At 73.3% G+C, this 55,690-nt stretch carries 52 protein-coding genes and 2 tRNA genes (1 of these 54 cut by a window edge); 17 read left to right on the forward strand and 37 right to left on the reverse strand.

Annotated elements, in window-relative coordinates:
* Nucleotides 1-861: 861 nt before the first annotated feature.
* Complete coding sequence (locus ACVCAH_RS20345) at nucleotides 862-1,089, forward strand: hypothetical protein (RefSeq protein WP_447137757.1); 228 nt, start codon at nucleotides 862-864, stop codon at nucleotides 1,087-1,089.
* 6 nt (nucleotides 1,090-1,095) lie between these two features.
* On the opposite strand, the gene ACVCAH_RS20350 is transcribed toward ACVCAH_RS20345, so the two are convergent.
* From ACVCAH_RS20350 to ACVCAH_RS20375, 6 genes are all read right to left on the reverse strand, one after another.
* Nucleotides 1,096-1,893 (reverse strand): carbon-nitrogen hydrolase family protein, encoded by a 798-nt coding sequence (locus ACVCAH_RS20350; RefSeq protein ID WP_447137758.1) that lies wholly within the window; start codon nucleotides 1,891-1,893, stop codon nucleotides 1,096-1,098.
* Nucleotides 1,894-2,010: 117 nt separating this feature from the next.
* Entirely contained in the window at nucleotides 2,011-3,306 is a 1,296-nt protein-coding gene (gene clpX, locus ACVCAH_RS20355) for an ATP-dependent Clp protease ATP-binding subunit ClpX (protein ID WP_447137759.1), read from the reverse strand.
* A 206-nt stretch (nucleotides 3,307-3,512) separates the two neighbouring features.
* Nucleotides 3,513-4,175 carry an ATP-dependent Clp protease proteolytic subunit gene (locus ACVCAH_RS20360; RefSeq protein WP_447137760.1) on the reverse strand — a complete coding sequence of 221 codons (663 nt, stop codon included), beginning with the start codon at nucleotides 4,173-4,175 and terminating at the stop codon, nucleotides 3,513-3,515.
* Between the two features lie 10 nt (nucleotides 4,176-4,185).
* A complete protein-coding gene (locus ACVCAH_RS20365) occupies nucleotides 4,186-4,827 on the reverse strand; it encodes an ATP-dependent Clp protease proteolytic subunit (RefSeq protein ID WP_447137761.1) in 642 nt (213 codons plus the stop codon).
* Nucleotides 4,828-5,002: 175 nt separating this feature from the next.
* Nucleotides 5,003-6,349: a trigger factor gene (gene tig / locus ACVCAH_RS20370; protein WP_447137762.1), complete on the reverse strand. Its 1,347-nt coding sequence runs from the start codon at nucleotides 6,347-6,349 to the stop codon at nucleotides 5,003-5,005.
* Between the two features lie 138 nt (nucleotides 6,350-6,487).
* Nucleotides 6,488-6,561 (reverse strand) — tRNA-Pro (locus ACVCAH_RS20375).
* Between the two features lie 298 nt (nucleotides 6,562-6,859).
* Between ACVCAH_RS20375 and ACVCAH_RS20380 the strand changes: the two genes are divergently transcribed.
* Nucleotides 6,860-6,930: transfer RNA gene (locus ACVCAH_RS20380), tRNA-Gly, on the forward strand.
* A 65-nt stretch (nucleotides 6,931-6,995) separates the two neighbouring features.
* Here ACVCAH_RS20380 and ACVCAH_RS20385 read toward each other — a convergent pair.
* The 4 genes from ACVCAH_RS20385 to ACVCAH_RS20400 all read right to left on the reverse strand — a co-directional run bounded on the left by ACVCAH_RS20385 (nucleotide 6,996) and on the right by ACVCAH_RS20400 (nucleotide 10,121).
* Entirely contained in the window at nucleotides 6,996-7,520 is a 525-nt protein-coding gene (locus ACVCAH_RS20385) for a tyrosine-type recombinase/integrase (RefSeq protein WP_447137763.1), read from the reverse strand.
* A gap of 102 nt (nucleotides 7,521-7,622) precedes the next feature.
* Complete coding sequence (locus ACVCAH_RS20390) at nucleotides 7,623-8,360, reverse strand: VOC family protein (RefSeq protein WP_447137764.1); 738 nt, start codon at nucleotides 8,358-8,360, stop codon at nucleotides 7,623-7,625.
* A gap of 194 nt (nucleotides 8,361-8,554) precedes the next feature.
* Nucleotides 8,555-9,076 carry a GNAT family N-acetyltransferase gene (locus ACVCAH_RS20395; RefSeq protein ID WP_447137765.1) on the reverse strand — a complete coding sequence of 174 codons (522 nt, stop codon included), beginning with the start codon at nucleotides 9,074-9,076 and terminating at the stop codon, nucleotides 8,555-8,557.
* Between the two features lie 247 nt (nucleotides 9,077-9,323).
* The gene (locus tag ACVCAH_RS20400) at nucleotides 9,324-10,121 is read right to left on the reverse strand and encodes a S1 family peptidase (protein ID WP_447137766.1); all 798 of its coding nucleotides are present in this window, start codon (nucleotides 10,119-10,121) and stop codon (nucleotides 9,324-9,326) included.
* Between the two features lie 229 nt (nucleotides 10,122-10,350).
* Between ACVCAH_RS20400 and ACVCAH_RS20405 the strand changes: the two genes are divergently transcribed.
* A complete protein-coding gene (locus ACVCAH_RS20405) occupies nucleotides 10,351-13,368 on the forward strand; it encodes an Hsp70 family protein (RefSeq protein ID WP_447137767.1) in 3,018 nt (1,005 codons plus the stop codon).
* A 51-nt stretch (nucleotides 13,369-13,419) separates the two neighbouring features.
* Entirely contained in the window at nucleotides 13,420-13,686 is a 267-nt protein-coding gene (locus tag ACVCAH_RS20410) for a hypothetical protein (RefSeq protein ID WP_447137768.1), read from the forward strand.
* Between the two features lie 164 nt (nucleotides 13,687-13,850).
* Here ACVCAH_RS20410 and ACVCAH_RS20415 read toward each other — a convergent pair whose 3' ends face one another.
* Complete coding sequence (locus tag ACVCAH_RS20415; protein ID WP_447137769.1) at nucleotides 13,851-14,420, reverse strand: hypothetical protein; 570 nt, start codon at nucleotides 14,418-14,420, stop codon at nucleotides 13,851-13,853.
* Between the two features lie 112 nt (nucleotides 14,421-14,532).
* Between ACVCAH_RS20415 and ACVCAH_RS20420 the strand changes: the two genes are divergently transcribed.
* A complete protein-coding gene (locus ACVCAH_RS20420; protein WP_447137770.1) occupies nucleotides 14,533-15,753 on the forward strand; it encodes a GNAT family N-acetyltransferase in 1,221 nt (406 codons plus the stop codon).
* A gap of 24 nt (nucleotides 15,754-15,777) precedes the next feature.
* Nucleotides 15,778-16,110, forward strand: a complete 333-nt coding sequence (locus ACVCAH_RS20425; protein ID WP_447137771.1) for a hypothetical protein — start codon at nucleotides 15,778-15,780, stop codon at nucleotides 16,108-16,110.
* 42 nt (nucleotides 16,111-16,152) lie between these two features.
* Here ACVCAH_RS20425 and ACVCAH_RS20430 read toward each other — a convergent pair whose 3' ends face one another.
* The 4 genes from ACVCAH_RS20430 to ACVCAH_RS20445 all read right to left on the reverse strand — a co-directional run bounded on the left by ACVCAH_RS20430 (nucleotide 16,153) and on the right by ACVCAH_RS20445 (nucleotide 19,234).
* Nucleotides 16,153-16,623, reverse strand: a complete 471-nt coding sequence (locus ACVCAH_RS20430) for a ribose-5-phosphate isomerase (RefSeq protein ID WP_447137772.1) — start codon at nucleotides 16,621-16,623, stop codon at nucleotides 16,153-16,155.
* A gap of 71 nt (nucleotides 16,624-16,694) precedes the next feature.
* Nucleotides 16,695-17,894 (reverse strand): DUF1015 family protein, encoded by a 1,200-nt coding sequence (locus ACVCAH_RS20435; RefSeq protein WP_447137773.1) that lies wholly within the window; start codon nucleotides 17,892-17,894, stop codon nucleotides 16,695-16,697.
* A gap of 84 nt (nucleotides 17,895-17,978) precedes the next feature.
* The gene (locus ACVCAH_RS20440) at nucleotides 17,979-18,359 is read right to left on the reverse strand and encodes a hypothetical protein (protein WP_447137774.1); all 381 of its coding nucleotides are present in this window, start codon (nucleotides 18,357-18,359) and stop codon (nucleotides 17,979-17,981) included.
* Nucleotides 18,360-18,610: 251 nt separating this feature from the next.
* Entirely contained in the window at nucleotides 18,611-19,234 is a 624-nt protein-coding gene (locus ACVCAH_RS20445) for a mycothiol-dependent nitroreductase Rv2466c family protein (RefSeq protein ID WP_447137775.1), read from the reverse strand.
* A 221-nt stretch (nucleotides 19,235-19,455) separates the two neighbouring features.
* Between ACVCAH_RS20445 and pepN the strand changes: the two genes are divergently transcribed.
* Together pepN and ACVCAH_RS20455 are read left to right on the forward strand one after the other, a co-directional pair.
* Entirely contained in the window at nucleotides 19,456-22,005 is a 2,550-nt protein-coding gene (gene pepN / locus ACVCAH_RS20450; RefSeq protein ID WP_447137869.1) for an aminopeptidase N, read from the forward strand.
* Nucleotides 22,006-22,091: 86 nt separating this feature from the next.
* Nucleotides 22,092-22,655: a Uma2 family endonuclease gene (locus ACVCAH_RS20455; RefSeq protein WP_447137776.1), complete on the forward strand. Its 564-nt coding sequence runs from the start codon at nucleotides 22,092-22,094 to the stop codon at nucleotides 22,653-22,655.
* 64 nt (nucleotides 22,656-22,719) lie between these two features.
* Here ACVCAH_RS20455 and ACVCAH_RS20460 read toward each other — a convergent pair whose 3' ends face one another.
* The 14 genes from ACVCAH_RS20460 to ACVCAH_RS20525 all read right to left on the reverse strand — a co-directional run bounded on the left by ACVCAH_RS20460 (nucleotide 22,720) and on the right by ACVCAH_RS20525 (nucleotide 35,701).
* Nucleotides 22,720-23,127: a DUF5130 family protein gene (locus tag ACVCAH_RS20460; protein WP_447137777.1), complete on the reverse strand. Its 408-nt coding sequence runs from the start codon at nucleotides 23,125-23,127 to the stop codon at nucleotides 22,720-22,722.
* Complete coding sequence (ctaJ, locus tag ACVCAH_RS20465; protein ID WP_447137778.1) at nucleotides 23,114-23,419, reverse strand: aa3-type cytochrome oxidase subunit CtaJ; 306 nt, start codon at nucleotides 23,417-23,419, stop codon at nucleotides 23,114-23,116. Before ctaJ ends, ACVCAH_RS20460 begins: the two co-directional genes overlap by 14 nt.
* A 54-nt stretch (nucleotides 23,420-23,473) precedes the next feature.
* Nucleotides 23,474-24,937 (reverse strand): amidase, encoded by a 1,464-nt coding sequence (locus ACVCAH_RS20470; RefSeq protein WP_447137779.1) that lies wholly within the window; start codon nucleotides 24,935-24,937, stop codon nucleotides 23,474-23,476.
* A gap of 86 nt (nucleotides 24,938-25,023) precedes the next feature.
* A complete protein-coding gene (locus tag ACVCAH_RS20475; RefSeq protein WP_447137780.1) occupies nucleotides 25,024-26,058 on the reverse strand; it encodes an amidohydrolase family protein in 1,035 nt (344 codons plus the stop codon).
* A complete protein-coding gene (locus tag ACVCAH_RS20480; RefSeq protein ID WP_447137781.1) occupies nucleotides 26,058-26,582 on the reverse strand; it encodes a 3-hydroxyanthranilate 3,4-dioxygenase in 525 nt (174 codons plus the stop codon). The genes ACVCAH_RS20475 and ACVCAH_RS20480 overlap by 1 nt, the downstream gene beginning before the upstream one ends.
* Nucleotides 26,579-27,010 (reverse strand): RidA family protein, encoded by a 432-nt coding sequence (locus ACVCAH_RS20485; protein WP_447137782.1) that lies wholly within the window; start codon nucleotides 27,008-27,010, stop codon nucleotides 26,579-26,581. Before ACVCAH_RS20485 ends, ACVCAH_RS20480 begins: the two co-directional genes overlap by 4 nt.
* Nucleotides 27,007-27,780 (reverse strand): 2-keto-4-pentenoate hydratase, encoded by a 774-nt coding sequence (locus ACVCAH_RS20490; protein WP_447137783.1) that lies wholly within the window; start codon nucleotides 27,778-27,780, stop codon nucleotides 27,007-27,009. Before ACVCAH_RS20490 ends, ACVCAH_RS20485 begins: the two co-directional genes overlap by 4 nt.
* On the reverse strand, nucleotides 27,777-28,841 hold the full coding sequence (gene dmpG, locus ACVCAH_RS20495) for a 4-hydroxy-2-oxovalerate aldolase (RefSeq protein WP_447137784.1): 1,065 nt from the start codon (nucleotides 28,839-28,841) through the stop codon (nucleotides 27,777-27,779). Before dmpG ends, ACVCAH_RS20490 begins: the two co-directional genes overlap by 4 nt.
* Nucleotides 28,838-29,779 (reverse strand): acetaldehyde dehydrogenase (acetylating), encoded by a 942-nt coding sequence (locus ACVCAH_RS20500; protein ID WP_447137785.1) that lies wholly within the window; start codon nucleotides 29,777-29,779, stop codon nucleotides 28,838-28,840. Before ACVCAH_RS20500 ends, dmpG begins: the two co-directional genes overlap by 4 nt.
* On the reverse strand, nucleotides 29,776-30,570 hold the full coding sequence (locus tag ACVCAH_RS20505) for a 2-keto-4-pentenoate hydratase (RefSeq protein ID WP_447137786.1): 795 nt from the start codon (nucleotides 30,568-30,570) through the stop codon (nucleotides 29,776-29,778). The genes ACVCAH_RS20500 and ACVCAH_RS20505 overlap by 4 nt, the downstream gene beginning before the upstream one ends.
* Nucleotides 30,567-32,048: a 2-hydroxymuconic semialdehyde dehydrogenase gene (locus ACVCAH_RS20510; protein ID WP_447137870.1), complete on the reverse strand. Its 1,482-nt coding sequence runs from the start codon at nucleotides 32,046-32,048 to the stop codon at nucleotides 30,567-30,569. The genes ACVCAH_RS20505 and ACVCAH_RS20510 overlap by 4 nt, the downstream gene beginning before the upstream one ends.
* 26 nt (nucleotides 32,049-32,074) lie before the next feature.
* Nucleotides 32,075-33,409 (reverse strand): FAD-dependent oxidoreductase, encoded by a 1,335-nt coding sequence (locus ACVCAH_RS20515; protein WP_447137787.1) that lies wholly within the window; start codon nucleotides 33,407-33,409, stop codon nucleotides 32,075-32,077.
* A gap of 61 nt (nucleotides 33,410-33,470) precedes the next feature.
* Nucleotides 33,471-34,784, reverse strand: coding sequence for a kynureninase (gene kynU, locus ACVCAH_RS20520; protein ID WP_447137788.1), 1,314 nt, complete (start codon nucleotides 34,782-34,784; stop codon nucleotides 33,471-33,473).
* A gap of 14 nt (nucleotides 34,785-34,798) precedes the next feature.
* Entirely contained in the window at nucleotides 34,799-35,701 is a 903-nt protein-coding gene (locus ACVCAH_RS20525) for a tryptophan 2,3-dioxygenase (RefSeq protein WP_447137789.1), read from the reverse strand.
* 146 nt (nucleotides 35,702-35,847) lie between these two features.
* Here ACVCAH_RS20525 and ACVCAH_RS20530 point away from each other — a divergent pair, with 146 nt between their 5' ends.
* The 3 genes from ACVCAH_RS20530 (at nucleotide 35,848) to ACVCAH_RS20540 (ending at nucleotide 37,791) form a co-directional block, all read left to right on the forward strand.
* On the forward strand, nucleotides 35,848-36,315 hold the full coding sequence (locus tag ACVCAH_RS20530; RefSeq protein ID WP_447137790.1) for an Lrp/AsnC family transcriptional regulator: 468 nt from the start codon (nucleotides 35,848-35,850) through the stop codon (nucleotides 36,313-36,315).
* Nucleotides 36,316-36,402: 87 nt separating this feature from the next.
* Nucleotides 36,403-36,942, forward strand: coding sequence for a hypothetical protein (locus ACVCAH_RS20535; protein WP_447137791.1), 540 nt, complete (start codon nucleotides 36,403-36,405; stop codon nucleotides 36,940-36,942).
* Between the two features lie 12 nt (nucleotides 36,943-36,954).
* Complete coding sequence (locus ACVCAH_RS20540) at nucleotides 36,955-37,791, forward strand: class F sortase (protein WP_447137792.1); 837 nt, start codon at nucleotides 36,955-36,957, stop codon at nucleotides 37,789-37,791.
* An 8-nt stretch (nucleotides 37,792-37,799) separates the two neighbouring features.
* Here the strand turns inward: ACVCAH_RS20540 and ACVCAH_RS20545 are convergent, their stop codons facing one another.
* Nucleotides 37,800-38,333 (reverse strand): HNH endonuclease, encoded by a 534-nt coding sequence (locus ACVCAH_RS20545; protein WP_447137793.1) that lies wholly within the window; start codon nucleotides 38,331-38,333, stop codon nucleotides 37,800-37,802.
* Between the two features lie 287 nt (nucleotides 38,334-38,620).
* On the opposite strand from ACVCAH_RS20545, the gene ACVCAH_RS20550 reads away from it, so the two are divergent.
* The 3 genes from ACVCAH_RS20550 (at nucleotide 38,621) to ACVCAH_RS20560 (ending at nucleotide 41,788) form a co-directional block, all read left to right on the forward strand.
* Nucleotides 38,621-39,670, forward strand: a complete 1,050-nt coding sequence (locus ACVCAH_RS20550; protein WP_447137794.1) for a mechanosensitive ion channel family protein — start codon at nucleotides 38,621-38,623, stop codon at nucleotides 39,668-39,670.
* A gap of 231 nt (nucleotides 39,671-39,901) precedes the next feature.
* Complete coding sequence (locus tag ACVCAH_RS20555) at nucleotides 39,902-41,293, forward strand: MFS transporter (RefSeq protein WP_447137795.1); 1,392 nt, start codon at nucleotides 39,902-39,904, stop codon at nucleotides 41,291-41,293.
* 60 nt (nucleotides 41,294-41,353) lie between these two features.
* Nucleotides 41,354-41,788, forward strand: a complete 435-nt coding sequence (locus ACVCAH_RS20560) for a globin (protein WP_447137871.1) — start codon at nucleotides 41,354-41,356, stop codon at nucleotides 41,786-41,788.
* Nucleotides 41,789-41,845: 57 nt separating this feature from the next.
* On the opposite strand, the gene ACVCAH_RS20565 is transcribed toward ACVCAH_RS20560, so the two are convergent.
* The 4 genes from ACVCAH_RS20565 to ettA form a co-directional block, all read right to left on the reverse strand.
* The gene (locus ACVCAH_RS20565; protein ID WP_167179355.1) at nucleotides 41,846-42,430 is read right to left on the reverse strand and encodes a type III secretion system chaperone family protein; all 585 of its coding nucleotides are present in this window, start codon (nucleotides 42,428-42,430) and stop codon (nucleotides 41,846-41,848) included.
* A gap of 131 nt (nucleotides 42,431-42,561) precedes the next feature.
* Entirely contained in the window at nucleotides 42,562-43,278 is a 717-nt protein-coding gene (locus tag ACVCAH_RS20570) for a hypothetical protein (protein ID WP_447137796.1), read from the reverse strand.
* Nucleotides 43,275-43,721: an acyl-CoA thioesterase gene (locus ACVCAH_RS20575; protein ID WP_447137797.1), complete on the reverse strand. Its 447-nt coding sequence runs from the start codon at nucleotides 43,719-43,721 to the stop codon at nucleotides 43,275-43,277. The genes ACVCAH_RS20570 and ACVCAH_RS20575 overlap by 4 nt, the downstream gene beginning before the upstream one ends.
* Before the next feature lie 2 nt (nucleotides 43,722-43,723).
* Nucleotides 43,724-45,400 carry an energy-dependent translational throttle protein EttA gene (ettA, locus tag ACVCAH_RS20580; protein ID WP_447137798.1) on the reverse strand — a complete coding sequence of 559 codons (1,677 nt, stop codon included), beginning with the start codon at nucleotides 45,398-45,400 and terminating at the stop codon, nucleotides 43,724-43,726.
* A gap of 316 nt (nucleotides 45,401-45,716) precedes the next feature.
* On the opposite strand from ettA, the gene ACVCAH_RS20585 reads away from it, so the two are divergent.
* Nucleotides 45,717-47,117 (forward strand): alpha,alpha-trehalose-phosphate synthase (UDP-forming), encoded by a 1,401-nt coding sequence (locus ACVCAH_RS20585; RefSeq protein ID WP_447137799.1) that lies wholly within the window; start codon nucleotides 45,717-45,719, stop codon nucleotides 47,115-47,117.
* Nucleotides 47,118-47,119: 2 nt separating this feature from the next.
* Nucleotides 47,120-49,720 carry a trehalose-phosphatase gene (otsB, locus tag ACVCAH_RS20590; protein WP_447137872.1) on the forward strand — a complete coding sequence of 867 codons (2,601 nt, stop codon included), beginning with the start codon at nucleotides 47,120-47,122 and terminating at the stop codon, nucleotides 49,718-49,720.
* Nucleotides 49,721-50,089: 369 nt separating this feature from the next.
* Here the strand turns inward: otsB and cobA are convergent, their stop codons facing one another.
* The 3 genes from cobA to cobC are packed head-to-tail and all read right to left on the reverse strand — an operon-like array spanning nucleotide 50,090 to nucleotide 53,501.
* A complete protein-coding gene (gene cobA / locus ACVCAH_RS20595; protein ID WP_447137800.1) occupies nucleotides 50,090-51,328 on the reverse strand; it encodes a uroporphyrinogen-III C-methyltransferase in 1,239 nt (412 codons plus the stop codon).
* Nucleotides 51,325-52,404: a nicotinate-nucleotide--dimethylbenzimidazole phosphoribosyltransferase gene (cobT, locus tag ACVCAH_RS20600; protein ID WP_447137873.1), complete on the reverse strand. Its 1,080-nt coding sequence runs from the start codon at nucleotides 52,402-52,404 to the stop codon at nucleotides 51,325-51,327. The genes cobA and cobT overlap by 4 nt, the downstream gene beginning before the upstream one ends.
* Nucleotides 52,404-53,501 (reverse strand): Rv2231c family pyridoxal phosphate-dependent protein CobC, encoded by a 1,098-nt coding sequence (gene cobC / locus ACVCAH_RS20605; protein ID WP_447137801.1) that lies wholly within the window; start codon nucleotides 53,499-53,501, stop codon nucleotides 52,404-52,406. Before cobC ends, cobT begins: the two co-directional genes overlap by 1 nt.
* A 122-nt stretch (nucleotides 53,502-53,623) precedes the next feature.
* On the opposite strand from cobC, the gene ACVCAH_RS20610 reads away from it, so the two are divergent.
* Nucleotides 53,624-55,690 carry the 5' portion of a transglycosylase domain-containing protein gene (locus ACVCAH_RS20610; RefSeq protein ID WP_447137802.1) on the forward strand. It continues 66 nt past the right edge of the window, so the window shows 2,067 of its 2,133 coding nt (coding positions 1-2,067); its start codon is at nucleotides 53,624-53,626; its stop codon lies beyond the right edge, outside the window.

Raw genomic sequence — 55,690 nt, forward strand, 5'->3', positions numbered from 1 at the left:
TCCGGGGTATAAATCAAATTGGCACTGGCTTATCAAGCACCCTGTTGAGTTCTCAAAGAACAACCACACACCATCCGACATCCCATCATCTGGGATCCGTCCGGGGCAACCTCTCGAACTTACCCGGTCCGCTCCGCGCCGTCAACCTCGGTCCGAGGTGATCAACTTGGCTCGTTCCGGCCCCACGCCGACGCACGCCGTATCCGGCGGTCGTTTCTGTCGTGGGAAGCCGCAGACCGGCCGATCGCCGCTTCGCGGCCATCCGCCCGGCTCCTGCCGGCTTCGAAACTCTACCCGGTCGGCCTCGCGATCGCAACCCCGTCTTTCCGGAGTAGCCGCACCGCCCGGTCCCAGCCTCGCTCGGCGTCTCCGCCACGAGCCTGGCGCCCGCTCTCGGCCGGTTTGTCCGGCCTCCCGCGTGCAGAGAGAAAGTTACGCGGCGGGCCCCCGGAAGGCAAATCAACGTTCGCCACTGAGTGGGCGCGCCGTGCCGGAAGCCCGCTACAGGTTCCAACGCCAGGGGCCACGTCTGCATTCCGCGTGGACGCCGGCGGTCGGGGTGTCGCACCCCGGACTCAACCTCCAACGGCCGGGCACCGCCGCATGTTCCGCGGCGCCACCGCTGCTGGTTGCTGTCCGAGGCTCAACGCCGGGCTTCCCCGGAGCATTCCGCGGGGTGCCGGCGGTGTGGCACGCGACCAGCGGCCGGGCACCACCGCATGTTCCCGCGGCGCCGCCGCTGCCGGTTCCTGTCCGACCACCTCAACGCCCGGCTCCCCCGGAGCAGGGACGCCGGGACGGCTCGGGTGCTGGTCGGTGCACCGGTCCCCAAAGCGGCCGCGGCGTGCCAGAGTGTTCGGCATGGATGACGTGTCCCGGCTTCCGGCGACGGTGCTCGCCGAGGAGGCGCTGCTCGGGCTGCTGCTGCCGTTCTGGCAGCTGGTCATCGGCGCCTTCGTGGTCTTCGTCGTCCTGGCCTCGGTGGCCCGGCTGGTGCGGCGCGGGCCCTCCCGGATGAGCACCGCCCTGCTCGTCACCGCGGCGGCGATCGCCGGGTTCGCGCTGGTGGGCGTACTGCTGCAGGGGTGAGGCGGGTCAGAGCCGGCGATTTGCCAGGCTCGGCAGCTCGGCACGGATGGTCCGCTGCCGCTCCAGGTCGAGATCCGCGACGGCGAAACCGGGACCGTCCGGCACCTGGCTGAGCACGGTCCCCCAGGGGTCGATCACCATGCTGCGCCCGAAGCAGGTGCGGCCCGGCTCGTGGTCGCCGGTCTGGCCGGCCGCGACGACGAAACACTGGTTCTCGATGGCCCGCGCCCGCAGCAGCACCTCCCAGTGGTCCCGCCCGGTGTGCAGCATGAACGCCGCCGGCACGACCAGCAGCTGGGCCCCGCCCTCGGTGGCGAGTTGCCGGTAGAGCTCCGGGAAGCGCAGGTCGTAGCAGATCGACAACCCCACCCGTAGCCCCTCGACGTCGACCACCACCGGCTGGTCGCCCGGCGCCACGGTGGCCGACTCGAGGTACGAGACCCGGCCGGGGATCTCCACGTCGTACAGGTGGATCTTGCGATAGCTGGCGGCGAGCGCGCCGGCGCGGTCGAACACCAGCGAGGTGTTCCAGGTGTGCGCCGGATCCGGGCCGGCCTCGTGGAAGGAGCCGGCGATCAGCCAGATGCCGAGCCGCCGGGCGACGTCGGTGAAGAAGGTGCCCACCTCGCCGTCGACCGGTTCCGGCTCGGGCAGCCCGGCGGCCGGGCCCAGGTAGTCGACATACTCGGGCAGGACCGCCAGGTCCGCGCCGGCGGCCGCCGCGCGCTCCACCAGGGCCGCCGCGGCGGCGAGGTTGGCCTTCCGGTCGTCGCGGGCGTTGAGCTGGCAGACGGCGACACGCATGGCCTTCAGCGTACGGCCGGGAGCGCCACCGCGACAGCGTCAGCTGACGCGCCTGGTCGGCTCGCCGACGCCTCGGCGGCTAGGGCGCGGCGACCGTCGCGCGCCCTGCCCCGCGGATCAGGCGGACTTCTCCTCGCGGTCCCGCCGGGCGCGCCGGCCGGTGAACTCGCGCGGAACGATCGTCGGGTTGACGTTCTCCAGGACGACCTCGCGGGTGATCAGCACCCGGGCGGCGTCCGGGTTGCTCGGCACCTCGTACATCACCGAGAGCAGGACCTCTTCCATGATCGCGCGGAGGCCGCGGGCACCGGTGCCGCGGAGCATCGCCTGGTCGGCGATCGCCTCGAGCGCGGGCTGCTCGAACTCCAGCTCGACGCCGTCCAGCTCGAAGAGGCGCTGGTACTGCCGGACCAGCGCGTTGCGCGGCTCGGTGAGGATGCGTACCAGGGCGGTGCGGTCGAGGCTGCGCACGTTGGTGATCACCGGAAGGCGGCCGATGAACTCCGGGATCAACCCGAACTTCAGCATGTCCTCCGGCATGACCTGGCTGAAGATGTCGTCGGTCGACCGCTCGGAGACCGACCGGAGCCGGGCGCCGAAGCCGGTGCCGCCGTGGCCGGTGCGGGCCTCGATGATCTGGTCGAGCCCGGCGAAGGCACCACCGCAGATGAAGAGCACGTTGGTGGTGTCGATCTGGATGAACTCCTGGTGCGGGTGCTTGCGCCCGCCCTGCGGCGGCACGTTGGCCACCGTGCCTTCCAGCATCTTCAGCAACGCCTGCTGGACGCCCTCGCCGGAGACGTCCCGGGTGATCGACGGGTTCTCCGACTTGCGGGCGATCTTGTCGACCTCGTCGATGTAGATGATGCCCGTCTCGGCGCGCTTGATGTCGTAGTCCGCGGCCTGGATCAGCTTGAGGAGGATGTTCTCCACGTCCTCGCCGACGTAACCGGCCTCGGTGAGCGCGGTGGCGTCGGCGATGGCGAACGGGACGTTCAGCATCCGCGCCAGGGTCTGCGCCAGGTGGGTCTTGCCGCAGCCGGTCGGGCCCAGCAGCAGGATGTTGGACTTGGCCAGCTCGACGGCGTCGCTGCCGGAGCCCGGCGCGCCGGCCGCCTCGGCCTGGATCCGCTTGTAGTGGTTGTAGACCGCGACGGCGAGCGCCTTCTTGGCCTGGTCCTGCCCCACGACGTAGTTGTCGAGGAACTGGCAGATCTCCATCGGCTTGGGAAGCTCTTCCCACTTCACCTCGCCGGACTCGGCCAGCTCCTCTTCGATGATCTCGTTACAGAGGTCGATGCACTCGTCGCAGATGTAGACCCCGGGGCCCGCGATGAGCTTCTTGACCTGCTTCTGCGACTTGCCGCAGAAGGAGCATTTCAGTAGGTCGCCGCCGTCACCGATCCGTGCCACCTACGTTCTCCCTGCACTCATCGGCCGGGGACCCGGCCATGACCTGCGAACGTCTAACCCGTCCGCCTCGTTCACCCCGCCGGTCGACCAGCGAAGCGGTTCAGACCCGACGTTACCCGCTGGCGGAGCATTCTCCGACCCCCAAAACGGGTGTGTCAGAGGTCGGCCGGGAGCGATCTCCCGGCCGACCTCCGACCCGGTACTGATCAGCTGGCGGCGTTGGCCGCCAGCAGGCCCTTCTTGCGGCTGGTGAGGATGGTGTCCACCAGCCCGTACTCCTTGGACTCCTCGGCCGTCATGATCTTGTCGCGGTCGATGTCCTTGCGGACCTTCTCGATCGGCTGGTTGCAGTGCCGGGAGAGCATCTCCTCGAGCTGGGTCCGCATCCGCAGGATCTCCCGGGCCTGGATCTCGATGTCCGAGCCCTGCCCGTAGCCGCCCTCGGTGGCCGGCTGGTGGATGATGATCCGGGAGTTGGGCAGCGCCATCCGCTTGCCCGGGGTGCCCGCGGAGAGCAGCACCGCCGCCGCGCTGGCGGCCTGGCCCAGGCAGACCGTCTGGATGTCCGGCCGGACGTACTGCATGGTGTCGTAGATCGCCGTCATGGCGGTGAACGAACCACCCGGCGAGTTGATGTACATGATGATGTCGCGGTCCGGGTCGGTGCCCTCGAGCGTCAGCAGCTGCGCCATCACGTCGTTGGCCGACGCGTCGTCGACCTGGACGCCGAGGAAGATGATCCGGTCCTCGAAGAGCTTGTTGTACGGGTTCGACTCCTTGACCCCGTACGACGTGCGCTCGACGAACGACGGCAGGACGTAGCGGTTGTGCACGGCCGCGAACTGGGGCGGCAGGCTCAGATCGGTCATCGTCAGCTCCTCAGCTCAGGGTCCCGGCGCCATCCGGAACCTGGGCGGCCCCGATGATCACCTTGTCGATGAAGCCGTAGTCCATGGCCTCCTGGGCGGTGAACCAGCGGTCCCGGTCCGAATCCGCCTCGATCTGCGCCTGGCTCTGGCCGGTGTGGAAGGCGACCCGCTCCTGGAACATCCGCTTGGTGTAGAGCATCTGCTCCGCCTGGATGGCGATGTCGGACGCGGTGCCGCCCAGACCGCCGGAGGGCTGGTGCATCATGATCCGCGCGTGCGGCAGGGCGTAACGCTTGCCCTTGGTGCCGGCGCAGAGCAGCAGCTGGCCCATGGAGGCCGCCATGCCCATCGCGACGGTCGACACGTCGTTGTCGATGAACTGCATGGTGTCGTAGATCGCCATGCCGGAGTAGACGGAGCCACCCGGCGAGTTGATCCAGAGGTTGATGTCGCGGTCCGGGTCCTCCGCGGCGAGCAGCAGCAGCTGCGCGCAGATGCGGTTGGCGACCTGGTCGGTCACCTCGCTGCCCAGGAAGATGATCCGCTCCTTGAGCAACCGGTTGTAGACCGAGTCGTCGAGGTTGCCAATGTTGTCGCCACCGCGGGCCTCGATCGCCCGGAGCGGCTTCGCTGGGATGTGCATGTCGGTCATGGCAGCCCTTCGCTCTCCGTACCGTCCTACCCGACACTAACCGCTAGGCCGGGCCGCAGAGTCCCGGTCGGGGCACTGTTCGCTCTCAGCGCAGCTGAGCCGCAAAGGCGTACCCCGGAAAGGATTTCGGCCGCCGTCCACCGCGAGCGGCGGACGGCGGCCGACACCCGGACGATCAGTGCTCGTGGTCGTGCTCGGCCTCGCCCGCGGCGCGCAGCGCGTCGAGCGTCACCTCGTTGCCGGCGGTGTCCGTGATCTTGATCCGCTCCATGACCGAGGCCAGCGCCTTGCCGCGCCGGACGTCACCGAAGACGGCACCGGCCGCGCCGGACTGGACCAGCTGGTCGTAGTACTGCTGCGGAGCCATCCCGGCGCGCTGGGCCCGGTGCACGATCTCGTGGCCAAACTCGTCGTCGGAGACCTGGACGTCCTCGGCGTCGGCGAGGGTGTCCAGCAGCAGCTGGACCTTGACGCCCTGGGTCGCCGCCTCGGCCAGCTCGGCGTCGATCTGCTCCTCGGTCTTCTCCTCGGCGGCGAGGTACTCCTCCAGCGAGGCGCCGATCCGCTCGAGCTGGTCGACCATCGCCTGCTTACGGCTGTCGACCTCCTCGCGGACGACCCCCTCCGGTGCCGGCACCTCGGCGGCGGCGACCAGCTGCTCGAGGGCCTTGTCCCGGGCGGCGTAGATCTGCTCGACCCGCTTGCCCCGGGTGACCCGCTCCCGCAGGTCGTCACGGAGCTCCTGCATGGTGTCGAACTCGCTCGCCATCTGGGCGAACTCGTCGTTGAGCTCCGGCAGCTCCTTCTCCTTGACGGTGCGCACGGTCACCGCCACCTCGGCATCGCGGCCGGCGAAGTCGCCGCCGACGAGCTGGGTGGTGAAGGTGGTGCTCTCGCCGGCGGCCAGGCCGACGACGGCCTCGTCCAGGCCCGGCAGCAGCTGCTTGCTGCCCACCTCGTGGGAGATGTTGCTCGCCGAACCGCCCGGCACGTCCTCGCCGTCGACGGTCGCGTTCAGGTCGATCTGGACGTAGTCGCCCTCCTGGGCGGCCCGCTCGACGGTCTTCAGGGTGGCGAACCGCTCGCGCAGGTTCTTGACCTGCTCCTCGATCTCGCTGTCGTCGATCTGCAGCTCGTCGACGGTCACCTCGATGGTGGACAGGTCGGGCAGGGTGATCTCCGGCCGGACGTCGACCTCGGCGGTGAAGTTGAGCGAGTCACCGTCGTTGAACTCGGTGATCTCGACCTCGGGGCGACCGAGGGTCTTCAGGTCGTGCTCGCGGACCGCGGCGAGGATGTTCTGCGGGATGGCCTCCTGCACCGCCTCGTTGAGGACGGTGCCCCGGCCCACCCGCTGGTCGATCACGGCGGCCGGCACCTTGCCCCGGCGGAAGCCGGGAACCTGCACCTGCGAACCGATCTCCCGGTACGCCTTCTTGAGGCTCGGCTCGAGCTCGACGAACGGCACCTCGATGGCGAGCCGCACGCGCGTCGGGCTCAGAGTCTCGACGGTGCTCTTCACAGGCGTACTCCTTGACGGATCTCGGTTTGAGTCTGGGCGCAATTAGCCCATCGAGTGTAGGCGAGCCGGCCGGGGGCGCCGGCAGCGCCCGGGCACCGCACGGACGGCGGGCCCGGTGGCACCGGCCGCGGACGACAGTCGGGGTGGCGGGATTTGAACCCACGGCCCCTCGCTCCCAAAGCGAGTGCGCTACCAAGCTGCGCCACACCCCGTGGCGACGAGCAGTCTATGCCGTCGCGTCCCACGGGACGTGTCGGGTCCTCCCCCAACCCGCCGAACGCGCACCAACCGGACATCTTCCTCCCCGGCTCGGACCGGCCGGCACGGCCCCGAGGCGCACCGGCCGCCCCCGAGGCGACAACTTCGGGGAAGTAGTGGCCTCCCGCCGTCGGGAGGCAACTACTTCCCCGAAGTTGCGTGGATCTTGACGATCGACGCGCCGGTACACGGCTGCGCGTCCGGCGGGGGCATTGGGTAGGCTGTCGGCGCGCCCCGCGTGTCGGGGCGTACGCGGGCGTAGCTCAATGGCAGAGCTTCAGTCTTCCAAACTGACGGTGCGGGTTCGATTCCCGTCGCCCGCTCAGACGAAAAGGCCCAGGTCAGGCGAGGCGTCCGACCTGGGCCTTATTCATGTCCGCCGCCTGGGCTAGCGGCCGTGCCCGCTACGTGCCCGATCCCGTTCCTCGGCGATGCCGGCGCTGAGCGCGTCGGCGATGCTCTTGTCGCGCTGAGTGGTGGCGTGCTGGTAGATCAACGCGGCCCGCATGCTCGCGTGACCCATCCGCTGCATCAGCTCCCGGGTGCTCGCCCCTGATGCGGCGGCGAGGGTGTTGCCGGTGTGCCGCAGGTCATGGAAGGGAAAGCCGGGCATCCCCAGTGCTGCGACAGTCCGAGTCCACTTGACCGACCCGCCGAAGTTGCCGGTTCGCAGCAGCGCGCCCTTGTCGCCGGTGAAGACCGGGGCGTCAGCGTCGGCGGCGGTGAACTCGGCCAGATGCGCCCGCAGGGCCTCCAGGGCGGCCGCCGACAGGGTGACGACCCGGACCCCGGCCGCCGACTTGGGCGGCCCGAATTCCAGGTGGCTCCGGAGCGCGGCGAGCTTGCGTGTGACCCGTACCGTGCCGGCGTCGAGGTCGATGTCCCGGCGGCGGAGGGCGACCAGCTCGCCCACCGCAGATCCGAGAGCACCGCGCCCACGACGAGCGCCGAGAACCGAGCAGGCGTCGCAAAGTCCGGGCTCGTGGCCGTAGCGAGCGGCTGACGAGGGTTTGGGTCAGCCTGGGGCGAGGAGGCAGAACTCGTTGCCTTCCGGGTCGGCGAGGACCGTCCACGGGACATCGCTCTGGCCCAGGTCGATGGCGGTGGCGCCGAGAGTCCGCAGTCTGGCCGCCTCGGCTTCTAGGTCGTCACCTGGGTATGGGCGGACGTCGAGATGGACGCGGTTCCACACGGTCTTCACGTCGGGTGTGCGGAGGAACTGCAGATATGGGCCGACGCCCTTGGCGGAGCGCAGTACCGCGTTGTGGTCGGTCACTTCGTGCAGGGTCCAGTCCATGGCCTTGCCCCAGAAGCGGGCCATGGCTCGCGGATCCGCGCAGTCGACCACTACCGCGGCGATCGGCCCGGTGTCCCGGTAGAGCGGTCGGGGGTCCAGCACGCAGAACTCGTTGCCCTCTGGGTCCGCCATGACCGTCCATGGGACGTCACCCTGGCCTACTTCGGCGGGTGTTGCGCCGAGATCCTTCAGGCGCGTGACCACCTCCGCCTGATGGGCCGCCGAGGTGGTGGCGAGGTCGACGTGCACGCGGTTCTTCACCGTCTTGGGTTCCGGGGAGACGATGAGGTCAAGGCAGACGGCGACCGGGTCGGGGTAGACGAAGCCCTCGGGTTCGAGGTTGGTCACGCCCGGTCCCTCGCTGGAGACTCCCCAGCCGAGCGCCTCCGCCCAGAAACCGCCCAGCGCGGAGTCGTCCCGAGCCTTCATGTTGATTTGAACAAGCCGCGTTGCCATCCCGACGATGCTAGGGCTTGTGCGCTGCGACCCCGCAGCGGGGACACATTCGCTCCGCTCCCGGTCACGACGACTGAACCTGAACCATCATGGGCCATCCGTGGGTCGGGGCAGTGATCCTCGTCCTTCCGCACTGACAGTGCGCGAGCCCGTCGCCCGCCCCGTCGCCTCCGGCGCCGGAGGATGCCTCGTCGCTAGAGCTTGATCCAGTAGCGCCGAGCGGGCCCGAGTTCGGTGTCCCGGATGCCCTCGAGGACACCTCCGTGGTGTTCGATGGTCCTCGCCGAGGCGATGTTCTCCTCCGCGCAGACGATCAGCACCCGGTCCAGGCCGTCCCTCCGCGCCACGTCGAGCATCCGGCCCAGCGCCCAGGTCGCCAGACCGCGTCGGCGCGCGGACGGCCGAATGCCGTAGCCGACGTGGCCCACCCGCCGCACGAAGTCGTCGAGCCCGTGTCGCAGCGCGATCCCGCCGAGCACCCGATCGCCCTCGACGATCCACCGGTACGTGCACCGCCGCCCGCCGGCATCGGGTGGGTTCGCCGGACCCGACGTGTCGGAAAGCCGGGCCACCCAGGCCGCGAAGCCGTCCGGCGAGTCCACCTCATCGGACGGACGCAGTCCGAACCCGTCCTCGTGGACGCCGGGGCCCCACTCGGCACGCGCCTCGAGCCAGGCGGCGTGCAGGCGGACGGTGGGCTTGATCAGCTCGGGCATCCGGCGACGATAGCGGCCCGGATCGGGACGTGCGCGGATGCGATCAGTCGGTACCGGGCCTCCGGCCGACCGGCGGGAAGCAGCGCTGCGCCCCCACGCTGGACTGGGCGGTTCACGACGGCGGCCGGCCTCGACGCGGACGAGCAGCGTCCTAGGAGCCGCGCACCGTGCAGGTGTTCCAGGCACTGTGGCTGGCAGGCCGGTGGCCCGGCCGCCGGACACGGCCGGGCCACCGACGCGGTACGACTCAGCCGCCGAGACTGGCGGCGGCCGACGCGATCGCCGAGGCGAAGGTGCTCACCTGGGTGTACACGCCGGGGTAGTTGGGTCGGGCGCAGCCGTAGCCCCAACTGACGATGCCGACCTGGATCCAGGCGTTGGAGGCGTCCCGGCGGAACATCGGGCCGCCGGAGTCACCCTGGCAGGTGTCGACGCCGCCGCTGGCGTAGCCGGCGCAGATCTCCTCGCCGGGGATGATGTCGCCGCCGTAGTAGTTGTTGCAGGTGGTGTCGTCGACGAAGGGGACGGTCGCCTTGAGCAGGTAGCGCTGCTGCGGGCCGCCCTCCCGGGCCGCACCCCAGCCCGCCACGGTGAAGGTGCCGTTGTCGTACGCCGTGGTGTTGGCGATCTTGAGGGTGCTGAGCGAGGTGACCGGGGTGGCGAGCCGGATCAGCGCCCAGTCCTTGCCGGCGCCGTTGTAGCCGGGCGCCCGGTAGACGTAGTTGGACCGGACCTGGATCCGGCTCGACGACTGGAGGTCGACCACGCCGAGGGTGGCGGTGATGCTGGTGTTGGTGCCGGTGCGGCCGACGCAGTGCGCCGCGGTGAGCACCAGCCGCGGGCTGTAGAGCGCGCCGCCGCAGCCCATCGAGAGCCGGACCATGAACGGAAACTCGCCCTGGGCGGCCCGGGTCCCGCCGACGACGTACGGGGTCATCCCGTCGTCCGGCGCCGCGTTGGCCGGCACGGCCGCCACGAACGTTCCGGCGGTGACCACCGCCAACACGGCCGCCGTCCGGCCGACGAGTGTGCGCCAACGCACCATTGTCCCCTCCAAGCCTCGACGGCGCGCCTCGTGACCGCGCCGTAGCTGTGATGGCGGGAGCCTACGCACTTTCATTGATAAATGGCAATGTATGGATTCCATCCCGACTCGGTCATACGGCGCCCACCGAGGGTCCCGGCGCGTCGGCCCGACCGGCCGACCCCGGTGCGGCGCGGGCTGCGTACCATGCGGGACCGGGCATCCCCTCGTCCCGCGGAGGTATCGGCAGATGGCAGGCCAGCACGAGGGATACGCCCTCGGCGTCGACCTCGGCACGTCGAACACGGTGGCCGTGCTCCGCCGCCCCGACGGGCAGACCCGTCCACTGTTGCTGGACGGCCAGCCGATCATTCCCTCCGGTGTGTACGCCGACGCGGACGGGGTGCTGCACGCCGGCCGCGACGCCCAGCGGCTGGCCCGCACCGAGCCCGGCCGGTACGAGCCGCACCCGAAGCGCCGCATCGACGAACCGGCGGTGGCCCTGGGCGACCGCCGGTATCCGCCGGCGGAACTGCTCGCCGCGACGCTGCACGCGGTGGCCCGGGCGGCGGTCGAGGCGGTCGGCTTCCTCCCCCCGGCGGTGCTCACCTGCCCGGCCACCTGGGACGCGCCACGCCGCCAGGTGCTCAGCGACGCGCTCGCCCTGGCCGGCTGGCCGTCCGCGGCCGAGCACACCATGTCCGGCCCCACCCCGCCGGGGACCCGGCTGCTGCGGGAGCCGGTGGCCGCCGCCCGCTACTACACCCAGGTGCTCCGCCGGCCGGTGCCGGTCGGCGGCACCATCGCGGTCTTCGACCTCGGCGCCGGCACCCTGGACGTCGCCGTGGTCCGCAACGAGGGCGCCGACCCGTGGGGCGATTCGGGGTTCGTCGTGGTGGCCGCGGGGGGCGCCGCCGACCTCGGTGGGCTGGACGTGGACGGGGCCCTGTTCGCCCGGCTCGGCGAGGTGGTCGCGGGGGCGCACCCGGCCCGCTGGGCGACGCTCACCCGACCGGAGTCGACGACCCAGTGGCGGGAGCGTCACCAGCTCTGGGAGAACGTCCGGGGGGCCAAGGAGATGCTGTCCCGGGCCAGCGTCGCGCCGGTCGCCGTACCGGGGGTGGAAGCGGCGGTCCCGCTCACCCGGGACGACCTGGAGCGGGTGGCCACCCCGCTGATGCGCCGGGCCGTGGCGGTGACCCGGGAGGTGCTCGACACGGCCGGCCTGCACCCCCGGCAGCTCGCCGGCCTCTTCCTGGTCGGCGGCGCCACCCGGACCCCGTTGGTGGCCCGGCTGCTGCACGCCGAGCTCGGGGTGGCGCCGACGGTGCTGGAGCAGCCGGAGCTGCCGGTGGCCGAGGGCGCGCTGACCGACCTGCCGGTGCCACGGCCCGCCCGGGTCGCGGCCGGTTTCGGCGCCCCCGCGGCCGCCCCGCCGCCACCTGCCCCGGCCCCGCCACCCGTTCCGGCCGCGGCGCCGGTAGCGATCCCGGGCGACGGGCCCGCCGGGACTCCGGCGCAGACCACCCCGGCGGCAGCGCACCCGACCAGCCCGGCCGCGCCGCCGACGGTTCCGGCCGGACCGCCGCCGCAGGCCGTACCCGTCGCGCAACCGACCAGCCCCGCCGCACCGCCGACGGCCGCCCCGGCGCCGGCCCAGCAGACCGTCCCGTCGACGCCGGGCCTGGCCGCAACTGAACCGACCGTCCCGGCGGCCCCCGCCGGGACCGGCGCGCCGCCCGCGGCCACGCTGGTCGGCCCGCCCCCGCCGCCCGCCACGCTCGCCGAGCCGCGGCCGCCGGTCGCCGGGCCGTCCGGGGTACCTCCGGCGGGGCCAGGCGGGCCGCCGCCGGGCTGGCCGGGCGTACCCGTCTCCGGCGCGCCGGTGTCGCCTCCGCCCGGCGGCCCGGGAATCTCCCGCCGCCGGGCGGTGTGGATCACGCTCGGCGCCGTGCTGGCGCTCGCCGGCGTGACCGTCGCGGCGGTGCTGTACTGGACCCGGGACCGCTATCCGGCCCTGGAGTGGCAGAACCCGGTCGCCGAGGTAGAGCGGGTGGCCGCCGGGGCGGAACGCCCGACGGACATGTTCACCGCGGTCCTCGGCGACCGTGCCTACCTCGCCCACCCGCTGCCGGACGGCCGGCTGGAGGTGGTCGCGGTCGACACCCGCACCGGCGCGGAGCGGTGGCGCCGGCAGGTCGGGGGGTCCGCGCAGCGGTGGGAGCGGATCGTCGCCCTCCCGGACGCGGTTGCGGTCTTCGCCGACGCCAACTCCACCGACACCCCGCGGGACCTGGTGGTCCTCGACGGCGCGTCCGGCGACAAACGGTGGGACGAGCCGATCCGGGGCGACGACGACGTGCTCTTCGCCGAGGACGTCGCGGTGCTGGTCGACCGGACCCTCGACCGGCTGGTCGGGCTGCGCCTGGACGACGGCGCGGAGGCCTGGACGGAGCCCAACCCGCGCGACGAGTACGGCGGCACCCGCACCAGCGTCCACCCGGTCACCACCGACGAGGCACTGGGCGGACCGGCCTTCCCGAACGGCGCTCCCCGCGACCCGTGGCGGGGCGAGGCACGCCGGATCGTGCAGGTCGGCGCGGACCGCTCGGTGCGGCTGATCGACACCTCCACCGGGACGGTGGTCCGCACCCGTGCCGGAGCGGCCGACAACGACGACCTGGTGGTGGCGCACGGCGACCGGCTCTACGTGGCCGCCGACGAGTCGCGCTACCAGTTGCTGGCGTACGACCTGACCAGCGGCGCGAAGCCGGAACTGCTCTACACCGCCGGGGAGGGCCGGCGGCCGGAGGCGCTGGTGCCCTGCGGGGAGAAGCGGGTCTGCCTGCTGGAGGTGGCCGGCGGCGACGCGAAGACCACCGAGGTGGTGGCGGTCACCGAGGAGCGGGCGGAGCGCTGGCCGGCGCCGGAGGCCACCGTGCTGGTGCCGCTCGGCGAGCACCTGCTGACCCGGCGCACCTCGCCTGAGCCGGCCGGCACGCTGTTCGGCCCGGACGGCCGGGCGGTGCTGAAGGACCGGGACGGCGTCCCGGTCCGGATCGACGCGGGCAACCTGCTGGTCTTCGCCGACCGGCTCAGCTCGGTGGAGGACGACCGCAGCGTCGCCGGGGTGCCGGCGAGTTCGGGCAAGGTGGTCGAGCTGGGGCAGCTCAAGGACGTCCGGAGCGACACCTGCTCGTGGAACACCAGCGTGGTGGTCTGCGGGGCGGCCAAGGACTTCGTGCTCTACCGGTTCGCCGAGCAGTAGCGCCGGAACGACGCCCGTTTTGCACCGGGACGCCCCGGGTAGGGCATCGGCATGGACACGAACACGACGGCGCACCTGGTCGGCGGGCCCCGGGACGGCAGCACCCACGACGCGGGCGACAGCGCCCTGCTGGAGCTGAAGATCGACGGGATGATCCACCGGTACGTGCGGACCACGAAGCGGCACGACGATGGCCGCATCCTCTACAACTACGACGGCATGGTGGCCCCGGGCGGCGGCGAGCCCGGCGTCGAGGACCCGGCGGCGCGGGTCGCCTCGCCCCGGGCGGACGCCGAGGGGCCCGGCGGCAGCCACTGAGCCATCGATCAGCTGCGAGGTCGGACCGCCCGATCACGGATGATCCGCGGCCGGCCGGGTAAGCAGCGCCATCCTGGTGGAGAAACGACCTCTGGTCGCGGGGCCCGCGACCGGACGCCCGGGCGGACGGCGGCGTGCCGGCCGCCCGGGCGTACCGGGCCGGGTCAGTTGTTGGTGATCCAGTTCCAGGCCGACACGACCCAATCGGTCTGCTGCAGGTAGGCGATGCCGAGGCCGGTGAGGAAGACGGCCGTCACCAGGTGCGCCCCCCGGGCGCTGCGGCGGACCCGGCCCAGCTGGCGCTCCAGCACCACCCGGCCGAGCAGCCGGGTGAGCGCGAAGAGCCCGAGCGCCACCAGCACGCTCAGCACGAAGATCATCAGCGGCCCGGTCAGGTTGCCGCCGCCCGAGATCGCCCAGATGCCCCAGCAGACGAAGGCGAAGAGCAGGCCGGCGGCACTCCACTCGCCGCCGCGCCGCAACTGCGCCAGGTGCCAGCTCATCGGCCGCCGCGGCGTCGACCCACCCGGCCAGCCGGTGCCGGTCGGCTCCTGGTGGACCACCGGGAAGGGCTCGGTACGCGGCGTACCGGACCGACCGACGGACGCCACCCCCGGCCGGAACGCGTCGCGCTGCGGAGGCACCCCGGCACCGCGCTGCGGCGGCACCCCGACGCCCGGTTGCGGCGGTACCTCGACCGTCCGCTCCGCCCACGGCTGCGTCTGGTCTGCCATCTCGTCCCCTCCCCCTGGACCGGCGGCGGCCCACCGGTCGCCGTCCCGGTTCCGAGGGTAGCCAGCCGGCAAATCGGTCGCCGACTCCGCACCGGTCAGCTAGACACGACCGGTGACGAACTCCCCGCAACCCGCCCGCGCCGAGGACTTCGACGAGCTCGCCCGGATGCTCGGCGACCTGTTCCACGGTGGCTTCGATGCCGAGACGCACGAGATCGAACGCGGCATCTTCGAGCCGGAGCGGGCGCTGCTGATCCGCGACGGCGCCGACCTGGTGGCCAGCGCCGCCGCCTTCACCCGCGAACTCACCGTGCCCGGCGGCACCGTGCCGGCCGCCCACGTCACCATGGTCGGGGTGGTCCCGACCCACCGCCGCCAGGGCCTGCTCACCCGGCTGATGCGCCACCAGCTGCGGCAGCTGCGGGACGCCGGTCGGGAGCCGGTCGCGGTGCTCTGGGCCAGCGAGGGCCGGATCTACCCCCGGTTCGGCTACGGGCTGGCCGCGCAGCGGCTCGCCGTGGAGTGCGACACCACCGAGCTGCGCCTGCCGGCGCCGGCGTCCGCGGCGGGCCGGCTGCGCCTGGACCGCCCGGCCGCGCGCCAGGCCGAGCTGGCCCGGGTGTACGACCGGGTACGCCCCGACCGGCCCGGCTGGTCGAGCCGGAACGACGCCTGGTGGCGTTACGTGCTCGGCGACCCGGCCGGGCAGCGCGGGGGCGCCACCGAGCGGCGGGTGGTGCTGCACGAAGGCCCCGACGGGGTCGACGGGTACGGGCTGTTCCGTACCCGGGGCGAGTGGGAGCGCACCGGCCCGCGCGGGCACACCACGGTCGACGAGGTGGTGGCCGTCACGCCCGAGGCGTACGCGGCGCTGTGGCGGATGCTGCTCTCCATCGACCTGACCCGGCGGCTCACCTTCCGGGCGGCCGTGGACGAGCCGCTGCTGCGGCTGGTCGACGAGCCGCGCCGGCTCGGCGCCCACCTCGTCGACGCGCTCTGGCTGCGGGTGGTCGACGTACCGGCCGCGCTCGCCGCCCGCCGGTACGCCGCGCCGGTGGACGTGGTGGTCGAGGTCACCGACGCGCTGCTGCCGGAGAACACCGGCCGGTGGCGGCTGACCGGCGGGCCGGAGGGCGCGGAGTGCGCGCCGACCGACCGGCCGGCGGAGCTCGCCTGCGACGTGCGCTGCCTCGGGGAGCTCTACCTCGGCGGGGCCGGGCTGGGCGCGCTGGCCGCCGCCGGCCGGGTCGGCGAGCTGCGTCCCGGCGCCCTGGCCGCCGCCGGACCGGCCTTCGGCTGGCACCGCGCCCCGGCCGGCATGGAGGTGTTCTGACGCCGGGGGCGGTACGGTCGGCTGATGGGGGACGCGGAACGACGGCGGCGCCGGCTCAGACACCAGCCGGGCGGCGACCCGCCGACGCCCGGCGAGGGCCCGAGCGCGACCACCGCCGGGGTGCACGACGGCGGTGACCCGCCGCGCGGGCGGCGCGGCGGCCCGCCCGAGGAGCGCGAGGGTGAGCGGGGACTGCGCGGCCTGGTCGGCTCCGGCTCGTCCCAGGTGAGCGTCACCGCCGCCATGCGGGCCCGGGACGCCGCGCGGCCCGGCGAGGCCGACCTGGCCGAGGCCGAGGCGCGCGTGGTGATCGTCCGCCGCAACTGGGTGCCCCGGGAGGACCTCCCCCGCCGCTGAGCCGGCGGTCGCCGCACCGGCGACCGCGACGCCGGATTCGGGCTAGGACGGCAGGGCCGGCAGGGTCCGGGTGCGCTCGTACTCGGCCATCTGGGCGATCCGCCGGAAGTGCCGCTCGTTGCCGGAGAACGGGGTGGCCAGGAACGCCTCGACGATGGCGGTGGCGTCGTCCAGCGTGTGCTGGCGGGCGCCGACGGCGACGATGTTGGCGTCGTTGTGCTCCCGGGCCAGCTGGGCGGTCTCGATGTTCCAGGCCAGCGCGGCGCGGACCCCGGCGACCTTGTTGGCGGCGATCTGCTCGCCGTTGCCGGAGCCGCCGATCACCACGCCCAGGCTGCCCGCGTCGGCCACCACCCGGTCGCCGGTGTGCAGGCAGAACGCCGGGTAGTCATCGTCCGGGTCGTACGCGTGCGGGCCGACGTCGACCACGTCGTACCCCTGCGTGGCCAGGTGGTTGGCCAGGTGCACCTTCAACTCGAAGCCGGCGTGGTCGGATCCCAGGTAGACGCGCATACCGCGCAGTCTGACAGGCCGCCGCCCCGGAACCCCGCGCGGGCGGCGTCCCGGGGTGGATTCGTCACAGCTCAGCGGGGCAGCTCGGCGACCACCAGACCGCCGCGTGCCTTCGGGGTGAACCAGGTGCTCTTGCGCGGCATCTTCTCCCGGGCCAGGTTCACCGCCACGAAGTCGTCCACGGTCACCGGGGCGATCAGCACGGCCAGCTCGGCCCGGCCGGCGTCGACCTCACCGGTGAGCCAGCTCGCCGGGTAGTCGCCGCCGACGTAGGTGATCCGCTTGTCGCCCGGGTCCAGCCCGAGCGCGTCGCGCAGCAGCAGCCGCTCGACCAGGGCGTGGTCGAGGTTCTCCAACCGGGCGTCACCGGTGTGCGGCAGGGTCACCGCGTACCCCTGGCCGGCCAGCCGGAGTCCGACGGTGCCGCCGGCCGCCGGAACCTCGACCGGGCCGTCGATCGGGGTGACCTGCGCGCCGGCGGCGCGCAGCCGGTCGAGCAGTTCGTCGGGCGTGGTGGTCAGCTCGCTGACCAGCCGGTTGTAGGGCTGGATGGCCACCGAGGCCGGCGTGGTGACCACCGCCAGGAAGCGCGGCAGCCCGCCGGTCTGGGCGGCCAGGCTGCGGTGGTTGCCGTCGGCGACGACCAGCTCGCCACCGCCGGCCAGGGCGGTCAGCTCGTCCTGCTCCGGGCCGGGGCCGACCAGCCAGATGGCGTGCGTGCGCCCGGCCTGGTCGGTGTCGGTGGCGGCGGGCGCGCCGGCCGTCTCGGTCGCCGCCGCGAGCGCGGCGTGCAGCTCGTCGCCCCGCCCGGTCTGCAGCAGCAGTACGGGCGAGAGCAGGTGCCCGAGCGCCTCGGCGAGCGCCACCCGCTCCCGCACCTTGGCGATGAAGACGTCCTCGTTGCGGATCACCAGACCAGGCTCGTCGGCCCGGGTGGAGATCTGGTCGGTGTCCACCATCGCAAAGAGCCCGTACGCCGGCTCCTCCCCCGGCGCGCTGATCCGGTAGAGCACGACCACCCGCTCGGCCGGGGTGTAGCTGCCGTCGGCCTTGGCCTCGGCGAGCCGGGCCGCCGCGTCCGGCAGCGCGTCGAGGAAGGACTTCCCGATGCTCTCCGGCGCCCGGTGCGGCATCTCGATGCCGAGGGCACTGTGCGGGTTCGCCTCGATGATCGCGGTGATCTCCGCGTCGTCGGCGAACTCGTCGTAGTTCTGCGCGCCGGTGCCGCCAGTGGTGATCCAGGCCCGGGCGATCGGATGCACGACCGTCATGACCGCTGACGCTACCTGGGGCGGACCGGCCCACGACCGCGGACCCGCACGGCGTCCACCAGATGAAAGAGCGGCGCGGCCGGCTCAGCCGGTGCGGTCCGCGGAGCCCGCCTGCCGCCGGTGCCGCCCGGCGGGAGCCGGCCGACGATTGGTGGTGGACGCGGCGTGCGGGCTGCGGCGGCCACCCACCGGAGAGACCGGATCGGCCGGGGCGGGACGCGCTCCGACCGGCGCGGGCGCCGCCGGCCGGGGCGGTGCGGGCGCGGCCGGCGTGGGCCGGACGGCCACCGGCGCGGGCCGCTCGGCGGCGGGCGGGGTCAGCCGGGAGGTCGCCGGCACCCGGGCGACGCCGACCACGATCGGCGGGGCGAGCAGGTCCACCATGTCCGGGGGAAGGTCGGGCCGGAGCGTCGGCCAGCAGGAGTCGTCGACCGACCAGTACGCCGCGTCGGGACTGTCGGCCACCTCCTCACCGCGGGGAGAATCGTCAACGGACGCACGGTGCTTGGCCATCGGGGATGCCTCCACGAGCTGCGGGGTGCGGCCCTGCGGGTCGCTGCGGCGGACATGGAAGCCAACGATTCCGCCGCCAGCCCGGTGACGCCCGCCCACCTCTCCCCCGCCGCCCGCCTCCGCCGACCGAGAGGTTCGGGTCCGGGATCCGACCCGAACCTCTCGACCGGCTGGACGACCGGCCGGCGGGGATGACGGAGGGATCAGTCGAAGATGGGGTCGAGGTCCCGGGAGCGCTTCAGCTCGAAGAAGCCGGGGGTGCCGGCGACCAGCAGGACGCCGTCCCAGAGGCGACCCGCGGCCTCGCCCTTCGGGGCCGGGGTGATGACCGGGCCGAAGAAGGCGACCTGGCGGCCGTCCGGGCCCGGGGCGTGGATGACCGGCGTGCCGACGTCGGTGCCGACCGGCCGCATGCCCGCCTCGTGGCTGGCCCGCAGCGCCGCGTCGTAGTCGGTGCTCTCGGCGGCCTCGGCGAGCGCCGGGTCCAGCCCGGCGTCGATCAGCGCGGCGGCGTACAGCTCCGGCCCGAGCTGCTCCTTGCCCAGGTGGATCCGGGTGCCGAGGGCGGTGTAGAGCCGGCGCAGCACCTCCGAGCCGTGGCGCTGCTCGGCCGCGATGCAGATCCGCACCGGGCCCCAGCCGACCCGCATCAGCTCCTGGTACTGCTCGGGCAGGTCCCGGCCCTCGTTGAGCACCGACAGGCTCATCACGTGGAAGCGGATGTCCAGTTCCCGAACCTGCTCCACCTCCAGCAGCCAGCGGGACGTGATCCACGCCCACGGGCAGAGGGGGTCGAACCACATGTCGACGGCGACACGCTCGCTCACGGTGAGGTCCCTTCACGACGGGTGACGCCGGGGCTCCGGCGCCTCACCCCCGATCTTCGCCCCCGGCGGCGTGGCCCGACAGCCGAATGAGAGCGTGACCTCGACCACCGCGGACCGCCGGTGCATGGAAGACTCGGATCCGGCCGGCCGCCACGAGCGGCCGGCGGACGGGCGCCGCCGCGGCGTACGGCGAGAGTGGGATGGAGACGAACGTGCCGGGAGTGCGCAACCTGACGCAGGTCGAGGCGACCGAGCGGGCCCGCCTGCTCGACGTGACCGGATATGACATCAACCTGGACCTGTCCAGCGCCGTCCAGGCGGCCGAGGGCCGCACCTTCCGCTCGACCACCGAGGTCCGGTTCCGCTGCGCCGAGCCGGGCGCGAGCACCTTCATCGAGGTGGCGGCCGACTCGGTGCGCTCGGCGACGCTGAACGGCAACCCGGTCGACCTCGGCGACTGGTCGGCGGAGAAGGGCCTGACGCTGTCCGGGTTGGACAGCGAGAACGTCCTGGTGGTCGACGCGGACTTCGCGTACTCCAACAGCGGGCAGGGCCTGCACCGCACGGTCGACCCGGTCGACGGCGAGACCTACCTCTACAGCCAGTTCGAGACGGCCGACGCGCAGCGCGTCTTCGCCTGCTTCGACCAGCCCGACCTGAAGAGCGTCTACACCTGGCGCGCCACCGTGCCGGACCACTGGCGGGTGGTGTCGAACATGCCGGTGGCGCGCGAGGAGCCGGCCGGCGAGGCCCTGAAGACCGTCCACTTCGCCGAGTCGGCCCGGATGAGCACCTACATCACCGCGCTCTGCGCCGGGCCGTACCACGAGGTGCGGGACAGCCACGACGGGATCGACCTGGGGGTGTTCTGCCGGGCGTCGATGGCGCAGTACCTCGACTCCGACGACCTCTTCCTGATCACCAAGCAGGGCTTCGACTTCTTCCACGAGCAGTTCGGCGTGCGCTACCCGCTGCCCAAGTACGACCAGCTCTGGGTGCCCGACTTCAACGCCGGCGCGATGGAGAACTTCGGCTGCGTCACGCACGCCGAGTCGCACTACATCTTCCGCTCCCAGGTCACCGACTTCGAGTACGAGCAGCGGGCGAACACGATCCTGCACGAGCTGGCGCACATGTGGTTCGGTGACCTGGTCACCATGCGCTGGTGGAACGACCTGTGGCTGAACGAGTCGTTCGCCGAGTGGGCCAGCCACTGGTGCAACACCCACGCCACCCGGTTCCGCGAGGCGTGGACCACCTTCCTGTCCATCCGGAAGAACTGGGGCTACCGGCAGGACCAGCTCTCCTCCACCCACCCGGTCTACACCGAGATGCCGGACCTGGAGGCGGTCGAGGTCAACTTCGACGGCATCACCTACGCCAAGGGCGCGAGCGTGCTCAAGCAACTCGTCGCGTACGTGGGCGAGGAGCCGTTCGTGGCCGGCCTACGGACGTACTTCGGCAAGCACGCCTGGGGCAACGCCACCTTCGACGACCTGCTCTCCGAGTTGGAGGCGGCCTCCGGCCGGGAGCTGCGCAAGTTCGCCGCCCAGTGGCTGGAGACCGCGCAGGTCAACACCCTGCGGCCGGAGGTGACGATCGACGCGGACGGCGCGTACCAGCAGGTGGTGGTCCGGCAGGAGGCGCCGGCCGGGCACCCGACGCTGCGCACCCACCGGATCGGGGTCGGGCTGTACGACCTCGCCGACGGCCGGCTGGTCCGCCGCCAGCGCCTCGAGGTGGACGTGACCGGCGAGCGGACCGAGCTGACCGAGCTGCGCGGGGTGCGCGCCGCCGACGTGCTGCTGCTCAACGACGACGACCTCACCTACACCAAGCTCCGGCTCGACGAGCGGTCGATGGCCACCGTGGTGCAGCACATCGCCGGCCTCGAGTCGTCGCTGGCCCGCGCGCTCTGCTGGACGGCCGCCTGGGACATGACCCGCGACGCCGAACTGGCCGCCCGCGACTACGTGGCGCTGGTGCTGGCCGGGCTGCCCGCCGAGACCGACATCAACCTGGTCACCGCGACGCTGCGGCAGGCCACCACCACGCTCACCTTCTACGCCGACCCGGCCTGGGCGCCGACCGGCTGGGCGGAGCTGGCCCGTACCGCCCGCACCGCGCTGGCCGCCGCGGAGCCTGGCAGCGGCTTCCAGCTCGCCTGGGCCCGGGCGTACGCCTCGGCCGCCCGCTCCGCGGAGGACCTGGCCACGCTGCGCGGCTGGCTGGCGGGCAGCGGGGTGCCGGCCGGGCTGACCGTCGACACCGAGCTGCGCTGGGCGGTGCTCGGCGCGCTGGTGGCCAACGGCGCGGCCGGCCCCGCCGAGATCGAGGCCGAGCTGGCCGGCGACCGGACGGCCAGCGGCGAGCGGGAGGCGGCGTACGCGCACGCGCTGGTGCCGACGGCGGAGAACAAGGCCGCCGTCTGGGCTCAGCTGACCGGCCCGGAGGCGCTGCCGAACTGGCGGCACCGGGCGCTGCTGCAGGGCTTCGCCCACCCGGCGCAGGTCGAGCTGGTCGCGCCCTACCGGGAGAAGTACTTCGCCGCGGTGGGTCAGGTGTGGGCCAGCCGGGACAGCGAGCCGGCCCAGGAGTTCGCGCAACTGGCGTACCCGGCGTACCTGGTGGAGGAGGACACGGTGGCCGCCACCGACGCCTGGCTGGCCGCCGACGGGCACCCGGGCCCGCTGCGGCGGCTGGTCGCCGAGGGCCGCGACGGCGTGGTCCGCGCCCTCAGGGCCCGCGCCCGGGACGCCCAGACCGCCTGATTGCGAGTCGACGGCCTGCGGGGCCGGCGTGGGCGCGAGCCCGTGCCGGCCCCGCGCCGTAAGTTGGCCGCAGGGAGGTGAACGTGATGGCACAGCCGACGTACGAGTGGCGCCCACCTGACCGGGGCTGGCGGGAGCAGGATCTGCTCGACCTGCCCGAGGACGGGAACCGCTACGAGATCATCGACGGGAGCCTGCACGTGACTCCACCGGCCGGGCCCGACCACCACGAGCTGGCGGACGACATCCGGATGGCGCTGCGCCAGGTCGCGCCACCAGGCTGGCGGGTGATCCGGGTTGTCGGAATCCGGGTGCCCGGGGGCAACCTCATCCCGGACGTCACGGTCCTGCGGCCCGGTGCGCCGCGGGACCGGATGTGGGCCGAGGCGGCCGACGTCGCGCTCGTCGTGGAAGTGGAGTCGCCGAGCAGCCGCCGGCACGACCGGTTCACCAAGCCGGCGCTCTACGCCGAAGCCGGGATCCCCGCGTACTGGCGGGTGGAGCGCGGTGACTTCGGACCGGTGGTCTACCGCTACGACCTCGGCAAGGACGACCACTACGAACTGCTCGGCACGGTCGGGCCGGACGATCCGGTCGAGGTCGGCGAGCCCTGGCCGATGACGCTCGACCCGACCACCTGGCCACGCTGACAGGAAGTACGACGAAGCCCGGTCCGCGTGGCGCGGACCGGGCTTCGTCGTACGAGGAGGAGGGTCAGCCCCTGCCGGCGTGGCTGGCGAGCTGGTCCAGGCCGTTGATGATGCCGCCGGCCAGGTCGCCGCCGCCGAACGCCGCGACCATCGACAGCGCGGCCAGCTTGGCGTACGTGTCGGGGATGCGCTTGCGGGCGTAGCGACCGGTGATGATCTCCAGCTGGCGCTGGTTAGGCGAGACCGCGATCAGCACTGACTTGTCGGGCTCGGCGAGCTGGCGGTGCAGCCGCTCGGCGTGCTCCCGGATCGGCTCGTCGAGGCCGCCCACGAAGACCGAGAAGACCAGGCCGGTGTTCTGGTCGGCCAGCCGGAGGGCCTCGTCGATGCGCAGCAGCTGCCGGGTCGAGAACGGCCCGTCCAGCACCTCGGGCGGGTTGCCCGGCCCGGCCTGCTTCTCACCAACGGTCACTTGCGCCTCCGGTTCCACCGGCCGGCGCGATCTCGCCGGCCTGCTCCTGCTTGCGACTGGTCAGCGCCGGCGCCTGCGCGCCCGCTGCCAGGGCGGTGCCGGCCGAATCGGCCAGCTGCTCCGGGCGGCCCACGAACCAGACCGGAGTGAAGTCGAAGGGCCGGCCCGGCCGGTAGCGCTTGGCGCCGCCACCGCCGCCGCCACGGCTACCGGCGTACGCCAGACCGGCGATCACCAGCACCGCGGCCGCCGGGATGCCGACGAAGACCAGCAACGTCTCGGTAACAGACAATCCCAACGCCCCCAGGCGGAAAGAGAGACCAGAGCAACCGGGTCGGGTGGACGATCATGGCGCCGACCGCCCGACTCCGCTGCCATTCACGTTAGCGGAGCCGACGGCCCGCCAGATTGCGGGGTGGCGATCCCACCCGCCACTGGAGTCCTCCAGTTGCGCAGCCGTGGCGATCAGCCGCGCGTCGTCACCGTACCGGCCGGTGAGCAGCACCCCGACCGGCAGTCCCTCGGCGGTGACGCCCACCGGCAGCGAGACGGACGGATCGCCGGTGACGTTGAAGATGGCGCAGTACGGCGAGAACCGGCGTTGCCGGTCGAAATCGTCCGCCGGGTCGCCGCTCTCGGTGAACCAGCCCACCGGCGCCTGCGGGGCGGCGAGGGTGGGGCAGAGCAGCAGGTCGCAGCCGGCGGTGCGGTGCACGCCCCGGCGTACCTGCGCCTGGAGTTCGCCGAGCGTGGCGCTGAGGGTGGCGGCGGAGATCTCCGCGCCCCGGGCCCGCAGGTGGCGGGTCAGCGGCAGCAGCTGGCTCTCCAGCTCGGGCGGCACCGGGGCGAGCGCCAGCACGTACCAGACGATCTCGAACAGCGGCCACGCCGACGGCCCGAGCGGCGGAGGCACCTCGACCACCTCGTGCCCGGCGGCGGTGAGCAGCGCGGCGGCCCGGTCCACGGCGGCGACGCAGTCCGGGTGGACCGGCTCGTCGGCGAGCATCGGCGCGGTGAACCGGCCGACCCGCAGCCGGCCGGGCTGGGCCTGCCGGGCCGCGGTCAGGTAGCCGCCGGCCGGCGGTAGCGGCGGCAGGTACGGCTCCCCCGGCACCGGCTGCGCCAGCACGTCGAGCAGCGCCGCCACGTCGGCGACGGTGCGCCCGATCGGTCCGCTGGTGGGCAGGCCGAACGCGCCGAAGCCGAGCGGACCGCCGGAGACCACCCCCCGGCTCGGCTTGTAGCCGATCAGACCGCAGAGCGACGCCGGGATGCGCAGCGAACCGCCGCCGTCGGAGCCCTGCGCCACCGGCACCAGGCCGGCCGCCACCGCGGCGGCCGCGCCGCCGCTGGAGCCGCCCGCCGTGTACGCCAGGTTCCACGGGTTGCGAGCCGGCGGCGCGACCAGCCCCTCCGAGTAGAGCGAACAGCCCAGCTCCGAGGTGGTGGTCTTGCCGAGGCTGACCAGCCCGGCGGCGCGCATGAACCGGACCACGTCGGCGTCGACCGGGGGCACGAAGTCGACGAAGGCGGCCGATCCGAAGGTGGTGCGTACCCCGGCGGTGAGGGTGAGGTCCTTGATCGCGGTGGGCACGCCGTGCAGCGGCCCGCGCCGCTCGACCGGCACCGTGTCGGCGGCCCGGGCGGCGTCCCGGGCCAGCTCCGGCGTGACGGTGACGAACGCCCCGACGGTGTCGCCGAGCGCGGCGACCCGGTGCAGGTGGTGCTCGACGAGTTCCACGCTGGACAGCTCGCCGCGGGCGGTCGCGGCGGCCTGCTCCAGCGCGGTCAGGTCGTGCGGCTCGGCCATCCCCTCATCCTGCCCGGACGGCCGGCCGCGTGCACTCGTCACGCGCCGGCCCGGCCCGCCGGATCGGCGGGACCACGCCTGCCGGGTCAGCCGCGCAGGAAGCGCAGCGCGTTCTCGGAGAGCAGCTTCCTCCGCTGCTCGGGGGTGAGGAAATCGGCCTTGTGGACCACCTGGCCGACCGGGCGCTCGCCCAGCGGGTAGGGGTAGTCGCTGCCGACCAGCACCCGGTCCTCCCCCATGGTGTCGACCAGCAGCCGGAGCGCGGCCGGCTCGAAGACCACCGAGTCCACGCTGAACCGGTCGAGGTAGCCGCTGGGCGGGGCGGTCGACTTGCCCCGGACCAGGTCGCCCCGGCGGTGCCAGGCGTTGTCGGCCCGGCCCAGCCAGAACGGGAAGCTGCCGCCGCCGTGCGCGAAGCAGATCCGCAGCGTCTCCGGCACCTTGTCGAAGACGCCGCCGAGGATCAGCGCCAGCACCGACAGGTGGGTCTCGGCCGGCATGCCGGTGAGCCAGCGGGCCATCCACCGGTCCAGCCGGGGGCCGCCGGGCATGTCCCACGGGTGGACGAAGACTGGCGCGCCCACCCGGGCGCAGTGGGTGAGGAACTCGACGACGCCGCCGTCGTCGAGGTCCCGGTCGCCGACGTGGTTGCCGATCTCGACGCCGGCGTGCCCGGCGGCCAGGCAGCGGTCCAGTTCGGCGCAGGCGGCCTCCGGGTCCTGCAACGGGACCTGGCAGAACGGCACCAGCCGCCCGCCGCCGGCCGCGGTCACCTCAAGGGTGAGGTCGTTGAAGATCCGGGCGACCTTCGCCGCCTGGTCGGCGGGGCGGTCGTAGCTGAAGAAGACCGGGGTGGGCGAGACAACCTGGAGGTCGACGCCGTCGGCGGCCATGTCCGCCAGCCGGGTCGGCGCGTCCCAGCAGGACGCGCCGATCGGCCGGAACTCCGTCTCGCCCACCATGATCATGGCGGCGCGCTCCGAGTCGACCCGCAGCCAGGGCCAGCCGGACCCGCCGCACGCGGCGCCGAGGTCCGGCCATCCCTTCGGTACGACGTGCGTGTGCACGTCCACCACCGGCACCCGCGACTGCCCCGGCCGATCCTCGGCGGGATCCGCCATCAGCCCTTCCCCGGATGCAGCGCGCCGCAGTTGTCGCAGGTCCGCGCGTTCTCGTCGGCGTAGAAGGCCTGGAACACCGGGGGCAGGTCGGCGGCGATGTCGCGCACCTGCAACTCCACCTCGTGCACCTTGTACCCGCACTCGGGGCAGTACCACTGGAACTTCTCCAGGGTGCCCTCCTCGCGGATCCGCTCCACCACCACGCCGATCGAGCCGGCCTCCGGCCGCTGCGGCGAGTGCGGGGTGTTGCGCGGCAGCATCCACATCTGACCCTCGCGCACGTGCACCGTACGCGGCCCCTCCGGGGTCATCAGGTTGATGTGCATGTTGCCCTTGACCTGGTAGAAGAACTCCTCGTACGGGTCGACGTGGAAGTCGGTGCGCTGGTTGGGCCCGCCGACCACCATCACGATAAAGTCGTCCCCGCCCGGGAACATCTCCTTGTTGCCCACCGGCGGCTTGAGCAGGTGCTGGTTCTCCGCGATCCACCCGGGAAAGCTGAACGGTTCGGCGATCTCGCTCACGACTGACCTCCTGAAGGGAGCAGGGCCACGGCTTGCATCTCGATGAGCAGGTGCGGGTGCGGCAACTGGTGCACGGCGACGGTGGTGCGGGTCGGCCCGGTGGCGTCGAAGAACTCCGCCCACACCTCGTTGTAGCCGCCGAAGTCGTTCATGTTGACCAGGTAGCTGGTCACCTGGACGAGGTCGGACAGGTCGGCGCCCACCGACCGCAGCAGGTCCCGGATGTTCTCGATCACCGCTCGGGTCTGCACCCGGATGTCGAGGTCGGTGGTGCCAAACTCGTCCACCTCGACACCCGCGAAGGTGTTGTCCGGCCGCCGGGACGACGTACCGGACACGAAGACGAACCCGCCCGCCACCTTGACGTGCGGGAACGCACCCCGGGGGACGGCCTTGCCGGCAACCACGCGGGCCCGGGGCGCGCTCACGACGCCGCCCGCAGCGAAGCCGTGCCGAGCTTCTCGACGACCGCCCGGACATGAGCGCCCGGGCGGAGCGGCACCGCGGCGGTGGCGGCGCCGGCGAGGAAGACCCAGCCGGAGTGCATCCGCACCCCGTGCCGGCCGGCCAGCCGGATGCCCTCGTCCAACGCGCGGCGCGGGTCGCCGAGGATGGCCGCGGTGGAGCCGACCTGCGCCACCCGGCCGTCGACCTCCAGCAGCACGCCGAGATTGTCCAGCCCGTCCGGCACCGGGGACCACGGACCGAGCACGAACGCGGCGGCCGAGGTGTTGTCGGCGATCACGTCCGGCAGCGAGAAGGTGAAGTTGGCGTACCGGGAGTCGATCAGCTCGATGGCCGGCGCGACGGCACGGACCGCGTCGCGGAACTCGCCGACCGGCTCGCCCGGCTGGGGCAGCCGGTCCAGCAGGAACGCCACCTCCGGCTCGACCCGCGGGTGGATGAAGTCGGTCGGGTCCACGGTGCCGCCGTCGGGCACCCGCATCACGTCGGTGAGGCGGCCCCAGATCACCTCGTCCACGCCGACCTGGGCCATCTTCGCCTTGCTGGTCAGCCCCATCTTCAGCCCGACCAGCCGCTCACCCCGGTCGATCCGGCGTTGCAGCAGCGCGGTCTGCACCGCGTACGCGGCGTCGACGTCCAATCCGGTCTCGGCGGCGAGCTGCGGGATGGCGGTGGCGGTGTCGGCCGCCACGCCCAGCCGCTCGGCGATCCCCGCGGTGTCCGGCCCGATCATGCCGTCCCCTCCTCGCGGCTGCCGGCCAGGTCCAGCGCCACGTCCACGATCATGTCCTCCTGGCCGCCCACCATCCGGCGCCGGCCCAGCTCGACGAGGATGGACCGGACGTCCACGCCGTACTTCGCCGAGGCGCGCTCGGCGTGCCGCAGGAAGCTGGAGTAGACCCCGGCGTACCCCAGCGAGAGCGTCTCCCGGTCGACCTGCACCGGCCGGTCCTGCAACGGGCGGACCAGGTCGTCGGCCGCGTCCATCAGCGCGAACACGTCGCAGCCGTGCTTCCAGCCGTGCAGCTCGGCGACCGCGACGAAGACCTCCAGCGGGGCGTTGCCGGCCCCGGCGCCCTGCCCGGCCAGCGAGGCGTCCACCCGGACGGTCCGCCCGGACGGCGAGCCCGGCGGCCCGTCACCCAGGATCCGGCCGTGCTCGACCGCCACCACGCTGTTGGCCACCCCCAGCGAGAGGTTGTGGTGCGCGTGGATGCCGATCTGCGTCTCCGGCGCCAGCACCTGCCGGTACGCGTCGACCCGCTCGGCCACGTCGGACATCAGCAGCCGCCCGCCGGAGTCGGTGACGTAGACGCAGTGCGCGCCGTACGACTCCATCAGCTTGGCCTGCGCGGCCAGCCCGGCCGGGTCGTTCATGTGCGACATCATCAGGAAGCCGGAGACGTCCATGCCGTTCTCCCGCGCCCAGGAGATGTGCTGGGCCGAGATGTCCGCCTCGGTGCAGTGGGTGGCGATCCGCACGCTGGTCACCCCGAGCGCCTGCGCCGCCTTCAGGTCGGCGATGGTGCCGATGCCGGGCAGCAGCAGGGTGGTGAGCTTCGCGGTGGTCAGCACCTCGGCGGCAGCGGCGATCCACTCGGCGTCGCTGGCCGCGCCGTGGCCGTAGTTGACGCTGGAACCGGCGAGCCCGTCGCCGTGCGCCACCTCGATGGCGGCCACCCCGGCCGCGTCCAGCGCCGCGGCGATGGCGCGGACCTGCTCGACGGTGTAGCGGTGGGCGATGGCGTGCATGCCGTCGCGCAGCGTCACGTCCTGGATGTACAGGTCGGTCACGCGGTCACCTCCGTCGTGCGCGCGGCCCGCAGGGCCACCAGCCGCTCGGCGGTGCGCAGCGCGGCCGAGGTCATGATGTCCAGGTTCCCGGCGTACGCCGGGAGGTAGTGCCCGGCCCCGGAGACCTCCAGGAAGACCGAGACCTGCAACCCGGTCAGCCGCCGGCCCAGCGCGGGCACGTAGCTGTCCACCGGGTCGAACTGCACGTCCTGCTTGAGCCGGTAACCCGGGACGTACTCCTGCACGGTCGCCACCATCCGCGCCACCGAGGCCGCGATCGCGGCACGGTCGGCGTCGGCGTCCGGGCAGAGGCAGTAGACGGTGTCCCGCATCAGCAGCGGCGGGTCGGCCGGGTTCAGCACGATGATCGCCTTGCCCCGCTCGGCACCGCCGACCACCTCGATCGCCCGGGCGGTGGTCTCGGTGAACTCGTCGATGTTGGCCCGGGTGCCCGGTCCGGCCGACTTCGAGGCGATCGAGGCGACGATCTCCCCGTACACCACCGGGGTGACCCGGCCGACCGCGGCGACGATCGGCACGGTGGCCTGACCGCCGCAGGTGACCATGTTGACGCATCCCTCGTGCAGGTGCTCGTCGAGGTTGACCGGCGGCACCACGTACGGGCCGATGGCGGCCGGGGTCAGGTCGACCACGGTCCGGCCGTGCGCCCGCAGCACCTCGTGGTGGCGCCGGTGCGCGGCGGCCGAGGTGGCGTCGAAGACCAGTTCGACGTCGGCGAACTCGGGCATCGCCACCAGACCGTCCACGCCGTCGGCGGTGGTGGCCACGCCGAGCCGCCGGGCCCGGGCCAGGCCGTCCGACCCAGGGTCGATGCCGGCCATCGCCACCATCCGCAGCGACTCCGAGAGCCGGAGCACCTTGATCATCAGATCGGTGCCGATGTTGCCGGACCCGATCACCGCCACCCCGACAGTCATGCCGCCCCCTCGGATGAGAAACAGGTCCGGACCGAACCGAGGCCGGAGATCCGGGCCTCGTACGCGGCGCCCGGGGTGACGGGCACCATCGGGCCGAGCGCCCCGGAGAGCACCACGTCACCGGCGCGCAGCGGGTCGCCGGAGCGGGCCATCGTCCGCGCCAGCCACTCCAGCGCGTGCAGCGGGTTGCCCAGGCAGGCCGCGCCGGCGCCGACCGAGACCGGCTCCCCCGCGTGCTCCAGCACCATTCCGCAGAGCCGCAGGTCGACGTCGGTGAGCCGGCGCGGCGTGGTGCCGAGCACGAACAGCCCGCTGGAGGCGTTGTCGGCGACGGTGTCCACGATGGAGATGTCCCAGCCGGCGACCCGGGAGTCGACGATCTCGATCGCCGGCAGCACGTGGTCGACCGCGCGGGTCAGGTCGGCGGTGGTGACCCGCTCGTCCGGCAGGTCGGCGCCGAGCACGAACGCCACCTCCGCCTCCACCCGGGGTTGCAGCAGCCGGTCCAGGCCGACCTCCGCCCCGTCGGGCACCGCCATGCTGTCCAGCAGCACGCCGAAGTCGGGCTGGTAGACGCCGAAGCTCTCCTGCACCGCCCGGGAGGTCAGCCCGATCTTCGCGCCCACCCGCCGGTGGCCGCGCTGCAGCCACTGCCGCACCTGGAGCTGCTGCACGACGTACGCGGACGTGACGTCCCCCTCGGGTAGCAGCCGCCCGCGCAGCGGCGGGCAGGGCTTGCCGCTCTCCCGCGCCTCGACCAGTTCCCGGGCGGCGGCTTCAAAATCGGTCATGACAGGTCCACGCAGACGTTGGTGAGTTCGGAGTAGAAGTCCAGCGAGTGCACGCCGCCCTCGCGCCCGATGCCGGACGCCTTCACCCCGCCGAACGGGGTGCGCAGGTCGCGCAGGAACCAGGTGTTGACCCAGACGGTGCCGGCGTCCAGCCGGGCCCCGGCCCGGTGCGCCCGGCCGACGTCCCGGGTCCACACCGCCGCCGCCAGGCCGTACTCGGTGCCATTGGCCAGCGCGTACGCCTCGTCCTCGTCGTCGAACGGGGCCACGTGCACCACCGGGCCGAAGATCTCCTCGCGGTTGGTCCGGGCGTCCGGGCCCAGCCCGGTGAGCACCGTCGGCTGCACGTACGCCCCACCGTCGCGGGCGTCGCCGAAGCGCGGCGTCCCGCCCCCGGCGAGCACCTGCGCGCCCTCGACCCGGGCCAGGTCGTAGTGGCCGAGCACCTTCGCCCGGTGCTGCCCGGAGATGAGCGGCATGTTCACCGTGGCCTCGTCGGCCGGCCACCCGTACGCCAGCTCGCCGGCCCGCTTCGCCAGCCGCTCGGTGAACTCGGCGAACACCGGCCGCTGCACGTAGATGCGTTCGGTGCAGAGGCAGACCTGGCCGCCGTTGGTGAAGCTGGACCGGACCGACCCGGCCACCGCCGCGTCCAGGTCGGCGTCGGCGAAGACCAGCCCGGCGTTCTTGCCGCCCAGCTCGAAGGAGACCGCCTTCACCCCGTCGGCGGCGGCCCGCATGATGGCGCCGCCGGTCGCCGACTCGCCGGTGAAGGTGATCGCGTCGACGTCCGGGTGCCGGGTGAGGAACTCCCCGGCCGAGTCGGGGCCGAAGCCGTGCACCAGGTTGAACACCCCGGCCGGCACCCCGGCCGCGGCCATCACCTCGGCGAGCAGCGTCGCCGAGGCCGGGGTCTCCTCGCTCGGCTTCACCACCACCGCGTTGCCGCAGGCGAGCGCCGGGGCGACCTTCCAGGTGAGCAGCAGCAGCGGCAGGTTCCACGGCACGATCACCGCGACCACGCCGACCGGCTTGCGGACGGCGTAGTTCAGCGCCCGGCCGCCGGTCGGGGTGACCGTGGTGAACGACTCGGTCGGCGCGGTCGCCACGATCTCGGCGAAGGCGCGGAAGTTCGCCGCCCCGCGGGGGATGTCCAGGGTGCGGGCCTGCGAGATGGCCTTGCCGGTGTCGGCCACCTCGGCGGTGACCAGGTCGTCGAAGCGGCGCTCCAGCTCGTCGGCGACCCGACGCAGCACCTCGGCCCGCTCCCGCTCACCCATCCGGCCCCACGGCCCGCGCAGCGCCGCCCGGGCGGCGGCCACCGCGTCGTCCACCGTGGACGCGTCCGCCTCGGCCACCTCGAAGACCGGTTCCCCGGTCACCGGGCTGGCCTTGGTGAAGGTCTTCCCGGCCGCGACGAACTCGCCGCCGACGAAGTTGCGCAGCAGGCCCGGGCCGTCCGGCGCGTGGCCGGTCATCAGCCGGGGATCCCAGATCGTCGACATCAGCGCCTCCCTCGGCTGACCGCGGCGCCGACCGCACCCACCAGCGCCGCCACCGCACCCGCGGCCACCGCCCCCAGCACCCGGTGCTGCCGGCGCACCCGCCGCCGCACCTCCGCGTACGGGGTGGTGGAGAACGAGACCAGCTCGTACTGCGAAACGTACCGGCCGGGCAGCGCCCGTTCCAGTGCGTGCTCCACCCGGCGCCGCAGCTGGAACACCGGCGAGGCGACCTTGTCCCGCATCTCCACGAAGTTGGCCAGCGCCATCCGGGCAATCGCCTCGGCGTTGTCCTGCCGGCGTTCCTGGAACAGCGGCAGCGCCGCCGCCCAGTCGTCAGCACACTCGTCGAGGCAGCGGTCCAGCTCCACCACGTCCTCGAACGCGCAGTTCGCGCCCTGGCCGTAGAACGGCACGATGGCGTGCGCCGCGTCGCCGAGCAGGCCGACCCGGCCGCCCACCTGCCACGGTGTGCAGCGCACCGTGCCGAGCACGCCGACCGGGTTCTGCTGGTAGTCGTCGACCAGGTTCGGCGCCAGCGGCGGCAGGTCCGGGTAGTGCAGGGCGAAGTGCCGCTCGATCGCCGCCGGGCTGCCCAGCGAGGCGAAGCTCGCGGTGCCGTGGGTGGGCCAGAAGAGCGTGCAGGTGAACGACCGGTCCGGGTTGGGCAGCGCGATCATCATCGAGGTGCCGCGCGGCCAGATGTGCAGCGCCGCCGGGTCGAGCGCATAGTCCCCGCCCAGCGGCGGGATGGTCAGCTCCTTGTAGCCGTAGTCGAGGAAGTCGAGGCTCTCGGTGAGCAGGCCGTGGGCGAGCAGTTGCCCGCGTACCGCCGAGCCGGCGCCGTCGGTGCCGAGCACGATCGCCGCGCCGGCCGTCGCCTTGCCCTGCGGCGTCTCGAAGGTCATCCCACCGGTGGCCGGGTCGAGCCCGACCAACCGGTGGTCGAAGGCGATCCGCACCCCAGGCAGCGCCGTGGCGGCGTCCAGCAGGGCGTTGTTCAGCGCGCCCCGGCTGATCGAGTTGATCGCCAGATCGCCGGCGGCGCTGTACGACTGGAACTGCGGCTCCCCGCCGACCGGGTGGATCATGCGGCCGCGCATCGGCAGCGCGTCCGCCATCACCTGCTCGGCCAGCCCGATCCGGCGCAGCGCGTCCAGGCCGCGCTCGGAGAGGGCCAGGTTGATCGAGCGCCCCCGCTCGACCTGCCCGCTACGCGGGTCGGGCCGCCGCTCGTAGAGCGCCACCCGGTAGCCGCGCCGGGCCAGGAAGCAGGCCAGCAGGCACCCGGCGAGGCCGGCGCCGACCACCGCGATCTCGTCCCGTTCCGGGTTCATGAGCAGCGCCTGCCTTTCGTTCGCGACTGCGGGGCCCGCGCCCCCGGCTCACTCCTCGCGCTCACCGGACCTCCCCGACGGTGGCGGCCAGCGCCGCGGCGACCCGCCAGCAGTCGTGGTACGTGGAGTAGAGCGGCACCGGCGCGAACCGGACGACGTCCGGCTCCCGGGCGTCGGCGATCACGCCGTGCTCGTGCCGCAGCCGCTTGGTCAGCTCGGCCGCGCTGCCGGCGCCGATCCGCACCGACAGCTGGCAGCCGCGGCGTTCCGGATCGCGGGGGGTGACCACGGTCAGCGGCCGGTTCGCGGTCACCTCGTCGAGCAGCCGCTCCAGGTAGCCGGTGAGCCGGACGCTGCGCTCGCGCAGGGCCGGCATGCCGACGGCGTCGAAGATCTCCAGCGAGGTCCGCACCGGGCCCATCGCGAAGATCGGTGGGTTGGAGATCTGCCAGGCCTCCACGGTGGCCGGTGGCCGGGAGACCGGGGTCATCTCGAACCGGGTCGCCGCGTCGGTGCTCCACCAGCCCTCGAAGCGCGGCAGGTCGGGGTCGCCGAGGTGCCGCTCGTGGACGAAGACGCCGGCCAGCGCGCCGGGCCCGGCGTTGAGGTACTTGTACGAGCACCACGCGGCGAAGTCGACGTCCCAGTCGTGCAGGGCCAGCGGCACGTTGCCGGCGGCGTGCGCCAGGTCCCAGCCGACCACCGCCCCGGCGGCCCGGCCGGCGGCGGTGATCGCCGGAATGTCCATCAGCTCGCCGGTGAGGTAGTTGACCCCGCCGAGCAGCACCAGCGCCACCCGGTCGCCCTCGGCGGCCAGGTAGGCCGTCACGTCCTCGGTGCGCAGGGTCTCCTCGCCGGGGCGCGGCGTGAGCCGCACCACCGCCTCGTCCGGGTCGAGCCCGTGGAAGCGGGCCTGGCTGCGCACGGCGTAGCTGTCCGAGGGGAAGGCGCTGTCCTCGATGACGATCCGGTTCCGCGCGCCGGCCGGCCGGTAGAAGCTGACCATCAGCAGGTGCAGGTTGACCGTCAGCGAGTTCATCACCACGGTCTCGGCGGGACGGGCGCCGACGAGTCGCGCGGCCGGGCCGGTGAGCAGCTCGTGGTACGGCAGCCAGGGCCGCTCCGCCTCCAGGTGGCCCTCGACGCCGAGCCGCCGCCAGGCGGCCAGGTCGGCGAGGAGTTCGTCACCGGTGGCCCGGGGTTGCAGCCCCAGCGAGTTGCCGGCCAGGTACGCGGCCTCCGGGTAACGGCCGCCGTCGGCCGGTGGCACGTGGAACAGGTGGCGGTGCCCGGGGTCGGCGGCGTCGAGCCGGCGCGCCTCGGCTTCGCCGGAGGCGGAGCGCGGCGCCTCGGCGTCGGACGTGGGGGTGCTCATCTCTGGTCCTCCGGTTACATCGCGGTCCGGGCCGACCACAGCTCGGGGAAGACCACCCGGGCCATGCTGCGCTGCAACCACGCCAGACCGGCGGAGCCGCCGCTGCCGACCTTGGCGCCCATTGTCCGCTGCACCGCCTTGACGTGGTGCTGCCGCCAGTCGCCGAACTGCTCGGCCACCTCGGTCAGCGCCTCGCCCAGCAGCCGCAGGTGGTTCTCCGGCCCGGCGTCGGCGTAGATCCGCACCCAGGCGGCCTCCACGGCGGGGTGCGGCTCGTGCTCGACGGCCACGTCCCGCTCCAGCAGCTCGGCCGGCAGGTCGTGGCCGTGCCGGGCGAGCAGGGCGAGCACGTCGTCCCAGACGCTCGGCGCGGCCAGGGTGGCGTTGAGCTCGGCGTGGACCTCGGTCTGCCGGCGGAACGGCCGGATCAGCGCCGGGTCGCGGAGCCCGAGCAGGAACTCCAGGTGCCGGTACATCGCCGACTGGAAGCCCGAGCCCTCGCCGAGCAGGTTGCGGAACCGGTTGAAGTCGGCCGGGGTCATCCAGCGCAGCCCCTTCCAGGCCGCATTCAGCCCCTCGAGGTGCAGGGCGGCCCGGCGCAGCGGGGCCAGCGCGTCCCACACCCGGTCGGCCCGCAGCAGCCGCTGGGTCTCCCGCAGCTCGTGGCAGGTGAGCTTGAAGTACAGCTCCATGATCTGGCTGACCACCAGGAAGGACATCTCGCCCGGGTCGTCGCTGAGCGGCTGCTGCAACCGGTGCAGGGTGCTGGCCCGGGTGTACGCGTCGTACGGCACCCGCTCGGCGAACTCCAGCGTCGGCTTGCCACCGTTGCGCTCCGCCCGGGCCGCTCGCTGCTGCGGGGTGGCGGGACGCACCACCGCGGCCGGCGTGGGCGCCCGCAGCTCCGTCTGCTTCACCTGTCGTCTCCTCCTCCAGCCGGGTGGCGACATGATCTCCCGGTCGCGGCGGCGGACGGAATGCCTGTTCAACGGCGCTACGCGGCGGTGACCTGCCGCCCCGAAGGCGCTTCGGGGCTTCCGGTTGGAGAACGTAAGGTTTCCTCGTGGACGACATGGACTGGGCGCTGCTACGCGAGCTGCAGGCCGACGCGCGGCTCTCCTTCAGCGAGCTGTCCCGGCGGGTGCACCTCTCCCCGCCCGCGGTCGCCGAGCGGGTCCGCCGGCTGGAGGAGTCCGGCGTCATCACCGGCTACCACGCGCACGTGGACCTGACCCGGGCCGGGCGCACCGTGGTCGCGCTGATCCGGATGTCCTGTTACGGCGCCCGCTGCATCCTGCGCGACCCCGAGGTCGCCGGCTGGCCGGAGATCCTGGAGATCCACCGGATCACCGGCGACGCGTGCAGCATGCTCAAGGTCGCGGCCGGCTCGATCGACGAGTTCGAGGCGGTGATCGACCGGCTCGCCCCGTACGGCCAGCCGTCCAGCACCATGGTGCTCTCCACCCCGCTGGACTGGCATCCGGTCACCCCGCTGCCGCCCTTCGACGGCCCCACCGCCCGCCGCCGCTGACCGGCTGCGGGTTAGCGCCGGACGCAGGGGGAAAGCACGCCGGGTCGCCCCAGCAGGACCGGTGCACCGGTGCCGGGAGGGAGGATCATGCGGGGTCTGCGACCGTACGGAGGCGTGCTCTGCGCCCCGTCGACCATCATCCGGCTGTTCGGGGTGTGCCTCCTGATCGGGGCTTTCGTCCTGGTCGGCGCGGCGCCGGCCCGGGCGGGCGAGAACGCCTTCGTCGAGGTGACGCCGAACAGCGTGCAGGCGGGCAGCCGGGTGAACATCCGGGCCAGCTGCGACGACGGCAACAACCGGCAGGCCGAGGTGCACTCGGACGCGTTCGGCCGGGTGGTGCTCCGGCCGGAGAACGGCTTCCTGACCGGCAAGGCGACCGTTCCGAGCGGCAAGGAGCCCGGTGAATATCCGGTCAACCTGCGCTGCCAGAACAACAACACCGCGACCACCACGCTGACCGTGCTCGACATGGAACAGCCCACAAAGGGGCCGGCGACCGGGAGCGGCGGCACCGCCGGCGGCCGGGGCACCGGCTCGCTGCTGCTGGTCGGCGGCGTCGCCGCGGTCGCCGTCGTGGTCGCCTTCGGGCTGTTCGGCAACCGTCGTCGGACCGGGGCCGGTTCCTGACCCCCCGCCGCCATGGCCGGTTCTCGCGCGCGTACCCCGCGACCGGATCCGCGCCGGGCGGCCGCCCGGCGGGCGCTGCGGGCGTCCCGCCGGGTGGTGGTGGCCGCCACCGGCCGGCTGCGCCGGGTGGCCGGGCAGGCCTTCTCGGCCAGCGTGGCCACGCCCGACCCGGCCGCCCGGCCGCTGCCGCCCCGGCCGCGGCACCGCTGGGCCGCCGGCCGCCGGCTGGCCGACTCCGGGCCCGGGCTGCCGGTGCTGGTGATCGGCACCCTGATGGTGCTGATCATCGCGATGCTCGGAGTGGAGCGGGTCACCGGGATCCACGTCCTGCCCGACCGGTTCACCGCGGGGCTGCGGCCACCGCCGAAGAAGTTCCCGGTGCTGGCGGCCAGCCGACCGGTGGGCATCAGCAGCCAACCGATCGACCTGGCGGCGCCCGTGCACAACGTGGGGATCGCTCCGGACGGCAGCATCGCCGTGCCGGACGCGGCCCGGGCGCAGGAGGCCGGCTGGTACGACCAGGGCCCCACCCCGGGCCAGTACGGACCGGCGGTCATCGTCGGGCACGTCGACACCAGCACCGGGCCGGCGGTGTTCCACCAGTTGCGGGAGTTGCGCGCCGGGGACCCGGTCGAGGTCAGCCGCGAGGACGGCTCCGTCGCGGTCTTCGAGGTGAACTCGGTGGAGCGGTTCGACAAGGAGCGGTTGCCGGTGGACGAGGTCTACGGCGACTTCAGCCGCCCCAACCTGCGCCTGATCACCTGCGGCGGGCGCTGGGTCGGCGGGGAGACCGGCTACGCCGACAACGTGGTGGTCTTCGCCACCCTGGTGCGGGCCCGCACCCCGTGAGCGGGGGCTCAGGCGGCCTCGGGCTCGCGCAGGTCGAGCCAGTCGGCCCAGCGCGGGTCGGGCGCCCGGTGCCCCAGCACCCGCCAGGCGACGCCCTTCGGGGCCGCCGGCAGCGCGTGCAGCCGCCAGCCCAGCTCGGCCGGGGTCTTGTCGCCCTTGGTGTGGTTGCACTTCGCGCACGCCGCCACCACGTTCTCCCAGGCGTGCCGGCCGCCGCGGCTGCGCGGGAAGACGTGGTCGATGGTCTCCGCCGGCCCCCGGCAGTACGCGCAGCGCCAGCCGTCCCGGGCGAAGATCGCCCGCCGGGACAGCCCGACGTGGCTGCGGTAGGGGACCCGGACGAACCGGGTGAGCCGGACGACGGAGGGCACCGGCAGCGCGTTGCGGGCGCTGTGCAGGATGCCGTCGCCGTCGGCGACGCAGACGGCCTTGGCGGAGAGCACGAGGATGGCGGCACGACGTACGGACACGACACACAGCGGCTCGTAGGTGGCGTTGAGGACCAGCGCGCCGGAGCCCACCGTGGGTCGTATGTCAGGCATCGCGCTCACCCTCCCGGTTCAGCGGCCCCCGCCTCATGACCGTCGACCGGGATCGGGCACAGCGCTCACCACGGCCGACGCCGGCCGGATCACCGACGTCCGTTGCGCCAATAGTCCCTGATCGGACCCGGGATTGCACGTACTAATCCGGGGTACCTGGTGAAGCTTTTTCCGCACCTGCCAAGATGACCGGTTTCGTACCCGGCCGGGCGGTCGTCCCCGCGGGACCGGTCACCCGGCGGTGGGTCGGCGGGAGCCGGGCGCCCGGGGTGCGGTACGAAGACAGCGTGAGTTCCGTCAGCCTGATCCTGGACGCGCCCGCCCCACCGACCCCGGACCCGTCGCCGAGCCCGGAGTGCCTGGAGGAGGCGCTCTGCAAGGCGGCCTGGGAGATCACCAACTCGGTGTGGTTCGCCGAGGGCAGTTACTGGATCCTGCTCAAGCCGCTGCGGATCCTGCTGATCCTGCTGCTGGCGGTCGCCGCCCGGTGGCTGGTGCACCGGACGATCCGCCGGCTGGTGCGGACCACCACGGCCGCCGGGGTGCCCACCATGCTCCGGCCGCTGCGGGAGCGGATCCCCACCGCCGCGGCCGAGCCGGGCGAGTTCGTCCCGGAACGGCGGCGCCAGCGCGCCGAGGCGATCGGGTCGGTGCTGCGCAGCCTCGCCACGGCGTTCATCTTCGGCATCGCGCTGCTGATGGTGCTCAAGGAGTTCAGCTTCGACCTGGCCCCGCTGCTGGCCAGCGCCGGCATCGCCGGGGTGGCGCTCGGCTTCGGCGCGCAGAGCCTGGTCAAGGACCTGATCGCCGGCCTGTTCATGCTCATCGAGGACCAGTACGGCGTCGGCGACACGGTGGACCTGGGCGAGGCCACCGGGGTGGTCGAGGCGGTCGGGCTCCGGGTCACCACCGTCCGGGACGGGCGTGGGGTGCTCTGGTACATCCGCAACGGGGAGATCGTCCGGGTGGGCAACAAGAGCCAGGGCTGGGCCCTGGTCGTGGTCGACCTGCCGATCGGCTTCGCCGGCACGGAGGAGGCCACCGCGGTGCTGCGGACGGCGGCCGCGTCGGTCGCGATGGACCCGGAACTGGCGCCGGAGATCGTGGAGGCGCCCGAGGTGCTCGGCGTCGAACAGATGACGGTGGAGGGCGCGGTGATCCGGACCGTGGTCAAGACCACCGCGGACGGGCAGTTCGCGGTCGGCCGGGAGCTGCGTCGCCGGTTGGCCGAGGCGCTGGAGAACTCGGGGATCACCGCCCAGATCGCGGCGGCGCGGCTCTATCCGGGGATGCCGACCCGGGCCCCGGGCGAGACCGGCCAGGGCGGCGCCACCTGAGCGCGACGATGGCCGGGCGGCAGGGGTCGCGGGCCGGCCGGCCCCTCGGGTATCGTCCGTTCGTTCAGTCGGGGATGCGACGATCAAGCCGTTCGCCCTAGCCAGTTGTCAGACGATCGGGCAGAATCCGGGACACGCGTTCCCGCCGGAACGCGATCACGTCCTCGCTGATCCGTACATCTGACGACGGTTTCCAGGCGCGTACGCCACGAGCGGTTCCGCCGGGAAACGATGGAGGCGACGGTGTCCGACGAGCGACCCTCCCCGGAAGGGCCGGCCACCTTCCACGAGGTGTTCGCCCAACGGGAATATCGGGCAATCTTCGCGGCCAGCGCGCTCTCCTGGGTCGGTGACTACATCGCCAAGGCGGCCGTCACCCTCCTGGTCTACCAGGAGACCAGGTCGGTGGCCCTCTCCGCCGTCGCGTTCGCGATCAGCTACCTGCCCTGGCTGGTCGGCGGCCCGCTGCTGTCCACGCTCGCCGAACGGCACCGCTACCGGCAGGTGATGGTCGCCTGCGACCTCATCCGGATGGCCCTGATGGCGGTCATCGCCATCCCGGGCGTGCACGTCAACGTGATCCTGGTCCTGCTCTTCGCCGCCACCCTGGCCAACCCGCCGAGCCAGGCCGCGAAGTCCGCGCTGATGCCGCTGGTGCTGACCGGCGACAAGCTGGTCCTCGGGCTGTCGCTGAACGCCAGCGTCGGCCAGGCCGCGCAGGTCGTCGGCTACCTCGTCGGCGCGGCCGTGGCGGCCTTCAACCCGGCCGTCGCCCTGCTGATCAACGCGGCGACGTTCGGCCTCTCGGCCGCGCTGGTGCGCTTCGGCCTCTCCGACCGGCCGCCCGCGATGACCGCCGCCCACCGCAGCCACCTGCTCCGGGAGACCGCTCAGGGCTTCCAGATCGTGTTCGGCACCCCGGTGCTGCGGGCCATCGCCGTGCTGGTGTTCAGCGCGATGCTCTTCTCCATCGTGCCGGAGGGGCTGGCCGCGGCCTGGGCGACCGAGCACGGCGGCGACGGGATGGACACCGGCGTCGCGCAGGCCGTCATCATGGCTGCCAACCCGGTCGGCTTCATCCTCGGCGGGCTGGTGGTCGGGCGGGCGTTCGGGCCGGCCCGTCGGCTGGCCCTGATGCGACCGCTCGCGGTGCTCGCTCCGGCGGTGCTGGTGCCCGCTCTGTTCGACCCGCCGCCGGCGGTGGTGGCGCTGCTCGCCGGGGCCTGCGGGTTCGCGGTGGCCGGCATGCTGCCGATGGCCAACGGGTTGTTCGTGCGCGCGCTGCCCAGCGGTTTCCGGGCCCGGGCCTTCGGCGTGATGGCCAGCGGGGTGCAGGTGATCCAGGGCCTCGCGGTGCTGGTCACCGGGCTGCTCGCCGAACGGTTCCCGATTCCGGCGGTGGTCGGCTGGTGGAGCGCGGCGGGCGTCCTGCTGATGGCCCTCGCGGCGCTGCGCTGGCCGAGCCGCGCGACGGTCGACGCGGCGGTCACGGCGGCGGAACGGGCCGGCAGCGCGGTTGCCGGCCCGGCCGAGGAGGGGCCCGGAAATCGGCCGCCGGCACAGGACGGCTCCGTCGCCGGCCGGCCGGGCGAGCCGGGTCGGTCGCGGCACGCCGTGACCTGACTTACACCCGTACCCCGGTCCCTCCCCACGGTTGCGCCCGTGCGCACCTGGCAGGATGGAATGGTGAATCCCGCTGCTGAATCCGGCCGCCCCCGGCCGTCGGTGACCCTCTTCGAGGCGGTCGGCGGTGAGCCCACCTTCCGCAAACTGGTCGACGAGTTCTACGCCGGGGTGGCCACCGACCCGCTGCTGCGCCCGATGTACCCCGAGGAGGACCTCGGCCCGGCGGCGGACCGGCTGACGCTGTTCCTGATGCAGTACTGGGGCGGCCCGAACACCTACTCCGCCCAGCGGGGGCACCCGCGGCTGCGGATGCGGCACGCGCCGTTCCGGATCGGGGCGGCCGAGCGGGACGCGTGGCTGCGGCACATGCGCCGCGCGGTCGACCGCCTCGACCTGCCGCCGGAGATCGCCACCGCGCTCTGGGACTACCTGGAGCGGGCCGCGTACTTCATGGTCAACGTGATGGACGACCCGGCCGCCGGGGCGCCGTAGCAGGCACCGGGACAGGACCGGTCGCCGCCACGGCGGGCCGGGCGGTCGACGGGGCGCTCAGAGCAGGGCGCCCTCGTCGTGCAGCCAGTCGACGAAGCTGGTGGCCACCGCGGCGCCGCAGTCGAGCATCTCGACCAGGAGCGCGTCGTGCGTCCCGGCGCCGAACGGCACCTGCAGCTCGGCGTAGATCGGCAACTGGCCGCGTTCGGTGGGGTCACCGACGTAGGCCTTGCAGAACCGGCGGGTGTGGTTCCACTCGTTGACCACCCGGTAGGCCCGGTCGGCCCAGTCCGGCGGGACGGTCGCGTGTGGACGCGCCCGCATCACCAGGATCTCGTCCTCCGGCCCCTCGAGGGTGACCAGCACCGCGTGCCGCTCCCACATGGCCAGCAGGTTGCCGTCACCGTCGGCCAGGTAGCGGACGTCGAGCAGGTCGAGCGCCTCGCAGACCCGGCCCAGGGTGACCGGCTCGACGGTGGCCCGCATCTCCGGGATCGCGGGTCGGTCGACGGCCGGGGAGTCGTCCTCCGGCTGCCGGGGGGTCGGTGGTCCGACCCGGACGGTGCCTTCCACTGTGATCCCGCTTCGAGTTTCCGGATCGCCGCCGTTGGCGGGACCGGGGCGCCATGACCACCACGGCATCGCTCGCGCACCTCACTCCCCAGCGGATCCAGTCGCCTACGGTGCGTTGGATCCGAGGATGGACGGTACCCGGACAGCCGGGTTGAAGCATCCCCCCAACGGCAGCCCCAAACCAGAAGAATGACCATGGGTCATCCGAACGGATGACCACCCGAGGGCCGTACGGCAAGATCGGTGGCCGTCTGCGACCAGGTCGCCCCGTAAGGCCCCACCAGACCGACCCATCGTCCGGTCGTACGCACCTGGACGTCGTCGCCCTCCGCGGCCCCGGAACCGCCCTCTGGAGCCCCCAGGAAGCCCATCCGGACCAACCCCTGGACGAGGCGCTGGGTCACCTCCACCGGTTCCCCCGGCGGGTCGTCCGGGGTCACCACGACCGGCACGTGGTCGAGCAGCGCGTCGCGCAGCGCCCGCTGTCCCACCGCGCGGCCGGCCACCCCGTGCGCGGTGGCGCTGCGCAGCGTGCCCGCCGCCGCCTCGGCGATCCGGCGCAGCTCACCGCCCGGCAGCGTCTCCACCCGGCGGCTCGCCGCCGGCGGCAGCGGCCACCGCCACTGCGCGTCCCGCCGCGCCGGCAGCTCGGCCCGCCCCGCGGTGAGCGCCGCCAGCAGGTCGCCCGCGCCGACCGTGACGTCCCCCGGCGCCGCGCCGGCCACCGTGCGCACCACCAGCACGGCCCACGGCAGGCGGGCCCAGAGGGCGGTACGCCCCGGCGGGCCGGCCGGCCGGAGCCGGACCAGGGCGGCCCGGTCCAGCCGGACCAGCCGGGCGAGGAAGGCGCCCGCGTCGGTGACGTCGGCGATACCGTGCCGGCCGGGGTCGACCGACGGACCGCCCGCCGCGCTCACGCCGCCCCGCCCCGCGGGGCGTACGCCAGCAGGAACTCGCGCTCCTCGACGGTGACCCGCCGCGGCATCTGCCGCTCGAGGTCGAACGGGACCAGCACCGAGCGGGCGCGGCTGGCCAGCACGTCACCGTCGTACAGCTCGTAGGCGACGGTGAACGAGGCGGCCCGGATCTCCTCCACCCATAGCTCGATCCGGACGGTGGGGGCAGCCTCCGCGCTGGCCCGGCCGAGCGCGTAGTCGACCGGGCGCAGGTAGTCGACCTCGTGCCGGCGGATCACCACGCCGTCGGCGAACGAGCCCACGCCCCACGCCCGGCCGCCGGCGAACATCAACGCCACCCGGGCCTCCTCGTAGAGAGTGAGGAAGCGCGAGTTGTTGACGTGGCCGTACGCGTCCAGGTCGGACCACCGCAGGGTGCAGTGGTAGACGAACCGGTCGGCCACGGTCAGTCGCGGGTCAGCTTGCGGTAGGTCACCCGGTGCGGCCGGGCGGCCTCGGCGCCGAGTCGGTCGATCTTGTTCTTCTCGTACGCCTCGAAGTTGCCCTCGAACCAGAACCACTTCGCCGGGTTCTGGTCGTCGCCCTCCCAGGCCAGGATGTGCGTGGCGACCCGGTCGAGGAACATCCGGTCGTGCGAGATGACCACGGCGCAGCCGGGGAACTCCAGCAGCGCGTTCTCCAGGCTGCCGAGGGTCTCCACGTCGAGGTCGTTGGTCGGCTCGTCCAGCAGGATCACGTTGCCGCCGATCTTCAGCGTCAGCGCGAGGTTGAGCCGGTTGCGCTCGCCACCGGAGAGCACCTTGGTCGGCTTCTGCTGGTCCGGACCCTTGAACCCGAACGCCGCGATGTACGCCCGGGACGGCATCTCGACCTTGCCCACCAAGAGGTGGTCCAGCCCGTCGGAGACGGTCTCCCAGACCGTCTTGTCACCGGCCAGGCCCGCCCGGCTCTGGTCGACGTACGACAGCGAGACGGTCTCGCCGACCCGGACCGAGCCGGTGGTCGGCTCCTCCAGGCCCACGATGGTCTTGAACAGGGTGGTCTTGCCGACGCCGTTCGGGCCGATCACGCCGACGATGCCGTTGCGCGGCAGCGAGAAGCTGAGGTCGTCGATCAGCACCCGGTCGCCGAAGGCCTTGGTGAGGTGCTGCGCCTCGATGACCGTGCTGCCCAGGCGCGGGCCCGGCGGGATCTGGATCTCCTCGAAGTCCAGCTTGCGGGTGTTCTCCGCCGCGGTGGCCATCTCCTCGTACCGCTCGAGCCGGGCCTTGGACTTGGTCTGCCGGGCCTTGGCGTTGGAGCGGACCCACTCCAGCTCCTCGTCGAGGCGCTTCTTCATCTTGGCGTCGCGGCGACCCTCGACCGCCATCCGGGCGGCCTTCTTCTCCAGGTAGGTGGAGTAGTTGCCCTCGTAGCCGATCGCCCGGCCGCGGTCCAGCTCGAGGATCCAGCCGGCCACGTTGTCGAGGAAGTACCGGTCGTGGGTGATGGCGATGACGGTGCCGGCGTACTTGGCCAGGTGCTGCTCCAGCCACTGCACGCTCTCCGCGTCCAGGTGGTTGGTGGGCTCGTCGAGCAGCAGCAGGTCGGGCGCCTCCAGCAGCAGCTTGCACAGTGCCACCCGGCGGCGCTCACCACCGGAGAGCTTGGTGACGTCGACGTCCGGCGGCGGGCAGCGCAGCGCGTCCATGGCCAGCTCGAGCTTGGAGTCGATGTCCCAGGCGTCGGCGTTGTCCAGCTCCTCCTGGAGCTTGCCCATCTCCTCCATCAGCTCGTCGGAGTAGTCGGTCGCCATCTGCTCGGCGATCTTGTTGAACCGCTCCAGCTTGGCCTTGATCTCGGCGACCGCCTCCTCGACGTTGCCGAGGACGGTCTTGGTGTCGTTCAGCGGCGGCTCCTGGGCCAGCATGCCCACGGTGTAGCCGGGCATGAGCCGGGCCTCGCCGTTGCTCGGCTGGTCCCAGCCTGCCATGATCTTGAGGAGGCTGGACTTGCCGGCGCCGTTCGGACCGACCACACCGATCTTGGCCCCCGGCAGGAAGTTCAGCGTCACGTTGTCGAGCACGACCTTGTCGCCGTGCGCCTTGCGCGCCTTTTCCAGGACGTAGATGAACTGGGCCACGGTGCGGGCTACCTCCGTAGGTTGCGACTGGGAGCCGGCGGGCGAGGGCGCGGGCTGGTCGTTCACCCGCGGCCGCCGGCCGGGGCCGGCCGCACGCACGCCGTCGTCAATCCTGACAGGTACGCGTCGCAACGCCCACATCACCCCGCCCCCGGGGTACCCGCGTCGCGCCGGCAGCCTGCCTGTTGGCAAGATCACCAGCAGGGTTCGGCGGGCGTGGGACGGGTAGGGAACTCCGGCACGGGGCACCAGACGCCGCAGCTACGCTCAGTACGCTCATCGCGGTTGACCCGTCAGCACCCGGAGGTGGCCGAACGTGACCGTCCGCAGCTCCTTTGTCGTAGTGGCGAACCGCTTGCCGGTCGACGAGGTGAGCACACCCGAGGGACGGCAGTGGCGACGCAGCCCTGGCGGGCTGGTCACCGCCCTGCACCCCGTGCTCGCCGAGCACCAGGGCACCTGGGTCGGTTGGGCCGGCGGCACCGGGGCCGCGCCCGAGCCGTTCGACCTGGAGGGGATCCGGCTGCACCCGGTGCCACTGAGCGCCGAGGAGCTCGAGCGCTACTACGAGGGGCAGTCCAACGCGACGATCTGGCCGCTCTACCACGACGCGGTGGAGACGCCGGCCTACAAGCGCCGCTGGCGGGAGGCGTACCGGCTGGTGAATGCCCGGTTCGCGGAGGCCGCGGCGGACGTGGCGGCCGAGGGGGCCACGGTCTGGGTGCAGGACTACCAGCTCCAGCTGGTCCCGGCCATGCTCCGCGAGCTGCGCCCGGACCTGCGGATCGGCTTCTTCCTGCACATCCCATTCCCGCCCATCGAGCTGTTCATGCAGATGCCGTTCCGCACCGAGATCCTGCGCGGCCTGCTCGGCGCCGACCTGGTCGGCTTCCAGCAGCGGCTGGCCGCGCAGAACTTCGTCCGGCTGGCCCGGCACCTGCTCGGGCTCCGGTACGAGGGCCAGATGATCCAGGTGGACGGGCGGCAGGTGAAGGCCGGCGCCTTCCCGATCTCCATCGACACCCAGGAGATGGAGCGGCTGGCCGCCGACCCGGCGATCCAGGCCCGGGCCAAGGAGATCCGCGAGGAGCTGGGCAACCCGAAGACGATCATCCTGGGCGTCGACCGGCTCGACTACACCAAGGGCATCGAGTTGCGGCTCAAGGCCTTCCGCGAGCTGCTGGCTGACGGAAAGTTGACAGTCCCGGACGCCGTCATGGTGCAGGTGGCCACCCCGAGCCGCGAGCGGGTGGAGCATTACCAGGCACTTCGGGTCAAGGTCGAGCGCGAGGTCGGTCGGATTAATGGCGAATTCGGCAGGGTCGGCGTGCCGGCGGTGCATTATCTGCATCAGTCGTACAGTCGCACTGAGCTGGCCGCGATGTACGCCGCTGCCGACGTCATGATGGTGACCCCGCTGCGAGACGGAATGAATCTGGTGGCCAAGGAGTACGTCGCATCGCGCGCCGACCAGGGTGGCGCGCTCGTGCTCAGTGAGTTCGCCGGCGCCGCCACCGAGCTGCGCCAGGCATTTCTGTGCAACCCGCACGACCCCGACGCGGTCAAGGACGCCCTGCTGCGGGCCGTGCACGTAGAGAAGCCGGAGGCCCGCCGCCGCATGCGGACAATGCAACGCCATCTACGCACCCACGACGTGGGTCACTGGGCCAAGTCGTTCCTCACCGAGCTCGGTGTGCCGCAGGCGGAGGCCGCGTGAACATGTCCGTCACCGACGGAGCGCCCATTCCCACCGGAGTGATGGACGCCGAACTGCGCGCCGCCATCGGCCGGATCGCCCGGGTGCCGCAGCTCCTGATCGCCTGCGACTACGACGGCACCCTGGCGCCGATCGTCGAGGACCCGAGCAAGGCCGTACCGCTGCCCGAGTCGGTGGCGGCGGTGCGCGCGCTGGCCGCGCTGCCGCAGACCACCGTGGCGGTGGTCTCCGGCCGGGCGCTGCGCGACCTGGCCGCGCTCTCCCGGCTGCCCAGCGAGGTGCACCTCATCGGCAGCCACGGCTCGGAGTTCGACATCGGCTTCGTCGAGCGGCTCTCCCCCGAGCTGATCGCGGTGCGCACCCGGCTGCGCGACGCGCTGCGCGAGATCGCCGCCGCCCACCCCGGCATCCGGCTGGAGCGCAAGCCGGCGAGCGTCGCGGTGCACACCCGCGGGGTGGACCCGCAGGTCGCCGCGGCGGCCATCGAGGCGGTCCGCAGCGGCCCGGCGACCTGGGACGGCGTCACGGTCACCCAGGGCAAGGAGGTGATCGAGCTGTCGGTGGTGGCCACCCACAAGGGCACCGCCGTCGACCAGCTGCGCACCCAGCTCTCCGCCAGCGCCGTGCTCTTCATCGGCGACGACGTCACCGACGAGAACGCCTTCGGCAACCTGCACGGGCCGGACGTGGGCATCAAGATCGGGCCGGGGGACACCCGGGCCGACTACCGGGTCGCCGAGCCGCTGGAGGCGGCGCGCGCCCTCGGGCTGCTGCTGGAGACCCGGCGGCACTGGCTCTTCGGCGAGCGGGCGGTGCCGATCGAGCGGCACTCGATGCTGGCCAACGGCCGCACCGTCGCGCTGCTCACCCCGGAAGCCAAGGTCACCTGGCTCTGCCACCCCAAGCCGGACTCGGCGGCGATCTTCGCCGACCTGGTCGGCGGCAGCCCGGCCGGGCACTTCAGCGTCGCGCCCGAGCGGGGCGGCATCCCACTCGGCCAGCGGTACCGCTCCGGCACCATGACCGTGGAGACCCGGTGGTCGGGCCTGACCGTCACCGACTGGCTCGACACACCGGACACCGAGACCACGCCGGACGGCCCGGCCATCCTCAGCGGCGACTCGACCCTGATCCGGGTGCTCAGCGGCACCGGTCGGGCCCGCATCGAGTTCGCGCCCCGGCCGGAGTTCGGCCAGGTGGCCGTCCAGCTGCAACCGCTCGGCGACGGCCTGCTGGTGCTCGGCTCCAACGAGCCGGTCGCGCTCTACTCCCCCGGCGTCGAGTGGGAGGTCGTCAGCGACGGCGTCAACGAGACCGCCAAGGCGGTCGTCGACCTGCGCTCCGCCGGCGGGCAGGTGGTGCTGGAGATGCGCTTCGGCACGCAGAGCCTGGAACACCACCGGCTGCCGATCCACGAGCGGCAGGCCGCGGCCGAGCAGCCGTGGAAGGACTGGGTGGCCTCGCTGCGGCTGCCGAGCACCGCCCGGGACCTGGTCGCCCGCAGCGCGCTGACCCTGCGCGCGCTCTGCCACCAGCCGACCGGCTCGATCCTGGCCGCGGCGACCACCTCGCTGCCGGAGGAGCTGGGCGGCGTCCGCAACTGGGACTACCGGTACTGCTGGCTGCGCGACGCGGCGCTGACCGCCCGGGCGCTGGTCGACCTCGGTTCGGTGGAGGAGGCCGAGGGGCTGCTGCGGTGGATCGACGGCGTCGTCGAGCGCACCGGCGGGCATCCCGAGCGGCTGCACCCGCTCTACACCGTGGACGGCTACGAGCTGGGCGCCGAGGCGGTCATCGACACCCTGCCCGGCTATGCCGGCTCCCGGCCGGTGCGGGTCGGCAACCTGGCCAACCACCAGCTCCAGCTGGACGTCTTCGGCCCGGTCGCCGACCTGATCGCCGCCGTCGCCGACGCCCGCGGGTCGGTCCGGGACGACGAGTGGCGGGTGCTGGAGAACATGGTCGAGGCGGTCCGCCGCCGCTGGCACGAGCCCGATCACGGCATCTGGGAGGCCCGCCTCCCGCCGCGACACCACATCTTCTCGAAGACGATGTGCTGGATGACCGTCGACCGGGCGCTGCACGTGGTCCGCCAGCACGGCGGCGACGACCGGCCGGAGTGGGTGGAGCTGCGCGACCGGATCGGCGCCAACGTGCTGGAGTACGGCTGGCACGAGCACGCCGAGGCGTACAGCGTCGCGTACGGGGACGAGGAGATGGACGCCTCGTCGCTCTGGATCGGCCTGTCCGGCCTGCTTCCCGGCGACGACCCGCGCTTCCTCTCCACGGTGCTCAAGATCGAGGCCGACCTGCGCAGCGGCCCGGTGGTCTACCGGTACCACTGGGACGACGGCCTGCCCGGTCGCGAGGGCGGCTTCCACATCTGCACCGCCTGGCTGGTCGAGGCGTACCTGCGCACCGGCCGGCGGGACGACGCCGAGGACCTGTTCGGCCAGATGATCGACACCGCCGGGCCGACCGGGCTGCTCCCCGAGCAGTACGACCCGCTGGCCGAGCGCGGACTGGGCAACCACCCGCAGGCCTACAGCCACCTCGGCCTGGTCCGCTGCGCCCTGCTGCTGGACAACATGCTCAAGCAGTAACCGTTCGACGTCACCGGCGGCCGGCGCCTGTGTCTCCGGCCGCCGGCCCGTCTGCGGCCGCCGAAGCGTCTCTGCTCGCCAAGGGGGTCTTCGGCCGCACCGCCGCGGAACCGCCGCCGGCCAGCCGACGATCGGCCGCTCCCCCGCACGCCCGGTCCCGCCCGGGGCGGCGGACACCCACCCGGGTTGGCCCCTTTGCTCTGCTTCAACCCACGCAACGGTGACGGGCCGGAACCTGTGCGTGGGTTGAAGCAGAGCAAAGGACGTGCACGGGCTCCTCGCCGGTCGGCCAGCACCCGCGAGGGCCGGGCCGCGGCCGGTGCACAACTGACCGGCACCGCGGGCCGGCCGCCCTGGAACCGCTGTCGCTCAGCCGGTGGGCCCCACGACATCCACGGACGCGAGCACCGGGACGACGTCGCCGACCACCACCACCGCCGGCGGGCGCAGCCCCGCCGCCACCACGTCCGCCGCGACCGAGCCGAGGGTGGAGCGGAGCACCCGCTGCGCCCCGGTGGTGGCCTCCTGGACCACGGCGGCGGGCGTCTCCGCGGGCCGGCCGTGCGCGACCAGGGTCGCCGTGATCGCGGCCAGATTCCGCAGGCCCATCAGGATCACCAGGGTGCCGCGCAGCCCGGCCAGGTGCTCCCAGCGCACCAGCGAGTCCGGCGAGTCCGGCGGGACGTGCCCGGAGACCACGGTGAACTCGTGCGCCACCGCCCGGTGGGTGACCGGGATGCCGGCCACCGCCGGCGCGGCGATCGAGCTGGTCACCCCCGGCACCACGGTCACCGGCACGCCGGCCGCCGCGCAGGCGAGCACCTCTTCCCCGCCCCGGCCGAAGACGTACGGGTCGCCGCCCTTGAGCCGGACCACGACCTTCCCGGCCAGCGCCCGATCGACCAGGATCCGGTTGATCTCCTCCTGGGCCCGCGCCGGGCCGTACGGGATCTTCGAGGCGTCGACGAGCTCCACGTCGGCGCGCAGCTCGTCCAGGAGCAGCCCGGGGACCAGCCGGTCGGCGACCACCACGTCGGCGCCGGTGAGCAGGCGCCAGCCCTTCACGGTGATCAGCTCCGGGTCACCCGGCCCGGCGCCGACCAGCGCCACCCGGCCGGGGGCACCGGCGGCCGGTGCCCCGGGCGGGGCCGGCTCGATCCGGGCGGCGAGCAGGTCCCGCACCGCGTCCCGCACGCTCATCGCCCGGCGCGGGTCGCCGCCGCCGAGCACGGCCACGGTGACCGGGCCGTGCCGGGTCACCGCCGGGGTCCACGCGGTGGCGGCGGCCCGGTCGTCGGCGCGTACGCAGAAGATGCGCCGCTCGGCGGCGACCGCGCTGACCGACGCGGCGGCGATCGGGTCGTCGATCGCGACCTGGACCAGCCAGGCCCCGTCCAGGTCGGCGGGGGCGAACCGGCGCGGCGCCCAGTGCAGCCGGCCGGCGTCGGCGTGCGCCCGCAGCGCCGGGGTCAGCTCCGGCGCGACCAGGAGGACGTCCGCCCCGGCGTCGAGCAGGGCCGGCACCCGCCGGGTGGCCACCGCTCCCCCGCCCACCACGACCACCCGCCGCCCGGCGAGCCGCAGCCCGAGGGGGTAGGGACTGGTCACTTCTCGGCCACCCCGGCCGAGTCGAAGGTGGCCACCTCGTGCAGCACCCGGACCGCGCCGGTGACCACCGGCAGCGCGAGCAGCGCGCCGGTGCCCTCGCCGAGGCGCAGCCCGAGGTCGATCAGCGGGTCGAGTCCGAGCCGGCGCAGCGCGACGGTGGCGCCCGGCTCGGCGGACCGGTGCCCGGCGACCATCGCCCCGGTGGCGGCGGGCGCGAAGGCCGCGGCGGCGAGCGCGGCGGAGACCGCGATCACCCCGTCCAGCAGCACCGGCGTGCGGCGGGCGGCGGCGCCGAGGATCAGCCCGGCGAGCGCGGCGTGCTCCAGGCCGCCGACGGCGGCCAGCACGCCCAGCGGGTCGGCGGGGTCGGGGGCGTGCCGGCGCAGCGCGTCCCGCACCACGTCGATCTTGCGCTGGTACGTCGGGTCGTCCACCCCGGTCCCCCGGCCGGTCGTCTCGGCCGGATCGACGCCGGTGAACGCGGCGATCAGGGCGGACGCCGGGGTGGTGTTGCCGATGCCCATGTCCCCGGTTAGCAGGATGCCCGCGCCGGCGTCGACGAGATCGTCGGCGATCCGGATGCCGGTCTCCACCGCGGCCCGGGCCTCGTCCCGGGTGAGCGCGGCGGTCACCGTCAGGTCCCGGGTGCCGGCCCGGACGTTCGCCGCCACCAGCCGGGGCGCGTCCGGCCGCTCGGGCTCGCCCGCCGGGGCGGCGGGCAGCGGGGTGGCCACGCCGACGTCGACCACGGTGACCGTGGCGCCGGCCTGCCGGGCGAACGCGTTGACCACCGCGCCGCCGGCCAGGAAGTTCCCGATCATCTGGGCGGTGACCTCCTGCGGCCAGGGGGTCACCCGCTGGGCGTGCACGCCGTGGTCGCCGGCGAAGATCGCCACCGCGGCCGGCTCGGGCAGCGGCGGCGGGCAGGCCCCGGCCAGGCCGGCGAGGCGTACCGAGAGCTCCTCCAGGGCGCCGAGCGAACCGGCCGGCTTGGTCAGCCGGCCCTGCAGTTCCCGGGCGGCGGCCATCGCCGGCTCGTCGAGCGGCCGGATCGCCGCGATCGTGGTCTCCAGCATCATGCCTCCAGGATCTGCGCCAGTACCTCGGTGAACGCGTCGGTGGTGGCCGGGGCGCGCACGGCGATCCGCAGCCAGTCCGGGCCGAGGCCGGGGAAGGTGTCGCCCCGGCGTACCGCCCAGCCGCGCTCGCGCAGGGCGGCCCGCACGGCGGCGGCGCCGGGCAGGTGGACCAGCACGAACGCGCTGGCCGGGCGGCCGGCGACGCGTACGCCGGGCAGGGCCGACAAGCGGGCGACCAGGTGGTCGCGGTCGGCCGCGAGCCGGGCGGCGATCGCGCGCTCGGCCTCGACCGCGGCGGGGCCGGCGCAGGCGGTGGCGGCGGCCAGCGCGGGGGTGGAGACCGCCCAGAGGGGCTGCACGGCGGCCAGCCGGTCGAGCAGCGCGGCGTCGCCGAGCAGGTAGCCGATGCGCAGCCCGGCTAGTCCCCAGGTCTTGGTGAGGCTGCGGACCACCAGCAGGCCGGGCAGGTCCCGCCGGGCGGCCAGGGACTCCGGCTCGCCGGGCACGCCGGGCGCGGCGGTGGTGTCGGCGAACGCCTCGTCGACCACCAGCACCCGGCCCGGTCGCGCCAGGCGGGCCAGGTCGGCGGCGGGGTGCAGCACCGAGGTGGGGTTGGTGGGATTACCGACCATGACGAGGTCGGCGTCCGCGGGCACCCGGGCCGGGTCGAGCCGGAAGCCGTCGGCCGGGTCGAGCAGCACCCGTTCGACCCGGTGGCCCGCCGCCCGCAGCGCGGCCTCGGGCTCGGTGAACTGGGGGTGCACCACCACCGGCCGGCGCACCCCGCGCAGCGCTTGGGCGAGCAGCACGAAGCCCTCGGCCGCGCCGGCGGTCAGCAGCACCTCCGCCGGGGGCCGGCCGTGCCGGGTGGCGACGGCGGCCCGGGCCGGCGCCGGGTCCGGGTAGCGGGCGAGGTCGGCCAGCGATGCGGCGATCGGCTCGGCCAGCCAGCCCGGCATCGGGGCGCGGCGGACGTTGACCGCGAGGTCGACCAGACCCTCGCCCACCTCCGCGTCGCCGTGGTGGGCGAGGTCGGGCTCGTGGGCGGGGTCTGGCCCGACACCCGTGGGTGCCCCGATCGGCTGACCGCGCATGACCGCGATCCTGCCGGGAAGGCGGCCCACGGGACAGCGCATCCCGACGTGGGGCGCGTCACCACCCACGGCGTTCATGAATACTTCTCATGGACGAATCGGAAATGTCATAACTTGGCCGTGTGAGCAACCGACCCCTTGCTGCCGCTGGTCGTCTCCTACCCCTCCTCCGCGCCGGGCTGATCGCCGGCATCGTGGTCGCCGCCGTGGCCTATCCGGTGGCCGCCGCCACGGGCATCGGCGCGAAGGTCACCGCGCACGCGTTGGAGCACAAGACCAAGATCCTGACCGCCGCGCTGCCCGCCGAGACCTCGTACCTGTACGCGCCGGACGGCAAGACCGTGCTGACGATGTTCTACGAGGAGTACCGGCAGTACACGAAGCTGTCGGACATGTCGCCGAACATCCAGCAGGCGATCGTCGCCGCCGAGGACTCCCGCTTCTACCAGCACCACGGCGTCGACCCGAAGGGCGTCGCCCGCGCCTTCGTGGCCAACGCGCGCTCCAGCGGCGTCTCCCAGGGCGCCTCCACGCTCACCATGCAGTACGTCCGGATGGCGCTGCGGGACAGCGCGAAGACCCCGAAGGAGGTCCAGGAGGCCACCCAGCAGACCAGCCTGCGCAAGGTCCGGGAGATGCGGATGGCGCTGGACCTGGAGAAGGAGCTGAGCAAGGAGCAGATCCTGGAGCGCTACCTCAACTCGGCGTACTTCGGCCACCGCGCGTACGGCATCTACGCGGCCAGCGAGATCTTCTTCTCCAAGACCCCGAAGGACCTCACCCCGGTCGAGGCGGCCACCCTGGCCGGCCTGGTCAAGTCCCCGTCCGAGTACGACCCGGCCAGCTCGGACCAGAAGGACGCCACCGCTCGGCGCAACTACGTGCTGGACCGGATGGCCCAGCTCGGCTACCTCTCCCCGGACGACGCCGCGACGGCCAAGAGCGAGCCGATCCGGCTCAAGCTGAGCTACCCGCCGAACGACTGCGCCTCGATCCCCGAGAAGTGGAACAGCTGGGGCTTCGCCTGCGACTACCTGAAGAACTGGTGGAGCGCGCAGTCAGCGTTCGGGGACAACCGGCTGGAACGGATGGACAAGCTGCGCCGGGGCGGCTACCGGATCGTGCTGAGCCTGGACCCGAAGATCCAGGAGGCGGCCGAGAAGAACGTCGGCACGAAGGAGTACACCGGCAGCCCGTTCGCCAACGGCGTCGTGATCTCCGAGCCGGGCACCGGACGGGTCAAGGCGATGGCGGTGAACCGGACCTACTCGCTGAACCTGGACGACAACCCGCCCAGCTCCAACCCGGAGGCCAGCCCGAAGATCAAGGCGAACTACCCGAACACGGTGGCGCCCCTGCTCGGCGGCGGCGACCTGCCGGGCTACCAGGCCGGATCGACGTTCAAGATGTTCCCGATGCTAGCCGCGCTCAACGCGGGCATGCCGCTGTCCACCTCGTTCAACGCCCCGTACCGGTACCGCTCCGAGGTCTTCGACGGCTGGTCGCCGTCGAACGCCAGCGGGGCGATGAGCGGCGAGCAGACCATGTGGTCCGGGTTCGGCAAGTCGGTGAACACGTACTTCGTCTGGCTGGAGGAGCAGATCGGCGCGGAGAAGGGCGTCCGCCTGGCCGAGCAGCTCGGCCTGCGCTGGCGCACCGACGTCGACCGGGAGCACGCGGCCCCGAGCAAGGCACCGAAGTGGGGCGCGTTCACCCTGGGTGTCTCGGACGCCACCCCGCTGGAGATGGCCACCGCGTACGCGGCCATCGCCGCGGACGGCCGGTACTGCGAGGCGATCCCGGTGCTCTCCATCCACAACCGGGACGGCACGCCGACCACGTACAGGACCGCCGGCGGGATCGAGCGCGAGGTCGCCAAGCCGCGCTGCCGGCAGGTGGTGAGCGCGGACGCGGCCCGGGCCGCCACCGACGCGGCCCGCTGCCCCACCGGCGACACCCCGGCGCGCGGGAGCTGCGGCGGCTGGTCGACGGCGGACAGCGTGCGGGGCACGGTCGGGCGGCCGGTGGCCGGCAAGACCGGTACCACGGACAGCACCCGGTCGGCCTGGTTCGTCGGCTACACCCCGGAGCTGGCCGGGGCGAGCTTCATCTCGGACCCGGACAACCCGTTCAACGCGGTCGGCGACGGCCAGTCCCAGATCCCGATCGCCGCGGTCGCGGAGACCCTC

It is taken from the genome of Micromonospora sp. LZ34 (genome assembly GCF_052981855.1).

Excerpts from the sequence above, each read along its gene's own strand:
- otsB (WP_447137872.1), top strand. The coding sequence starts at position 47,120 with ATGTCCGTCACCGACGGAGCGCCCATTCCCACCGGAGTGATGGACGCC.
- cobC (WP_447137801.1), bottom strand. The coding sequence starts at position 53,501 with ATGCGCGGTCAGCCGATCGGGGCACCCACGGGTGTCGGGCCAGACCCC.
- ACVCAH_RS20405 (WP_447137767.1), top strand. The coding sequence starts at position 10,351 with ATGGCAGGCCAGCACGAGGGATACGCCCTCGGCGTCGACCTCGGCACG.
- cobT (WP_447137873.1), bottom strand. The coding sequence starts at position 52,404 with ATGCTGGAGACCACGATCGCGGCGATCCGGCCGCTCGACGAGCCGGCG.
- ACVCAH_RS20365 (WP_447137761.1), bottom strand. The coding sequence starts at position 4,827 with ATGACCGACATGCACATCCCAGCGAAGCCGCTCCGGGCGATCGAGGCC.
- ACVCAH_RS20500 (WP_447137785.1), bottom strand. The coding sequence starts at position 29,779 with ATGACTGTCGGGGTGGCGGTGATCGGGTCCGGCAACATCGGCACCGAT.
- ACVCAH_RS20410 (WP_447137768.1), top strand. The coding sequence starts at position 13,420 with ATGGACACGAACACGACGGCGCACCTGGTCGGCGGGCCCCGGGACGGC.
- ACVCAH_RS20510 (WP_447137870.1), bottom strand. The coding sequence starts at position 32,048 with ATGACCGGCCACGCGCCGGACGGCCCGGGCCTGCTGCGCAACTTCGTC.
- ACVCAH_RS20490 (WP_447137783.1), bottom strand. The coding sequence starts at position 27,780 with ATGATCGGGCCGGACACCGCGGGGATCGCCGAGCGGCTGGGCGTGGCG.
- ACVCAH_RS20425 (WP_447137771.1), top strand. The coding sequence starts at position 15,778 with ATGGGGGACGCGGAACGACGGCGGCGCCGGCTCAGACACCAGCCGGGC.
- ACVCAH_RS20555 (WP_447137795.1), top strand. The coding sequence starts at position 39,902 with ATGGAGGCGACGGTGTCCGACGAGCGACCCTCCCCGGAAGGGCCGGCC.
- ACVCAH_RS20400 (WP_447137766.1), bottom strand. The coding sequence starts at position 10,121 with ATGGTGCGTTGGCGCACACTCGTCGGCCGGACGGCGGCCGTGTTGGCG.
- ACVCAH_RS20565 (WP_167179355.1), bottom strand. The coding sequence starts at position 42,430 with ATGCCGTGGTGGTCATGGCGCCCCGGTCCCGCCAACGGCGGCGATCCG.
- ACVCAH_RS20470 (WP_447137779.1), bottom strand. The coding sequence starts at position 24,937 with ATGGCCGAGCCGCACGACCTGACCGCGCTGGAGCAGGCCGCCGCGACC.
- ACVCAH_RS20560 (WP_447137871.1), top strand. The coding sequence starts at position 41,354 with ATGGTGAATCCCGCTGCTGAATCCGGCCGCCCCCGGCCGTCGGTGACC.
- ACVCAH_RS20430 (WP_447137772.1), bottom strand. The coding sequence starts at position 16,623 with ATGCGCGTCTACCTGGGATCCGACCACGCCGGCTTCGAGTTGAAGGTG.
- ACVCAH_RS20345 (WP_447137757.1), top strand. The coding sequence starts at position 862 with ATGGATGACGTGTCCCGGCTTCCGGCGACGGTGCTCGCCGAGGAGGCG.
- ACVCAH_RS20455 (WP_447137776.1), top strand. The coding sequence starts at position 22,092 with ATGGCACAGCCGACGTACGAGTGGCGCCCACCTGACCGGGGCTGGCGG.
- ACVCAH_RS20390 (WP_447137764.1), bottom strand. The coding sequence starts at position 8,360 with ATGGCAACGCGGCTTGTTCAAATCAACATGAAGGCTCGGGACGACTCC.
- ACVCAH_RS20505 (WP_447137786.1), bottom strand. The coding sequence starts at position 30,570 with ATGACCGATTTTGAAGCCGCCGCCCGGGAACTGGTCGAGGCGCGGGAG.
- ACVCAH_RS20535 (WP_447137791.1), top strand. The coding sequence starts at position 36,403 with ATGCGGGGTCTGCGACCGTACGGAGGCGTGCTCTGCGCCCCGTCGACC.
- ACVCAH_RS20350 (WP_447137758.1), bottom strand. The coding sequence starts at position 1,893 with ATGCGTGTCGCCGTCTGCCAGCTCAACGCCCGCGACGACCGGAAGGCC.
- ACVCAH_RS20395 (WP_447137765.1), bottom strand. The coding sequence starts at position 9,076 with ATGCCCGAGCTGATCAAGCCCACCGTCCGCCTGCACGCCGCCTGGCTC.
- ACVCAH_RS20360 (WP_447137760.1), bottom strand. The coding sequence starts at position 4,175 with ATGACCGATCTGAGCCTGCCGCCCCAGTTCGCGGCCGTGCACAACCGC.
- ACVCAH_RS20475 (WP_447137780.1), bottom strand. The coding sequence starts at position 26,058 with ATGGCGGATCCCGCCGAGGATCGGCCGGGGCAGTCGCGGGTGCCGGTG.
- ACVCAH_RS20540 (WP_447137792.1), top strand. The coding sequence starts at position 36,955 with ATGGCCGGTTCTCGCGCGCGTACCCCGCGACCGGATCCGCGCCGGGCG.
- ACVCAH_RS20415 (WP_447137769.1), bottom strand. The coding sequence starts at position 14,420 with ATGGCAGACCAGACGCAGCCGTGGGCGGAGCGGACGGTCGAGGTACCG.
- ACVCAH_RS20435 (WP_447137773.1), bottom strand. The coding sequence starts at position 17,894 with ATGACGGTCGTGCATCCGATCGCCCGGGCCTGGATCACCACTGGCGGC.
- ACVCAH_RS20515 (WP_447137787.1), bottom strand. The coding sequence starts at position 33,409 with ATGAACCCGGAACGGGACGAGATCGCGGTGGTCGGCGCCGGCCTCGCC.
- ACVCAH_RS20545 (WP_447137793.1), bottom strand. The coding sequence starts at position 38,333 with ATGCCTGACATACGACCCACGGTGGGCTCCGGCGCGCTGGTCCTCAAC.
- kynU (WP_447137788.1), bottom strand. The coding sequence starts at position 34,784 with ATGAGCACCCCCACGTCCGACGCCGAGGCGCCGCGCTCCGCCTCCGGC.